This is a genomic window from Pseudomonas sp. NBRC 111130 (genome assembly GCF_001320485.1).
In the GTDB taxonomy this organism is placed as follows: domain Bacteria; phylum Pseudomonadota; class Gammaproteobacteria; order Pseudomonadales; family Pseudomonadaceae; genus Aquipseudomonas; species Aquipseudomonas vlassakiae.
The window spans coordinates 1-55,963 of the sequence record NZ_BCBG01000015.1; the positions used below are offsets into that span (position 1 = coordinate 1).

Consider the following 55,963-nt stretch of genomic DNA (forward strand, 5'->3'; position numbering starts at 1 on the left):
AATCTGCCCGCCATTATAGAGCCCGTCGCCCACAGAGGACATGCCTATTGTCGCGCCCCGGGCAGCCTGTCGACTTTTCCCACTCGCCAGCATGCGCTCTGTAACATGGGTGGATTGGGCGTCACGTGCGCACTGCGCTACAATCGCGCGCCTTCAATTCATTTACGCGAGGTACTTTCCATGGTGCACAGCATGACCGCTTTTGCTCGTGTCGAGCGTGCAGGCAGCCAAGGCACCCTGGTCTGGGAACTGCGCTCGGTCAACCACCGTTACCTTGAACCTCACCTGCGCCTGCCGGACGCCCTGCGCGACCTGGAAGGCGCGGTACGTGAAGGCCTGCGCCAGGGCCTGTCGCGCGGCAAGGTGGAATGTACCCTGCGCCTGCACGAAGACAGCGACGGCAAGCCGCTCAAGGTCGACCGCGAGCGCGCTGCGCAGCTGGTTGCCGCCGCTGAAGAAGTGGCCAGCCTGATCCAGCAACCGGCCGCGCTCAACCCGCTGGAAGTGCTGTCCTGGCCGGGCGTGCTGGTGGCCGACGCCACTGACCCGCAGGCCCTGAACGCCGAGGCCGTGGCGCTGTTCGACGAGGCCCTGGCCGAACTCAAGGCCGGGCGCTTGCGCGAAGGCCAGGAGCTGGCCCGGCTGATCAACGAGCGCCTGGACAACATGGCCACCGAGGTCACCACCCTGCGTGCCCTGGTGCCGCAGATGCTCGCCGCCCAGCGGCAAAAGATCATCGACCGTTTCAGTGACCTCAGGGCCGAGCTTGACCCGCAGCGCCTGGAGCAGGAGATGGTATTGCTGGCGCAGAAGAGCGACGTCGCCGAAGAACTCGACCGCCTCAGCACCCACGTCAACGAAGTGCGCCGGGTGCTCAAGTCCGGCGGTGCTGCTGGCCGGCGCCTGGACTTCCTGATGCAGGAACTCAACCGTGAAGCCAACACCCTGGGCTCCAAGGCCTTCGACCCACGCAGCACGCAAGCGGCGGTCAACCTGAAGGTGCTGATCGAACAGATGCGTGAACAAGTACAGAACATCGAGTAAGGCCTCCCCCGACCATGAATCAAAGCAGCGGCACCCTCTATATCGTTTCGGCACCGTCCGGCGCCGGCAAGACCAGTCTGGTCACCGCCCTGATCAAGGCCGACCCGCGCGTCAGCGTCTCGGTATCGCACACTACCCGCGCCATGCGCCCGGGCGAAGAGCACGGCGTGAACTACCACTTCGTCAGCCATGACGAGTTCAAGGCGCTGATCGCCAAGGGAGACTTCCTTGAGCACGCCGAAGTGTTCGGCAACTTCTACGGGACTTCCCGCAGCGCGCTTCAGGAGGTGCTGGACCGGGGCAATGACCTGATCCTGGAAATCGACTGGCAAGGTGCCCAGCAGGTGCGCAAGTTGATGCCCGAGGCACGTTCGGTGTTCATCCTGCCGCCGAGCCAGCAGGCCCTGCGCGAGCGCCTGGATGGCCGTGGCCAGGACAGCGAAGCGATCATCGCCGGGCGCATGAAGGAAGCGGTCAGCGAGATGGTGCACTACGACGAGTACGAGTACGTCATCATCAATGACGACTTCGATGTGGCACTGGAGGAGTTGAAGGCGGTGTTCGTGGCCAACCGGCTGCTGCTGAAGAAACAGCAGCAGGGCAACAGCGAACTGCTGAAAGAACTGCTCGCCTGATAGACCGAAGGGGGCTGCTTTGCAGCCCTTTCGCGACACAAGGCCGCTCCTACAAGGGATCGCGTCAATATGGACTGATGCGATCTCCTGTAGGAGCGGCCTTGTGTCGCGAAAGGGGCGCAAAGCGCCCCCAGCATTAGTCCTGCAGTGGCAAGGTGGCCTGCTGACGCAGGGTCGCCCCGAGGAAGTAGGCCGGCGCACGCATCCGCGAAATCATCATCAGCACGATCCCCAGTGCCGAAATGATCGCCGCAATCACGAACACCAACCCCAGCCCCGCCACATGCGAGCCGCTGCCGAAGTCCGGCGAGGCGCTGTCGATGGCCGTGCGCACGAAGATCACCGACAGGATCACCCCACCCACCAGCGGGCACAGGCCGCGCATGAAGAAGTGGCGCAGGCTGCCGAACAAGCTGTCGCGGAAGTACCAGACGCAGGCGAACGCGGTCAGCGAATAGTAGAAGCAGATCATCATCCCCAGCGCCGTGATGGTGTCAGCCAGCACGTTCTCGCTCAGGGTACGCATGGTCACGTAGAACAGCCCTGCCGCCACGCCTGCGCAGATGGTCGCGTAACGCGGGGTTTGCGAACGCGGGCAGACGCTGGCGAATTTCTGCGGCACCGCGCCGTAGTAGCCCATGGCCAACAGCGTGCGCGCCGGTGACACAAAGGTCGATTGCAGCGACGCTGCGGTGCTCGCCAGCACGGCGATCGACATCAGGATCGCCAGCGGCCCCATCACCGGGCCGGCGAGGTGGGCAAACACATTTTCCTGGATGCGCGGGTTGTTCAGGCCCAGGCCATGCTCGCTGATGCCGGCAAACTGCAAGGTGGCAATGGCGGTGACCAAGTACAGGCCAAGGATCAACAACACGGTCCAGGTGGCAGCCTTGCCCGGAACCTCGTCACTGCCGATCGACTCTTCGCTGACGGTCAGACAGACGTCCCAGCCCCAGAAAATGAAGATCGAAAGCGAAAGCCCCGCCGCAAAGGCCGAGAACGACTCGACACCGAACGGGTTGAACCAGGCGAAATCGAACTCCAGCGGCGGCGGTGCGGTGGTGCCGCCAAAGGCCGCGAAGGCAAAGCCGAGCAGTACCATCAGCTGCAGTGCCACCAACCCGTACTGCACGGTCATGGTGGTGGCCATGCCGCGACAACAGATCCATACCGCCATGGCGATGAACACGCAACAGGTGGTCACATTGATCAACAGGTTGTCGGCCAACGCCGCCAGCTCATGCTGGCCGGTGATCTGGCTGAGGAACAGATAGAAGAAGTCGACAGCAACGCCCGCCAGGTTGGACAGCACGATGGTTGTGGCAACCACCAACCCCCAGCCACCGATCCAGCCGATCATCGGGCCAAAGGCACGGGCCGACCAGGTGAACGAAGTGCCACTGTCCGGCTCGGCCGAGTTCAGCTCGCGGTAGCCCAGGGCAACCAGCAGCATCGGCAAGAAGCCAACGATGAACACGGCGGGAAGATGAGCGCCGACCTCACGTACGGTCGGGCCAAGGGCGCCGGTCAGCGTGTAGACCGGGGCAATGGTGGAAATGCCCAGCACCACGCTGGCCAGCAGGCCAAGACGGCCCTTGGCCAGGCCTTTGCTGCGCTGGGTGCTGCCCGAGTCGGCCACATCGGGTGGGCGGCCGGCTTCTGTGTAATTGCTCATGAGTTTTTGCCGTAACTATTGGAATTGTTTTCACAAGCCCTGTTCCCAGGGCCTGCTTCCACTCATTGAAAGCGCGCTGGCGGGGGTCAGTCATCCCGGACTTTTGGCTGACTGGCTGTCAGGCCTCCCGTGCAGCATGGGCAATGCAGGCCTCGCGGAACGCCTGGAACAGGCTCCGGGAGACCGGGTTGTCGGCGAAACGCCATTCCGGGTGCCACTGCACGCCAAGCACAAAGCCCGGCGCGTCAGGCATCGACACCGCTTCGATCAGGCCATCGGGGGCCCGTGCCTCGACCCGCAGGCCCGGGGCCAGGCGGTCGATACCTTGGCTGTGCAACGAGTTGACCTCGAACTGCGCAGCCAGGCCCAGGCGCTCGAACAACCCGCCAGGCGCAATGCTGACGGGATGACCAGGGCCATATTGGACTTCAAGAGGTGCATCCTCGGGTTCACGATGATCCATGTAGCCAGGCAACGCCTGCACTCGCTGATGCAGGCTGCCGCCCAGGGCCACGTTCAGTTCCTGGAAGCCACGGCAGATGCAGAACACCGGCACACCAGCGGCAATCGCCGCCTGCAGCAACGGCAGGGTCAGCCGGTCACGGGCAAGGTCGTGCCGGGTCCCTTCGACGCTGGCGGCGCCATTGTAATGATGCGGCTCGATATTTGAAGGCGAGCCCGTAAAAACAATGCCGTCGAGCCGGGCCAGCAGCGCCTGCGTGTCGCTGCCGCCGTCGCGCGCCGGCAGGATCAGTGGCAACCCGGCGAAGCCGGCGGCCTCCACATACTTGTCGCCCACCGTATGCGACGAGTTCTTCCCGACCTGCTGGCGGCAGGCACTGATACCGATCAAGGGGACCGCAATTGCGCTCATGGGCTTACACCGTGTGCAGGTACCAGTTGTACTCGAGGTCGGAAATCGAAACTTCGAATTCGGCCAGCTCACTTTCCTTGCAGGCCACGAAGATATCGATGTAGTCCGGGCTGATGTATTGGTTGAGGACTTCGCTGTCATCCAGCGCACGCAGGGCGTCACGCAGGTTGTTCGGCAGGCTCTGCTCCAGCTGTTCGTAGGAGTTGCCTTCGATTGGTGCACCCGGCTCGATCTTGCTGGTCAAGCCATGGTGGATACCGGCCAGGATGGCCGCCAGCATCAGGTATGGGTTGGCATCGGCGCCGGCCACGCGGTGCTCGATACGAACGTTCTCGCTGCTGTCGGTCGGTACGCGCACGGCCACGGTGCGGTTGTCCAGGCCCCAGCTCGGCGCGTTCGGTACATAGAACTGCGCACCGAAGCGGCGGTAGGAGTTGATGTTCGGGCACAGGAAGGCCATCGACGCCGGCATGGTCTCCAGCACACCACCGATGGCGTGGCGCAGGGCGTCGCTTTGCAGCGGGTCGTCATGGGCAAAGATATTCTTGCCGGTTTTCTTGTCCAGCAGCGAGATGTGCACGTGCAGGCCGTTGCCCGCCTGGCCCGGGTAGGGCTTGGCCATGAACGTGGTGTCCATTTCATGGTCGTAGGCGACGTTCTTGATCAGGCGCTTGAGCAGGATCGCGTAGTCGCAGGCCTTCATCGGGTCGGCAACGTGGTGCAGGTTGACTTCGAACTGCGCCGGCGCGCTTTCCTTGACGATGGCATCGGCTGGCAGGCCTTGCTCCTTGGCCGCTTCGAGCATGTCCTGCAGGCAATCGGCGTATTCGTCGAGGTCGTCGATCAGGTACACCTGGGTCGACTGTGGGCGTTTGCCGGAAATCGGCGAGCGTGGCGGTTGCGGGCGACCGTTGAGGTTGTCCTGATCGATCAGGTAGAACTCCAGCTCGAACGCGGCGCAGATATCCAGGCCCATGGCGTCGAACTTGCTCACCACCTGGCGCAGCACCTCGCGCGGGTCGGCAAAGAACGGCTCGCCTTCCAGTTCGTGCATGGTCATCAGCAGCTGCGCGGTCGGGCGCTTTTGCCATGGCTCATTACAGAGCGTGCCGGCAATCGGGTAACAGATGCGGTCGGCGTCGCCGATATCGAGGCCCAGGCCGGTGCTTTCCACGGTCGAGCCATTGATATCGAGGGCGAACAACGAGGCCGGCAGGTTGATACCTTTCTCGTACACTTTGTGCAGGCTGGCGCGCTCGATGCGCTTGCCGCGTACCACGCCGTTCATGTCGGAAATCAGCAGATCGACGTACTGCGTATCCGGATGGGCCTGGAGGAAGTCATTCATCTCGCTGGAAGTACTGGCGCACGGGGTGACCGACGTCATGGCTTACATCCTATGATTTGCTGCGGCGATGTGGGGATACGGCTGGCGCCTCAAGGGCGACGATGGTTGCAGCTGTTGTTCTTTTCACTTTCCCATCGTGGGGACTGGTTACCCGACCGGGCGCATTGATTCCCGGGGGCCGTTTCACTATAAAATGGCCCTCATGCAACAGACATTGGCAATTCGGCAAGCAGAGCGTGCACCAATGCAATATCAGATTACCCACGCCGACCTTTCTCTGGTCTTGGCACTGGAACGCGGGCGCTCACTGGCCAAGGCCGCCGAACTGCTCAAGGTCGACGTGTCGACCGTGTTCCGCTCGATTCGCCGGCTGGAGTCGGCGCTGGGCACCGCGCTGTTCGTGAAAAGCCGCAAAGGCTACCTGCCGACGGACACGGCCCAGGCCCTGGCAGAGCAGGCAGAGCGCGCCGAGCAGGCGCTGGATGCCGCACGCATCGCCATGACCAGCGGCGAGCAAGTGGTCAGCGGCACCGTGCGCCTGACCTGCACCGAGGCGGTGATGCACAGCCTGCTGCTGCCGGCGCTGGCAGCGTTCATGCCGAACTACCCGGCGTTGTCGCTGGAGATGGGCACCTCGAATACCTTCGCCAACCTCAGCCGCCGCGATGCCGACATCGCCCTGCGCCTGACCAACACGCCGCCGGAGCACCTGGTCGGTCGTTGCCTGGGCTCCACATCTTATGTGATCTGCGGTCAGCCGCAGTGGCGCGAGCGCCTGAACGAGTCGGCCGGCAGCGTGCCGTGGATCGCCCCGGACGACTCGATGCAGGATCACCCTACCGTGGTCTGGCGCAACCAGCAGTACCCGGGGCTGAGCCCACGCTACCAGTGCAGCGGCATGTCGACCATCGCCCAGCTGGTGAGCACCGGACTGGGCGTGGCGGCCCTGCCGGACTATATGGTCGATGCCTTGCCCGGGGTCGACGCGTTGAGCGGGCCTCTGCCAGGCTGCGATACCCAGCTGTGGCTGCTGACCCGGCCGGATTGCCGGGCGTTGCGCTCGGTGCAGACCTTGTTCGAGGAGCTGACGCCGCGGTTGCGGGATGCGATGCTCTGAGGTTATCGTCAGGATCATATGTTCAGGCTGTCTGTTCCGGCCCTTTCGCGGGCAAGCCCGCTCCCACGGGGTGCGCGACGCTGGTGAGCAACGCATCATTCCTGTGGGAGCGGGCTTGCCCGCGAAGAAGCAGACGCCGGGCTCGAAGGTGCCCACCCGACAAAACAGCGCTTCCCTAATGGCTGGTGATTTTTTAAACTATCGAGTCCGCCTGCCCATATTGGGCTGCACGCCTACCGCATTTGCTACTGAGGAAGACCATGGCCCGCGTAACTGTTGAAGACTGCCTGGAACACGTGGATAACCGTTTTGAGCTGGTCATGCTCTCGACCAAGCGCGCCCGTCAGCTGGCTACCGGCGGCAAAGAGCCCCGCGTAGCGTGGGAAAACGACAAGCCGACCGTGGTCGCCCTGCGCGAAATCGCCGAAGGTATCGTGACCCCTGAGTTCATCGCCGCCGAAGAGATCGTTACCGAGGATCCGGTCTTCGCCGCGTTCGAGGACGAGTCCAACGAGGCTGTCTGATCGATGCCCTGTCGACGTCGCGCGGCACAAGGCCCTCTTCCTCGGCAAGAGGTGAAACCATGCCGGGCATAGAAGCCTTAGCCGAACGGCTGTCGACTTACCTGGGGCCCGAACAGGTCAACCTGGTTCGGCGCGCCTATTTCTACGCCGAACAGGCACACGACGGGCAGCGCCGCCGCAGCGGCGAGCCCTACGTGACCCATCCGCTGGCCGTGGCCAGCATCCTCGCCGACATGCACATGGACCATCAGAGCCTGATGGCGGCCATGCTGCACGACGTGATCGAAGACACCGGCATCGCCAAGGAAGCTCTCTGCCAGCAGTTTGGCGAGACCGTGGCCGAGCTGGTCGACGGGGTCAGCAAGCTGACCCAGATGAACTTCGAAACCAAGGCCGAGGCGCAGGCCGAGAACTTCCAGAAGATGGCCATGGCCATGGCCCGCGATATCCGCGTGATCCTGGTCAAGCTGGCTGACCGCCTGCACAACATGCGCACCCTGGAAGTGCTGTCTGGCGAAAAACGCCGGCGCATCGCCAAGGAAACCCTCGAGATCTACGCCCCCATCGCCAACCGCCTGGGCATGCACACCGTGCGCGTGGAGTTCGAGGACCTCGGCTTCAAAGCCATGCACCCGATGCGTTCGTCGCTGATCCACCGGGCGGTGAAGAGCGCACGCGGCAACCGTAAAGAGATCGTCGCCAAGATCGAGCATTCGTTGGCCAATTGCCTGGCCGCCGACGGGATCGAGGGCGAGGTCAGCGGACGGCAGAAACACCTCTATGGCATCTACAAGAAGATGCGTGGCAAGCGCCGCGCCTTCAACGAGATTATGGACGTGTACGCCTTCCGCATCATCGTCGACAAGGTCGACACCTGCTACCGCGTGCTCGGCGCCGTGCACAACCTGTACAAGCCGCTGCCCGGTCGCTTCAAGGATTACATCGCAATTCCCAAGGCCAACGGCTACCAGTCGTTGCACACCACGCTGTTCGGCATGCACGGCGTGCCCATCGAAATCCAGATCCGCACCCGCGAGATGGAAGAGATGGCCAACAACGGTATCGCCGCGCACTGGCTGTACAAGTCCAACGAAGACGAGCAGCCCAAGGGCAGCCATGCCCGGGCCCGCCAGTGGGTCAAGGGCATCCTCGAGCTGCAGCAGCGTGCTGGCAACTCGCTGGAATTCATCGAGAGCGTGAAGATCGACCTGTTCCCGGACGAGGTCTACGTGTTCACGCCCAAAGGGCGGATCATGGAGCTGCCCAAAGGCTCCACCGCCGTCGATTTCGCCTATGCGGTGCACACCGACGTCGGCAACAGCTGCATCGCCTGCCGCATCAACCGACGCCTGGCACCGCTGTCCGAACCGCTGCAGAGCGGCTCGACGGTCGAGATCGTCAGCGCCCCAGGCGCACGGCCAAACCCGGCCTGGCTCAATTTCGTGGTCACCGGCAAGGCGCGCACGCACATTCGCCATGCCCTCAAGCAGCAGCGCCGCTCCGAGTCGATCAGCCTCGGTGAGCGCCTGCTGAACAAGGTGCTGACCGGCTTCGACAGCAGCCTCGAGCAGATCCCCCAGGAGCGTATCCAGGCAATCCTTGCCGAATATCGCCTGGAGCTGATCGAAGACCTGCTCGAAGACATCGGCCTGGGCAACCGCATGGCCTACGTGGTCGCCCGCCGCCTGCTGTCGGCCGAAGGCGAACAGCTGCCGGCGCCGGAAGGCCCGCTGGCGATCCGCGGCACCGAAGGCCTGGTACTGAGCTACGCCAAGTGCTGCACGCCGATCCCGGGTGACCCGATCGTCGGCCACCTGTCAGCGGGCAAGGGCATGGTCGTGCACCTGGAAAACTGCCGCAACATCAGCGAAATTCGCCACAACCCCGAGAAGTGCGTACAGCTTTCGTGGGCCAAGGACATCGCAGGCGAGTTCAACGTCGAGCTGCGTGTCGAGCTTGAACACCAGCGCGGCCTGATCGCCCTGCTGGCCAGCAGCGTCAACGCTGCCGACGGCAACATCGAGAAGATCAGCATGGACGAACGCGACGGCCGTATCAGCGTGGTCCAACTGGTGGTCAGCGTGCACGACCGTGTGCACCTGGCACGTGTGATCAAGAAGCTGCGTACCTTGACCGGCGTGGTCCGCATCACCCGCATGCGTACGTAGTCCGCCAACCGCAAGGAGTCATCATGAGCAAGACCGTAATCAACAGCGACAAGGCCCCTGCCGCTATCGGCACCTACTCCCAGGCGATCAAGGCCGGCAACACCGTCTACATGTCGGGCCAGATCCCGCTGGACCCTAAGACCATGGAACTGGTCGAAGGCTTCGAAGCCCAGACAGTACAGGTGTTCGAGAACCTCAAGGCCGTGGCTGAAGCGGCAGGCGGTTCGTTCAAGGACATCGTCAAGCTGAACATCTTCCTGACCGACCTGAGCCACTTTGCCAAGGTCAACGAGGTGATGGGCCGCTACTTCGAACAGCCCTACCCAGCCCGCGCTGCCATCGGCGTTGCGGCACTGCCAAAAGGCGCCCAGGTCGAAATGGACGCCATCCTGGTCATCGAATGATGCCCCTGGTGACGGGCGCCCTGCCCGTCACCCCTCCTCTGCAAGGTTATTCCGTCATGCGTCAAGCACTGCCTCTCGCGCTGGCAGCCCTGCTTCTGGGCGGCTGCGCCAGCCACAAACCCGAAGATTTCAACGGCACCTGGATCAACCAGGCCGCCATCAAGGCCGCCAGCAAAGGCGGTAGCCTGCGCCAGGCGCTGAACGAGCACGGCCCGGTGTTCGAATGGAAACTCGATGTCGCCCACCAGCAGGCCAGCTACAGCAATGGTTTCGAGGCGGCCGATGGCCAGCTGATCGCCAACCAGAAGCAATGGCAGGCCAGCTTCCAGGGCGGCCAGACCGAACAGCTCGAACTGGATGGCGATGAGCTGAAAGCCACCACCCAGAGCGGTGCAGAGCAGACCTTCGTGCGCGCCGAGCAGCCCGGCAATGCGCCTCTGGGCGGCAGCTTCGAGAAGGCGCTGTACCAGGCTTACCTCGGTGGCGACTGGAAGATCATCGAAGGCCAGGGCAAGGGCGCCACTGTCCGCTTCAGCGATACTGGCAACGTCACCGGCCTGCCAGGCCCGGACCGTTTCGCCCTGTGCCTGGCCGGCGACTGCGCCAGCATGGGTGGCAACAACGACAGCCTGTGGCTGGAGCGCAACCAGCGCGGCGCACCTTTCATCTTCAAGCGTGACGGCAACAAGCTGGCAATTTACCAGGCGGTGAACACTGCCCAGGCCGACGAGATTCCGCAGTTGGCGGCCGGTGCTCAGCAGTGGGTGCTGGAACGCGACTGAAACGCCACTCCTGTAGGAGCGGCCTTGTGTCGCGAAAGGGCTGCGAAGCGGCCCCAGGATCTCAGCTTCGCCGCATACAATGCCGGGGCCGCTGCGCGGCCCTTTCGCGACACAAGGCCGCTCCTACACGAACCGCGCCAGGCCTCTAGATTTCAGCGTTTGCCTGCCAGTATGGCGGCATAGCCCTCCTTGTAGCTCGGATACTCCGGCGCCCAGCCCAGCGCCCGCACCCGGGCATTGCTGCAACGCTTGCTGCCGGTACGGCGCACCCGCTGCTCATCAGACCACTCGGTAATCCCCATGTACCCCCGCAGCCAGGCCACCACATCAGCCAGCGGAGCCGGGTCGTCGTCGACACCGATGTAGCACTCCTCCAGCACCACGCCATCGGCATCGGCCTGCAGCAGGAACGCCATCAGGCTCGCCGCATCCTCGGCATGAATCCGGTTGCCATACAGCGGCGGCTCCTCCGCCACCCGATAGCCCTGGCGCACCTGGCTCAGCAGCCACTCGCGACCCGGGCCATAGATGCCGGTCAGGCGAATAACACTGGCAGGAATGCCGCTTGCCAGCGCCAGCCCTTCGGCCTCCAGCATTACCTTTCCGGAATAACCTTCAGGTTCGGTGGGCGCGGTTTCGTCGATCCATCCACCGTCCTTTTGCGCAAACACGCTGCTGCTGGAGACGAACAGCAAACGCCGCGGGCGCTGGCCGCGCTCGGCCAACCACGCCAGCACATGGCGCAAACCATCGACGTAGGCGCTTTGGTAACCCGCCTCGTCATGCTGGCTGGCGGCGACGCAGTACACCAGGTAATCCGGTGAGCGCTGTGGCCATGCCTGTGGGATCGCAGGGTCGGACAGGTCAGCAGCAATGGCCGCAACGCCCTCGGGCAGCTGCGCGACCGAGCGGCGCAAACCACTGACTTGCCAGCCTTTGGCCAGCAGCTGGCGGGCCAAACGGCCACCTACATCACCACATCCCACGATAATTGCGGAAAGGCCTGACATCATAAAACTCCCTAGACCAAAGGATCAGGCTAGCCGTATTACACGATAGGCGGCTAGACCGCGGGTGAAAAAAGCAACAAGATTACTTTTGTTAACAAGAATTACTTGCAATAATGGCAGCCCTATCTGTTCTCGGCCTATATCGAGGCCCTGGAGAACGCTCACTTTCTTCTTCATCAGGTCCGGCCAGCATGACACGTATTCAACTTTCCGCTTCGCCAACCCCGTCGCGCGCCTGGCGCGCCATCGCCGCGCTGCTGTTCAGCCTGGTGCTGGCCCCGGTAGCCATGGCCGATGAGCCTGCCGCCAACGCCGCCGCCCCGGCCGCTGCCACCGCGCCAGCAACCCCGGCACCCGCTGCTGCAGAAGGCCAGGCCACCACCCCGGTCGCAGCACCTGCTTCCGCCGACCCGGCCGTGCAGGAACTGGTTGAAGACACCTCGCTGGGCATGGCCCATGACTTGTCCCCATGGGGCATGTACAAGAACGCAGATATCGTCGTCAAAGCCGTCATGATCGGCTTGGCCATCGCTTCGATCATCACCTGGACCATCTGGATCGCCAAGGGCTTCGAGTTGATGGGCGCCAAGCGCCGCCTGCGTGGCGAGATCGCCGCCCTGAAGAAGTCGGTGAGCCTGAAAGAAGCCAGCACCGTCGCCAACACTGAAGGTACCCTGGCCCATACCCTGGTCCACGATGCCCTCGAAGAGATGCGCCTGTCGGCCAATGCCCGCGAGAAAGAAGGCATCAAGGAGCGCGTCAGCTTCCGACTGGAGCGCCTGGTAGCTGCCAGCGGCCGCACCATGAGCAGCGGCACCGGCGTACTCGCCACCATCGGCTCCACCGCGCCGTTCGTTGGGCTGTTCGGTACCGTGTGGGGCATCATGAACAGCTTCATCGGCATCGCCAAGACCCAGACCACCAACCTGGCCGTCGTCGCCCCAGGCATCGCCGAGGCTCTGCTGGCCACCGCACTGGGCCTGGTTGCAGCGATCCCGGCCGTGGTCATCTACAACGTCTTCGCCCGCTCCATCGCCGGCTACAAGGCGCAGGTGTCTGACGCCTCCGCCCAGGTACTGTTGCTGGTCAGCCGTGACCTGGACCATCAGGGCAGCGACCGCGCCGCCCCGCACATGGTGAAAGTGGGGTAAACCATGGGCCTGCATCTCAACGAAGGTGGCGACGACCTCGCCGAAAACCACGAAATCAACGTTACGCCGTTCATCGACGTGATGCTGGTGCTGCTGATCATCTTCATGGTCGCAGCCCCATTGGCCACGGTCGACATCAAGGTCGACCTGCCGGCCTCGACCGCCAAGCCGGCACCGAGGCCTGAAAAGCCCGTGTTCGTCAGCGTCAAGGCCGACCAGAAGCTGTATGTCGGCGACGATCAGGTCCCTGCCCCGGAACAGCTTGGCCCGATGCTCGACGCCAAGACCAAGGGCGACAAGGAAACCACCATCTTCTTCCAGGCCGACAAGGGCGTGGATTACGGTGACCTGATGGAAGTGATGAACAACATGCGCGCGGCCGGCTACCTCAAGGTCGGTCTGGTAGGTCTCGAGACGGCAGCCAAGAAATGACGAAAACGCGCTCAAACGTGGCGCGCTACGGTGGCAGCCTGGCAATCGTGCTGGGTGTGCATGCGGTCGCCGTGCTGCTGACGCTCAACTGGTCAGTACCCCAGGCCATCGAGCTGCCGCCGGCAGCCATGATGGTCGAGCTGGCACCACTGCCCGAACCCGCGCCGCCGCCACCACCGAAAGCCGCCCCACAGCCGCCGGCGCCGGTCGAAGAACCGCCGCTGCCAAAGTTGGTAGAGGCACCGAAACCGAAGATCGCCATCGCCAAGCCGCCCAAGCCGAAGCCCAAGCCTCAGCCACCGAAGCCTGAGAAGAAGCCTGAGCCGCCAAAAGATGAGCCACCGGCCAAAGAACAGGTAGCTGACACACCGCCAAGCAACACGCCGCCGCAGAAGTCGGCGGCACCGGCGCCAAGCATCGCCGCCAACAGTCAGGCGCTGCCAACCTGGCAGAGCGACCTGCTGCGCCACCTGGCGAAGTACAAGCGCTACCCGGAAGACGCTCGCCGCCGAGGCCTGCAAGGCATCAACCGCCTGCGCTTCGTGGTCGACGCCGAAGGTAAGGTGGTGTCCTACTCCATGGCAGGCGGCTCCGGCAGCGCGGCCCTGGACCGGGCAACCCTGGAAATGATCCGCCGCGCCGGTACGGTACCGAAGCCGCCAGCCGAGCTGCTGACCAATGGCACGATCGAAGTCGTGGCACCGTTCGTCTACTCGCTGGACCGTCGCTGATAGTTTTGTTTCTGTCACAAATCGGCAAGTCTGATAACGTGCGTCTATCGATTGCAGCCGCTATGCTGGGGCCGCAACTTCATGGACGCACGTTATGACCCTCACAGAATTACGCTACATCGTCACGCTCGCCCAGGAGCAGCACTTCGGCCATGCTGCCGAGCGCTGCCACGTCAGCCAGCCGACCCTGTCGGTCGGCGTGAAAAAACTTGAGGACGAGCTTGGCGTGCTGATCTTCGAGCGCAGCAAAAGTGCAGTGCGCCTGACCCCGGTCGGCGAAAGCATCGTGGCCCAGGCGCAGAAGGTACTGGAGCAGGCCCAGGGCATTCGCGAGCTGGCCCAGGCCGGCAAGAACCAGCTGACCGCCCCGCTCAAGGTCGGCGCCATCTATACCGTTGGCCCGTACCTGTTCCCGCACCTGATTCCACAGCTGCACCGGGTTGCACCGCAGATGCCGCTGTACATCGAAGAAAACTTCACCCACGTGCTGCGCGAGAAGCTGCGCAACGGCGAACTGGACGCGGTGATCATTGCCCTGCCGTTCAACGAAGCGGACGTGTTGACCCTGCCACTGTACGACGAGCCGTTCTGTGCCTTGATGCCAGCCGACCACCCCTGGACGGCGAAAAAGACCATCGACACTGCAATGCTCAACGACAAGAGCCTGCTGCTGCTCGGCGAGGGCCACTGCTTCCGCGACCAGGTGCTGGAAGCCTGCCCGACACTGAACAAAGGTGGCGAAGGCTCCAAGCACACCACGGTCGAGTCCAGCTCGCTGGAAACCATCCGCCACATGGTCGCTTCCGGCCTGGGGGTGTCCATCCTGCCGCTGTCGGCCGTACATAGCCATCATTATGCGCCCGGCGTCATCGAAGTGCGTCCGCTCACCCCGCCTGCGCCATTCCGTACCGTCGCCATCGCCTGGCGCGCCAGCTTCCCGCGGCCGAAGGCGATCGAGATCCTTGCCGACTCGATCCGCCTCTGCTCGGTGGCCAAGCCGCCTGTGGAACAACCGGCCTGATCCATGACTGAGCTGTCGAAGGTTTCGGTCACCGCGCTCAAGGGCGTAGGCGATGCCATGGCGGAGAAGCTCGCCAAGGTCGGCCTGGAGAACCTGCAGGATGTGCTGTTTCACCTGCCCCTGCGCTATCAGGACCGTACCCGTGTGGTGCCGATCGGCCAGTTGCGCCCGGGCCAGGATGCGGTGATCGAGGGTGTGGTCAGCGGTGCCGACGTGACCATGGGCAAGCGTCGCAGCCTGGTGGTGCGCCTGGGTGACGGCACAGGCGTGTTGAGCCTGCGCTTCTACCACTTCAGCAATGCGCAGAAGGAAGGCCTCAAGCGCGGCACCCACCTGCGCTGCTACGGCGAAGCCCGCCCCGGCGCCTCGGGCCTGGAGATCTACCACCCCGAGTACCGTGCACTGAATGGCGACGAGCCGCCACCACCGGTCGAACAGACCCTGACGCCGATCTACCCGTCCACCGAAGGCCTTACCCAACAGCGCCTGCGCGCGCTCTGCCAACAGAGCCTGGGCATGCTCGGGCCGCGCAGCCTGCCCGACTGGCTGCCCGACGAGCTGGCCCGCGACTACCACCTGGCACCGCTGGACGATGCCATCCGCTACCTGCACAACCCGCCAGCCGACGCCGACCTCGACGAGCTCGCCGAAGGCCAGCACTGGGCCCAGCACCGCCTGGCCTTCGAAGAGCTGCTGACCCACCAGCTGTCACAACAGCGCCTGCGCGAGAGCCTGCGCAGCTTGCGTGCGCCGGTACTGCCCAAGGCCAGGCGCCTGCAAGCGCAGTACCTGGCCAATCTCGGTTTCCAGCCGACCGGGGCACAGCAACGGGTGGCCAACGAAATCGCCTATGACCTCAGCCAGCACGAACCCATGATGCGCCTGGTGCAGGGCGACGTCGGCGCCGGCAAGACGGTGGTCGCCGCCCTTGCCGCACTGCAGGCCCTGGAAGCTGGTTACCAGGTGGCGCTGATGGCGCCTACCGAGATCCTTGCCGAGCAGCACTACATCACCTTCAAGCGCTGGCTCGAGCCTCTGGGTATCGAAGTCGCCTGGCTGGCCGGCAAGCTCAAGGGCAAGGCCCGCGCCAGCGCCCTTGAACAGATCGCCGGCGGCGCGCCAATGGTGGTCGGCACCCACGCGCTGTTCCAGGAAGAGGTTCGTTTCAAGCACCTGGCCTTGGCAATCATCGACGAACAGCACCGCTTCGGCGTGCAGCAACGTCTGGCCCTGCGCAAGAAAGGTGTGGCCGGCGAGCTGTGCCCGCACCAGCTGATCATGACTGCCACGCCGATCCCGCGCACCCTGGCCATGAGCGCCTATGCCGACCTCGATACCTCGGTACTCGACGAACTGCCACCAGGGCGCACGCCGGTAAATACCGTACTGGTCGCCGACAGCCGTCGCTTCGAAGTGGTCGAGCGGGTCCGCGCCGCCTGCGCCGAGGGGCGCCAGGCCTACTGGGTGTGCACGCTGATCGAGGAATCCGAAGAGCTGACCTGCCAGGCGGCCGAAAGCACTTTTGAAGAGCTTGGCAGTGCACTCGGCGAATTGCGCGTAGGCCTGATCCATGGCCGCATGAAACCGGCAGAAAAGGCCGAGGTCATGGCCGAGTTCAAGCAAGGCAACCTGCAACTGCTGGTCGCCACCACGGTGATCGAGGTCGGCGTAGACGTGCCCAACGCCAGCCTGATGATCATCGAAAACCCCGAGCGCCTGGGCCTGGCCCAGTTGCACCAGCTGCGTGGCCGGGTTGGCCGTGGCAGCGCGGTGAGCCACTGCGTGCTGCTGTATCACCCGCCGCTGTCGCAGATTGGCCGCGAACGCCTGGGGATCATGCGGGAAACCAATGATGGCTTCATCATCGCCGAGAAAGACCTGGAATTGCGCGGGCCGGGCGAAATGCTCGGCACACGGCAAACCGGCCTGCTGCAGTTCAAGGTCGCCGACCTTATGCGCGACGCCGACTTGCTGCCGGCGGTGCGTGATGCGGCCCAGGCGTTGCTGGCGCGCTGGCCCGACCATGTCAGCCCGCTGCTAGACCGCTGGCTGCGCCACGGTCAACAATATGGGCAGGTGTGACGCCCGTCCCAGAATGGATCCAGCTTTGCCAACAGGCTGGTTATACTTCGCGTTTAAGAGAACGAATGGATACAGACCATGACTGAAGTTGCCCTGGACACTGCAACCCCGCACGCACCGTCTGTAATCCGGCTGTTGCTCGAAAAGCTGCACGTTGCCTTTGAAGAGGTGGCGGAACATCCAGCGCTGCCCGCCGCGTCTCGGGTGCAGGCGATCCTGCTCGATGACGAGATTGGCGCCCTGCTGGTGCTGTTCCCGCAGAGCAAGCTCCTGGACCTCAACCGCCTTGAAGAGCTGACCGGTCGCAAGCTCAAGGCCGTGCCGTTGCCACGCCTGAGGCAGATGCTCGACAAGCACAAGCTCAAGGCCCTGCCGGCCATTCCGGCCCTGACCAGCTCGCCTTGCCTGTACGAAGGCAAACTGCTTGACCCCGAACACCTGTTCATCCAGTCCGGCGAAGCCGGCCTGCTGCTCAAGATTCACCGTAATGACTTCAAGCGCATGCTCGCCAAGGCCAGCGCCGGCAGTTTCGGCCAGCCCGTGCGCGACATCCGCCCCAACCTCGATCGCCCGGATGACGATTCCAGGGAAATCACCCTGGCGGTCCAGGCCTTCACGGCCCGGCGTATCCAGAAGCGCCTGGAAGAAACCATCGAGATCCCGCCACTGGCCGATACGGCGCAAAAGATCATCAAGCTGCGGGTCGACCCCAATGCCAGCATCGATGACATCACCGGCGTGGTCGAAACCGACCCGGCGCTGGCCGCCCAGGTGGTCAGCTGGGCCGCTTCGCCCTACTACGCCTCACCCGGCAAGATCCGTTCGGTGGAAGACGCCATCGTCCGCGTCCTGGGCTTCGACCTGGTCATCAACCTGGCACTCGGCCTGGCGCTGGGCAAAACCCTGAGCCTGCCCAAGGACCATCCGCAGCAGGCCACGCCGTACTGGCAGCAGTCGATCTACACCGCGGCCATCATCGAAGGCCTGACCCGCGCCATGCCACGTGCCGAGCGTCCGGAGGCTGGCCTGACCTACCTGGCGGGGCTGCTGCACAATTTCGGCTACCTGCTGCTGGCGCACGTGTTCCCGCCGCATTTCTCGCTGATCTGCCGCCACCTCGAGGTCAACCCGCACCTGTGCCACACCTACGTGGAACAACACCTGCTGGGCATCAGCCGCGAGCAGATCGGCGCTTGGCTGATGAAGCTCTGGGACATGCCCGAAGAGCTGTCGACCGCGCTGCGTTTCCAGCATGATCCGACGTATGACGGCGAGTTTTCGGCCTACCCGAACCTGGTGTGCCTGGCGACCCGACTGCTGCGCTCGCGGGGCATCGGCTCGGGGCCTCAGGAGCAGATTCCCGAGGAACTGCTGGAGCGCCTGGGGATCACCCGGGACAAGGCGGAAGAAGTGGTGAACAAGGTGCTCGAGGCCGAGGCCTTGTTGCGGGATCTGGCGTCGCAGCTCAACGCCCCGCATTGAGAACATTGGGGCCGCTCTGCGGCCCTTTCGCGACACAAGGCCGCTCCTACAGGAATCGCGTATGCCTGTAGGAGCGGCCTTGTGTCGCGAAAGGGCTGCAGAGCAGCCCCCGACGATTTCAACCTTTCTTCTTCGGTTTCAGGTACTTCATCAGCCCTTGGAACCACATCACCAGCGCCGGATTGCCCTTGATCTGGATGTTCTTGTCCTGGATGCCCTGCATGAACGCAAGCTGCTTGTTGCCCGCCTGCATCGTGGCAAAGCCGTAGGCGGCATCCTTGAAGGCGATGGCGAAGGCCGGCTGCGGATGGCTGCCGCCCTTGCTGCTGATGCGCTCACCGCTGACGATGAAGTGCCGCGCTACCTTGCCGTCCAGCGTCTGCATCTGGAAAACCAGGTCTTTGTCCTTGAGTTGCTGCTGAAACGCCGGGTTGTTGCGGCTGGCCCTGGCCATCAGCAGCCCCATGGCCCAGAGAAGAAAGCGAAACTTCATCAACGCGCCTCGAATAAAAAATGACTGAGGAGCGCAGTTTATCCTTTTCCTCGACTGAGTACGCAAGTTCGCGACACTTAGCCTCCAGAATGCATAACGGGCGCCCTGAGGCGCCCGCTTGATGACTCTGGATGTCAGCAGTCGATCACTTTTTCTTGGCTGGCTTGGCCGGGGTGTTGACGCTGTCGCGCAGGTTCTTGCCAGGCTTGAAGGCAACGGTGTTGCTGGCCTTGATCTTCACCGGTTGGCCGGTTTGCGGGTTCTTGCCAGTGCGGGCACCACGATGACGTTTTTCGAAGGTACCGAAACCGACCAGGGTAACCGTGTCCTTGTCCAGGGCACCGGTGATGCTGTCGAGAATGGCGTTCAGCACCTGGTTGGCTTTTTCCTTGGTCAGGTCAGCCTTTTCGGCAATGACAGCGGCGAGTTCTGGTTTACGCATAGTGAAGCCTCTTTGACGGGATTTCTTGTTGTTATGCCGTGCTGCCATGAAGCAGCGTTCAAGGCACCGCAGGCTCTAATCTGCGGCAGACGGAACTGAGAATGGCACGCCCACCGAGGCCGCGCCAGTATCTGGGCGGCCATTGTGCTGGCAACAACAGGATAAATCCGACAGAACGTCAGCTATTTACGCCATGACAGCGGGCAGCTGCCGATTCAGCGCAAGTTTTTCCGTGACGGCGCTCCCGGTCAGGGCATAGCCGAGCAACTGGCCGTCGGCGGCATGGCAGAGCAATTTCAGATCGCTACCCTGCCCTTCGACCTGCCAATTGCCTTCACGGCCGGCCGGCGGCGGTGATACCACCAGCGGGCAAGCCGGGGTCTTCACGGTAATCGGCATTGGCCCGTAGCTGACCTGGGTAGGGTTACCGGCCAGGGTCTGCGCCAAGGCACGAGCGCAGGCCATCAACGGCATCACATACAGCAGGTTGATACCGTCGACTTCGGCACAGTCGCCAAGGGCGAAGATGTTGCTGTGCGAAGTGCGCAGCTGACGGTCCACTACCACGCCGCGGTTGGTCTGCAAGCCGGCAGCAGCGGCAAGGTCGGTACGCGGGCGCAGGCCGATGGCCGAGACCACCAGGTCGCAGACGATCACTTGTCCATCGGACAGGTGCGCCTCAAGCCCCTCTCCTGCCTGCTGCAGACGGGTCAGCACCGGGCCGAGGTGGAACCGTACGCCCAGCCCTTGCAGGCCGGCTTGCACGGCAGCGGCGGCAGCCGGGTGCAACAAGGTCGGCATCACCTGCTCGCAAGGTGCCACCACATCGACCTCGAAACCGCCCAAGCGCATGTCGTTGGCAAACTCGCACCCGATCAGGCCGGCGCCGAGAATGAGCACTCGCTGCTTGCCCGCCGCCGCGGCACGGAAGCGCGCATAATCTTCAAGGTCGTTGATCTGGAAAATCCGCCCGGCACCATTACCTTCGACTGGCACCTGAACGGTCTGCGCCCCCCATGCCAGCACCAGGTCGCGATAATCGATCGCTTCTTCCCCGACCCACAGCCGCTTGTGACCCGGGTCGATACCGCTGATGCGAGTATGGGTGCGGATCTCGGCCTTGAGCTGCTCGGCCATCGTGCCAGGTTCAGCCATGCACAGGCCATCGGCGTCCTTCTGCTTGGCAAAGCCCGTGGAGAGCATGGGCTTGGAGTAGGACCGGCCATCATCGGCGGTAATCAGCAGCAGCGGCGTGTCACCATCGAGCTTGCGAAATTCACGTGCCAGGTTATAGCCGGCCAGGCCGGTACCGATAATCACCACGGGGGACGTCATGCGCTGCCTTCCTTTTTAGCCGATGGCGATCATTTCGAAGTCGCTCTTGCCCACGCCGCAGTCAGGGCACAGCCAGTCTGCCGGTACGTCTTCCCAACGGGTACCAGGCGGGATGCCATCATCCGGCCAGCCTTCGGCTTCGTCATAGATCAGGCCACAGACAATACACTGCCACTTTTTCATCAGGTCATTTTCCTCGGTGTCGATCAGGCTTTGTTCTAGCCAGGCATTATGCAAGCACTCAGGGCAATCATGCTAAGCTCGCCGCCTCTCTGGCTGTAATCAAGCATACCGACGTGTCGTACGAATCCCCGCAAGCAGCCGCTGTCGCGTGGCTGCCGTATTCACAGCTGGCCCCTGAAATCGACCAGCCAACCCTGGACTGGCTGTTCGACGAAGGCTCCCTGACTCGCCGCCTCACCCAGCTGTCCCAGGGACACTTCAGCGTCACCCCCCTGTTCGAAGGTTGGCAACCGCTGCGCGATGACGAATGCGTGGCCCTGAACCTTGCGCCAGGTGCCGAAGGCTGGGTGCGCGAGGTGTTCCTGCGCGGGCATGGCCAACCTTGGGTGTTTGCCCGCAGCGTGGCCAGCCGCAGCGCCCTGGAACGCGGCGGGCTGGACCTGGAAACCCTGGGTAGCCGTTCGCTGGGCGAATTGCTGTTCTGTGACCAGGCATTCATCCGCCACCCGATCGAGGTGTGCCGTTATCCACAAGGCTGGCTGCCAGCCGATGCCGCGCAAGCTGGGCTCTGGGGGCGCCGCTCACGCTTCGCCCGTAACGGCCTCGACCTGCTGGTGGCCGAGGTTTTCCTGCCTACACTGTGGCAAGCGGCCAAGGAGGAGAACCGCTGATGTACCTGCACCTGCTCAAGTCGCTCAACCGCCTGCACCCCCGGGCCTGGGACTTTGTCCAGCTCAGCCGCATGGATCGGCCGATCGGCATCTATCTGCTGCTGTGGCCGACCCTGTCAGCGGTATGGATCGCCGGGCACGGCTCGCCGACCCTGGCCAACGTGCTGATCTTCGGCCTGGGCGTGGTGCTGATGCGCGCCGCAGGTTGCTGCATCAACGACTTCGCCGACCGCAAGGTCGATGGCCATGTCAAACGCACCGCCGACCGGCCGCTGGCCAGCGGCCGGGTCACGTCGCGCGAGGCGCTGGCATTGTTCGCCATCCTCGTCGGTGTGAGCTTCCTGCTGGTGCTGTGCACCAACAGCCGGACCGTTTGGCTATCGTTCGGCGCGGTGGCGCTGGCGTTCTGCTACCCATTCATGAAGCGCTACACCTATTACCCGCAGGTGGTGCTGGGTGCGGCGTATTCCTGGGGCATTCCCATGGCCTTTACCGCGGCCGGTGGCGAGTTGCCCGCCAGTGCCTGGCTGCTGTACATCGCCAACCTGTTGTGGACAGTGGGTTACGACACCTACTACGCCATGGTGGATCGCGACGACGACCTGAAGATCGGGGTGAAATCGACCGCGATCCTGTTCGGCGAGGCGGACCGGGCGATTATCCTGACCCTGCAGCTGCTGTCGCTGGGCTGCCTGCTGCTGGCGGGCAGCCGCTTCGAGCTGGGTGGCTGGTTCCACTTGGGGTTGCTGGGGGCGGCGGCGTGCTTTGCCTGGGAATACTGGTCGACACGCAGGCTGGACCGCGAATCGTGCTTCAAGGCGTTTCTGCACAATCACTGGGCGGGGTTGCTGGTGTTCATCGGGGTGGTGCTGGATTACGCATTGCGCTGAGGTTCAGCGTCACTGTGGGAGCGGTTTTACCCGCGAATGCAAGGGTGGCTGCACAGCATTCGCGGGTAAACCCGCTCCCATAGCGTCAAGAGGCGGGCTTCAGGGCTTGGCGACGTGCCAGACTTCTTTCATGCCATCACCTTTCGTCTCACCGGCCTTCATGTCATTTTTGAAGGTGTACAGCGGCTTGCCGTCATAGGCCCACTGCATCTTGCCGTCGTCACGCTTGATCTGCGTCCACTTGCCTTCGGCCTTCTCGCCATCTTTGACCATCAAGGGTGGCCAGTTCTTCGCACAATCACCGTTGCACATCGACTTGCCACCGGCGTCCTTGTCGAAGGTGTACAGCGTCATTTTGTTGTGGTCGACCAACATGCCATTTTCTGTCATGCCATGGTCGGCTGAAGCCACTCCAGGTAGCGCAAATGCAGCGAACAAGGCCATCCAGCTCAGCGTATGTCGTGTCATTGGATTCACCATAGATTCGGGGGTGAAATGCGTGTTGTTTGCCGCCACGGCGGCCCAGTGAAGCCTAGCCCAGTCATGGAATGTCGCCAGAACGGCCAACACCCTGTCACACAGCTGCAATAATTCCGTTATCTAATGCGGGCCAAGACACGATTCCCGGGAGAGGTTTTGAGCATGGTTGGCAGAAACATTCTGATCGTCGACGACGAAGCACCGATTCGCGAGATGATCGCCGTCGCCTTGGAAATGGCCGGCTATGACTGCCTGGAAGCCGAGAACTCCCAGCAAGCCCACGCGATCATCGTCGACCGCAAGCCGGACCTGATCCTGCTTGACTGGATGCTGCCCGGCACCTCCGGCATCGAGCTGGCACGCCGCCTCAAGCGCGACGAGCTGACCGGCGACATCCCGATCATCATGCTCACTGCCAAGGGCGAAGAGGACAACAAGATCCAGGGCCTGGAAGTCGGCGCCGACGACTACATCACCAAGCCGTTCTCGCCGCGTGAACTGGTAGCCCGGCTGAAGGCCGTGCTGCGTCGCACGGGCCCAAGCGACAGTGAAGCGCCGATCGAAGTCGGCGGCCTGCTGCTCGATCCGATCAGCCACCGCGTGACCATCGACGGCAAGCCGGCCGAGATGGGCCCTACCGAATACCGCCTGCTGCAGTTCTTCATGACTCACCAGGAACGCGCCTATACCCGTGGCCAGCTGCTCGACCAAGTGTGGGGCGGCAATGTGTATGTCGAGGAGCGCACCGTCGACGTACACATCCGTCGCCTGCGCAAGGCACTGGGTGAGGCCTACGAAAATCTGGTACAAACCGTCCGGGGCACTGGCTACCGCTTCTCGACCAAGAGCTGATCGAGCCGACAAGCGCCAAGCTGCACGTCGTTGTACAAGGACCGTCAATTGAACCAGAACTGGCACGCGACCCTGATTCGCCACCTGTTGCTGCTGATCACTGTCTGCCTGATCGGCGGCCTGGTCAGCGGCTATTACGGCTGGAGCCTGGCCATCGGCCTGGCGCTCTATCTGGGCTGGACACTCAAGCAGCTGTTGCGCCTGCATGACTGGCTGCGCAACCATCAGCCCGACGAAGCACCGCCCGATGGCTACGGCCTGTGGGGTGAGGTGTTCGACAGCATCTACCACCTGCAACGCCGCGACCAGCGCGTGCGCGGGCGCCTGCAGGCGGTGATCGACCGGGTGCAGGAGTCCACTGCGGCACTGCGCGATGCGGTGATCATGCTCGACAGCGATGGCAACCTGGAGTGGTGGAACCGTGCCGCCGAGACGTTGCTGGGCTTCAAGACCCCACAGGACGGCGGCCAGCCGGTCACCAACCTGGTACGCCACCCGCGCTTCAAGGAATACTTCGAGGCGCAGAACTACGTCGAACCGCTGGAGATCCCCTCGCCGATCAACGACCGCCTGCGCGTACAGCTGCACATCACCCGCTACGGCAACAATGAGCACCTGATGTTGGTGCGCGATGTCACCCGCATTCATCAGCTGGAGCAGATGCGCAAGGATTTCGTTGCCAACGTCTCCCACGAGCTGCGCACACCGCTGACGGTGATCACCGGCTACCTGGAAACCCTGCTGGACAACGTCGAGGACGTCAACCCGCGCTGGGCCCGGGCGCTGCAGCAGATGACCCAGCAGGGATCACGCATGCAGACCCTGCTCAACGACCTGCTGCTGTTGGCCAAGCTGGAAGCCACCGATTACCCGTCGGATAACCAGCCGGTGGCGGTCGATGCCCTGCTCACTGCGATCAAGCAGGATGCCCAGGCACTGTCCGGGCCACGTAACCAGAAAATCACCCTGGAAGCGGCGCCAGGGCTGCGCCTGAAGGGCAGCGAGTCGGAACTGCGCAGCGCCTTCTCCAACCTGGTGTTCAACGCCGTGAAGTACACCCAGGATGAAGGCACCATCCGCATCCGCTGGTGGGCTGACGAGCACGGCGCGCACCTGTCGGTGCAGGATTCCGGGGTGGGTATCGAAGCCAAGCACCTGCCCCGACTGACCGAACGCTTCTACCGGGTCGACTCCAGCCGTGCGTCGAATACTGGCGGCACTGGCCTGGGGCTGGCGATCGTCAAGCACGTGCTGATGCGCCATCGCGGCAAGCTGGAAATCAGCAGCGTGCCGGGGCATGGCAGTACCTTCACCTGTCATTTCGGGCCAGCACAATTGGCCAACGGCAAAGCCTGAGGTACCAGGGGCAGCTTTGCAGCCCTTTGCTTTTGCTGCCCCAGCCGCTACATTGGATCCCCTGTGCCAGCAAGAGCTGGCACTTTTTTTCTCTCCCTCGAAGACGGACCCCGTAAAAACCCCATCATGGACCCTTCCCCTGGTATCAGCCTCGCCTCGTTATTCGCCGATTTCGGCATGATCATCTTTGCCTTCCTGCTGGTGCTGCTCAACGGTTTCTTCGTTGCCGCCGAGTTCGCCATGGTCAAGCTGCGCGCCACCCGCGTCGAGTCCATTGCCGAACTGCATGGCTGGCGCGGCAGCATCCTGCGCAAGGTACACAACCAGCTCGACGCCTACCTTTCTGCCTGCCAGCTGGGCATCACCCTCGCCTCGCTGGGCCTGGGCTGGGTCGGTGAACCAGCGTTCGCCCACCTGCTCGAACCGCTGCTGGCTTACCTGGGCGTGGACAGCGCTGAAGTGGTCAAGGCGGTGTCGTTCTTTGTCGCCTTCTTCGTCATTTCGTACCTGCACATCGTGGTCGGCGAACTGGCGCCCAAGTCGTGGGCGATCCGCAAGCCCGAGCTGCTGTCGCTGTGGACCGCCGTGCCGCTGTACCTGTTCTACTGGACCATGTACCCGGCCATCTACCTGCTCAACGCCAGCGCCAACACTATCCTGCGCATCGCCGGCCAGGGTGAGCCAGGCCCGCACCACGAACACCACTACAGCCGCGAAGAACTCAAGCTGATCCTGCACTCCAGCCGCGGTCAGGACCCGAGCGACCAAGGCATGCGCGTACTTGCCTCGGCCGTGGAAATGGGCGAGCTGGAAGTCGTGGACTGGGCCAACTCGCGTGAGGACATGGTCAGCATCGACGCCCATGCCCCGCTCAAGGAAATCCTCGCCCTGGTCCGCCGGCACAAGTTCAGCCGCTACCCGGTGTATGACGCCGAGCGCGAAGAATTCACCGGGCTGCTGCACATCAAGGACTTGCTGCTGGAACTGGCCGAACTCGAGCACCTGCCCGAAACCATCGACCTGGACGATCTGGCTCGCCCGCTGGAGCGGGTATCGCGGCACATGCCACTGGCCCAGTTGCTCGAGCAGTTCCGCAAAGGCGGCGCGCACTTCGTGCTGGTAGAGGAAGCCGACGGCAAGGTGATCGGCTACCTGACCATGGAAGACGTGCTGGAAGTGCTGGTAGGTGACATCCAGGACGAACACCGCAAGACCGAACGCGGCATCCTCGCCTACCAGCCCGGCAAGCTGCTGGTACGTGGCGATACGCCGCTGTTCAAGGTCGAGCGCCTGCTCGGTGTCGACCTCGACCACATCGAGGCAGAAACCCTCGCCGGCCTGGTCTACGAGACCCTCAAGCGCGTGCCTGAAGAAGAGGAAGTGCTGGAAGTCGAAGGCCTGCGCATCATCATCAAGAAGATGAAAGGGCCGAAGATCGTCCTGGCCAAGGTGCTCAAGCTCGACTGACCCTAGGGGTTGCCGGCAGTGAAGTCCGGCAACCCGCCCAGCGGCCGGTCGAACTGGAACGGTATCGACTCCAGCGCCAGCCCCACATTGCGCTGTACCACGAAATGCAGGTGTGGCCCGGTGCTGTTACCGGTATTGCCCGACTTCGCCAGGGCCTGCCCTACGACCACCTGCTGCCCTTCGCGAACCACCACCGAACTCTGCATCAGGTGCAGGTAAACGCCCATGGTGCCGTCGGGGTGCAGAATCCGCACGAAATTGCCTGCCGGGTTGCTGCCTCGGCCGCTCTGGCCATTCTCGACCTTCACCACCATACCGCCGCGGGCCGCAATGATCGGCGTGCCCTCCGGCATGGCGATGTCCATCGCATAGCGGCTCCTGGGGCCGAAGTGACTGAAACGGCCATTGGGCCCCTGGGTCAGGCGAAATGGCCCGCCCTTCCAGGGGAACGGGTAGCGGTAGGCGAGAGAGCGCTGGCCAGGGTCGCCCATGGCGTACTGAAAGCTTGTGGCGTACTGCAATTTGCCGCCGGGTGCCGCCAGCACTGAACTCAGCACTTTGCTCGAACGTGGCCCCACCACGGCGCGTATGTTGCGCGGCTGGTTGCCACCGAAAGCGTTGCTCAGCTTGTCGATCCGCAGTTCTACCTGCATCGGCACGTACAGGTCGTTGCGCACCATGAAGCGCACACCGCCGGGGAAGGTTTCGGCCTGCAGGCGCACCTTGCCATCGATGTGATCGAGGATCGGCTCGCTCAGCTCGAAGGTCTTCGCCCCCGGGCTGTAGCGATCGGAGTACGAGACCACGCCGGTGTTGTCGACGGTCTTGTAGATCGTCATGCCCACGCTCGACGCCGAGGCCGAAAGCAAGGCACAGAAAAGCAGCAAGCGGGCGGCGGCTAGCATGATGGTGGCTTTTTGACAGATATGGTCTGTCGAAGACTAGCAGCGGGATTTGAGAGCGGTATTGCAGCCGGTCGGAAGAACCCGGCAGGTTGATGCAGACCTTGTGGGAACGGGCAAGCCCGCTCCCACAGGGTTTTGTGTATGGCCTTGATCAGGCGCCGGGCGTGAAATGCTTCTGCTGTGTACCACGGGCAATCAGGCGCGACAGGTAGTCGAGTTTCTGCGCATCCTGGTCGACGAACTTGAAGGTCAGCTGCAGCCAGTCACTTTCTGGCTTGGGCTCCAGCGCCGCGATGGCGTGCAGGTAGCCGTTCAGGCGCGCCACTTCCGCGTTCTCACCCTGCTCCAGGTCGAGCACTGCGCCCTCCAGCACCTGTGGCAGCGTTGTACTGCGGCGCACCACCAGTAACGCTTCCTTGAGGCTCAGCGCCTTGATCACGCAGGGCTGGGTGCCGCTGGCCAGGCGCAGCTGACCCTGCCCCCGCCCGACCTGGGCCGCCGCAGCCGCGGCCGTCTGTGGCTTCGGCGCATTGAGCAAAGGCTTGGCCGCCGCGGCAGCAGCAGGTGCCGCCACCTTGGCCGCTTCAGGCTTGCCACCGGTCAGTGCGCTCAACGAGTCGTTGGCGAAGGCCGAATTCACCCGTGCCGGTGCACCAGCCATCAGGCTCTCCAGCTTGCCGATCTTGCTCAGGGCTTTCTTCACCTTGGTCAGCAGCTGCTCGTTGGTGAACGGCTTGCCGACGAAGTCGGAGACGCCGGCCTGGATGGCCTGGATCACGTTCTCCTTGTCACCACGGCTGGTCACCATGATGAACTGCAGGTCCTTCATCTCGGGCTGCTGACGGCACCAGGTCAGCAACTCAAGGCCAGACATCTCCGGCATCTCCCAGTCGCACAGCACCAGGTCGAACGGCTCCTTGGCCAGCATGGCCATGGCTTTGCGACCATTGACCGCGTCTTCGATGACCATGCCCGGGAAAGCATTGCGCAGGCACTTCCTGACCAGGTCACGAATGAACGGCGCGTCATCCACGACCAGCACATTGACTTTACTCATCGATACTCCTCTTGAACCCGACTAGCCTACCGCGCAATGGTGGCCACTTGCCAACTCTAGGGTCACGCCGGGACTTCTTCGCATCGTTCGCGGGTGCCTGCTGATTGCTCTGCCACACACGCAAACGCCCGGCACGGGCCGGGCGTCGATGCTCGGGAGCAATCTTATTTATCGTCAGGTTTGCCCGGAACATTAGCGCTTTCGGCCGCATCCCCCACAGAGCCTTCGACTTCAGCCTTCATGCGCTTGAGGCCCATGTGACGGACATCGGTGCCGCGCACCAGGTAGATCACCAGCTCCGAAATGTTTCGCGCGTGGTCGCCGATCCGCTCCAGCGAACGCAACACCCAGATCACGCTGAGCACCCGCGAGATCGAGCGCGGGTCTTCCATCATGTAGGTGACCAGTTCACGCAGGGCCGTCTTGTACTCGCGGTCGATGGTCTTGTCGTACTGGGCCACCGACAGTGCCAGGTCGGCATCGAAGCGGGCGAAGGCATCGAGGGCATCGCGCACCATGTTGCGCACCTGGTCGCCGATGTGGCGCACCTCGACGTAGCCGCGCGGCGACTCGCCTTCTTCGCAGAGCTGGATGGCGCGGCGAGCGATCTTGGTCGATTCGTCACCAATGCGCTCCAGATCGATCACCGACTTGGAGATGCTGATGATCAGGCGCAGGTCGGAGGCCGCCGGCTGGCGACGGGCGAGGATGCGCAGGCATTCCTCGTCGATGTTGCGCTCCATCTGGTTGATCTGTTCATCGACTTCACGCACCTGCTGGGCCAGACCCGAATCGGCCTCGATCAGCGCGGTGACGGCATCGTTCACCTGCTTCTCGACCAGGCCGCCCATGGCCAGCAAGTGGCTGCGCACCTCTTCGAGTTCGGCGTTGAACTGCTGGGAAATATGGTGGGTAAGGCTTTCTTTGTTGATCATCGTTTCGCTCCGCGAAGCAGCAAGCTGCAAGCATCAAGTGGTTCGTCTCATTCCCTGTGGGAGCGGGCTTGCCCGCGAACACCGGCGAAGCCGGTGCCACACACCGCGGCGCCTGCTTCGCGGGCACGCCCGCTCCACAGGAGCCGCAGGGCTGCTAGCCGTAACGACCGGTGATGTAGTCTTCGGTCTGCTTCTTCGCCGGGTTGGTGAACAGGGTGTCGGTATCACCGAATTCGACCAGTTTGCCCATGTACATGAACGCGGTGTAATCCGAAACACGGGCCGCCTGTTGCATGTTGTGGGTCACGATGACGATGGTGTATTTGGACTTCAGTTCGTAGATCAGCTCTTCGACCTTCAGCGTCGAGATCGGGTCCAGCGCCGAGCACGGTTCGTCGAGCAGCAGCACCTCAGGCTCCACGGCGATGGTACGGGCAATCACCAGACGCTGCTGCTGGCCGCCGGACAGGCCCAGGGCGGACTCGTGCAGGCGGTCCTTGACCTCGTCCCACAAGGCGGCGCCCTTCAGTGCCCATTCCACGGCTTCATCGAGCACGCGCTTCTTGTTGATGCCCTGGATACGCAGGCCGTAGACCACGTTCTCGTAAATGGTCTTGGGGAACGGGTTGGGCTTCTGGAACACCATGCCGACCCGGCGACGCAGCTCGGCCACGTCTTCGCCCTTGCGGTAGATGTTGTTGCCGTAAAGGTTGATGGCACCTTCAACGCGGCAGCCGTCGACCAGGTCGTTCATGCGATTGAAGGTGCGCAGCAGGGTCGACTTGCCGCAGCCGGACGGGCCAATGAAGGCGGTCACGCGTTGCTTGGGAATGTTCATCTGCACGTCGAACAGGGCTTGTTTGTCGCCGTAGAACAGGCTCAGGCCCGGCACTTCGATGGCCACGGTTTCTTCAGCCAGGCGCAGGCCCTGCTTGTCACGACCCAGGGCAGACATGTCGATGCCGTGGGTATGGGAATCATGCTGCATGGTCAACTCCATACGCTATCAATTCGTTTCAAAGGGCCGCCGATTGGCAGGCGGCACGCTTGCAATCCAGGCTCAGCTGTCTAGCGCCTTGTACTTCTCGCGCAGGTGGTTACGGATCCACACCGCCGACAAGTTGAGGGTGGCGATCACCAGCACCAGCAGCAGCGCGGTGGCATATACCAGCGGCCGCGCAGCTTCGACGTTAGGGCTCTGGAAACCGACGTCGTAGATGTGGAAGCCCAGGTGCATGATCTTCTGGTCCAGGTGCAGGTACGGGTAGTTGCCGTCCAGCGGCAGCGATGGCGCCAGCTTCACTACACCCACCAGCATCAGCGGCGCCACTTCACCGGCGGCACGGGCCACGGCGAGGATCATGCCGGTCATCATCGCCGGGCTGGCCATCGGCAGGACGATCTTCCACAGGGTTTCGGCCTTGGTCGCACCCAGGGCAAGGGAGCCTTCGCGCACGGTCCGTGGAATCCGCGCCAGGCCTTCCTCGGTGGCCACGATCACCACCGGCACGGCCAGCAGCGCCAGGGTCAGCGAAGCCCACAGCAAGCCCGGGGTACCCAGGGTCGGCGCGGGCAGCGCCTCAGGGAAGAACAGGCGGTCGATCGAGCCGCCCAGTACATAGACGAAGAAGCCCAGGCCAAACACGCCGTAGACGATCGCCGGCACGCCAGCCAGGTTGTTCACTGCGATGCGGATCAGGCGGGTCACCGGGCCTTGCCTGGCGTATTCGCGCAGGTAGACCGCGGCCAGCACGCCGAACGGCGTGACGATTACCGCCATGATCAGGGTCATCATCACGGTGCCGAAGATGGCTGGGAAGATGCCGCCCTCGGTATTGGCTTCACGCGGGTCGTCGCTGAGGAATTCCCAGACCTTGGCGAAATAGGTACCCATCTTGCTGAAGCCGGACATGGCATTCGGCTGGATGGCGTGCACCACCTTGCTCAGGTTGATTTCCACTTCGCGGCCGTTGCCGTCGCGGGCCACCAGGCTGTCACGGGCGAAGGCCTGGTGCAGGCCCAGCAGGCGCTCCTCGACGGCCTTGTAGCGGCTGTTCAGCTCGGCGCGTTCGGCGTCGATGTCGGCCTGGGCGGTGGCGTCGAGCTTGCCGTCCAGCTCCAGTTTGCGGCCGTGCAGGCGCAGGCGCTCGAGGCCATGGTTGATGGCCCCGATGTCTTTCTTCTCGAGGGTTTGCAGTTCGCTGTTGAGCTGGTTGGCACGCTTCAGGCGGGCTTGCAGCTCGTTCCAGGCCGCCGGGCCTTGGGCAACCACGCGGCCCTCTTCCTTGACGCTGACCAGGTAGCCGTAGAAGTTGCCCCACTCGCGGCGCTCCAGGGCGATCAGGTCAGCCGGGCGCTGCTCGTCGACCAGCCACTCGCCGACCACCCAGGTGAAGTCGCTGCCGTTGAGGTCGCGGTTACCCACCTTGACCAGCTCACGGGTCATGAACTCCGGGCCGTCGTCCGGCACCGGCAAGCCGGCGCCCTTGAGGCGGGCACGCGGTACTTCTTCCTTCTGCACCACCTCGCCGATGACGATGTGGTCGGCCTGGCCCGGCACCTTGTAGGTGGCCTGGATCAGGTCGGCCGGCCAGAAGTGGCCCAGGCCGCGCACGGCGATTACCGCCAGCAGGCCGACGGTCATGATCACCGCCATGGCCACCGCGCCACCGCTGATCCAGACGCCCGGGGCGCCGCTCTTGAACCAGCCTTTGAGGGAATCCTTTTTCACGGATCGCTACCTTTCTATCAAAGCGACGAGTATTTCTTGCGCAGACGCTGGCGAATCAGCTCGGCCAAGGTGTTCATGATGAAGGTGAACATCAGCAGCACGAGGGCGGCGAGGAACAGCACGCGGTAGTGGCTGCCGCCGACTTCCGATTCAGGCATTTCCACTGCCACGTTGGCGGCCAGAGTGCGCATGCCTTCGAACAGGTTCAGTTCCATCACCGGCGTGTTGCCGGTGGCCATCAGCACGATCATGGTCTCACCTACCGCACGCCCCATGCCGATCATCAACGCCGAGAAGATGCCCGGGCTGGCGGTCAGGATGACCACGCGGGTCAGGGTCTGCCACGGCGTCGCACCCAGGGCCAGAGACCCCAGGGTCAGGCTGCGCGGCACGCTGAACACGGCGTCTTCGGCGATCGAATAGATGTTCGGGATGACCGCGAAGCCCATGGCGATACCGACTACCAAGGCGTTGCGCTGGTCGTAGCGCAGGCCAAGCGAGTGCTCGATCCACAGGCGCATGTCACCGCCGAAGAACCAGCTTTCGAGATACGGACTGACCGCCAGGGCAAACCAGCCGATCGCCAGGATCACCGGAATCAGGATTGCCGCCTCCCAACCATCCGGGACGCGCAGGCGGATAGACTCCGGCAGGCGGCTCCAGGTGAAGCCGGTCAGCAGAATGCCGAGCGGCATGATCAGGAACAGGCTGAATACGCCGGGCAGGTGGCCCTCCAGGTAAGGTGCGAGGAACAGCCCGGCGAAGAAGCCGAGGATCACTGTCGGCATCGCTTCCATCAGCTCGATCACCGGCTTGACCTTGCGGCGCATGCCCGGGGCCATGAAGTAGGCGGTGTAGATGGCGGCAGCGATGGCCAGCGGGGCCGCCAGGATCATCGCGTAGAACGCGGCCTTGAGGGTACCGAAGGTCAGCGGCGAGAGGCTCAGCTTGGGTTCGAAGTCGGTGTTCGAGGCGGTCGACTGCCAGACGTACTTGGGCTCGTCGTAGTTCTCGTACCAGACCTTGCCCCACAAGGCGCTGAAGGAGATTTCCGGGTGCGGGTTGCGCAGGCTCAGCGGCAGCAGCTTGCCACCTTCTTCAATGATGATGCGGTTGGCACGCGGCGACAGGGCCAGGATGCCAGGCCCTTCGGCGGCCTGCTCGACCAGCAAAGTGCGGTGCGCGGTGCTGTGGAACACGCCGAGCTTGCCGTCGCTGTCCAGGGCGATGAAGCCCTTGCGACGCTCTTCGGCATCGATCTGTACGATCGGCGCCTTACCCATCCTGAAGGTACGGATCTGCTTGAAGCGCTGCTCGCCATCCGGGTCGCGGGCCATGAACCACTGGGCCAGGCCGCCCTTGGAATCGCCGATGATCAGCGAGATACCCCCCACCAGCTGAGCGGTGGCGGTGATTTCGCTGTCCGCGCTTTCGGCCAGTTTGTAGCGGCCATTGAGACTCTTGTCGCGCAGGCTGAAGACATCGGCGGTGGCGCGACCGTTGATCACATACAACCACTGCTGACGAGGGTCGATGAAGATGTTCTTCACCACTTCGGTCATCTGCGGCAATTCGATACGGCTCTGCTCGGTGCTGGTCTCGCCGGTCAGCATGTTTTCGCTGCGCGACAGCTCGACCACCTGCAGGTGCGCACCCGTAGAGCCAGCCAGCAGCAGGGTGTCGCCATTGACATTGACACTCATATGCTCCAGCGCGCGGCCCTGCTCGTCGAGGACGAACGGCGCCTGGCCATATGGGTAATCGATGCCTGGGGTGATGGTCTTCTTGTTATCCGGATAGGTGACTTTGTAGGTGTGGTGGAACACCAGCGCCTGACCATTGGACAAACCGACTGCCACCAGCGGGCTGCCCGGCTGGTCCGCACTGATAGAAGCGACCTGCGTACCTGGCGGCAATGGCAGGTCGACGCGGCTTAACTGGTTACCGCTCTTGGTGTCGAAGAAAATGGCCTGGCCCTTGTCCGAAACGCGCATGCCGACCAGGTTCTGCTCTTCAAGGGCAATCATCAGTGGCTTGCCGGCATCCTGCTGCAGCCAGGTCGGCTCCAGCGCCTTCCTGCTAGTCAGCTCGGCGCCCTGGAACAGCGGCAATACCACATAAGCCAGATAGAAGAAGATCAGCGTGATGGCTGCCAGCACGGCAAGCCCGCCCACCAGTACATACCAGCGGGTCAGGCGATCCTTGAGGGCGCGCATGCGGCGCTTGCGTTGCAACTCGGGCGTATTGAAGTCAATCCGCACGGGCGGGGAGTTTGGGGTCATTGTGGAATTGGCCAGATCATTCATGCGCACACCCTAGCGGTCCCGTATGACAAAAACATGACAGTGAGTTGACGCAAAAAAGCCCGCCGCTCAGGAACCCTGGCAACGGACTGGGGAAGTCGTGGAAGAGGCCGGGCTTCAGCACCGGCCTCATCCTCAGTTACTTACTTTTTTGCAACGTTACCGGCTTGGGACAGCCCCAGGTCAGCGAGGGTCTTGTCGACCACTTTGGCCGGCAGCGGGATGTAACCATCCTTCACTACGACCTGCTGGCCAGCTTGCGACAGGACCAGCTTGACGAACTCGGCTTCCAGCGGGGCGAGAGGCTTGTTCGGCGCTTTGTTGACGTAGACGTAGAGGAAACGCGACAGCGGGTATTTGCCGTTCAGGGCGTTGGTTTCGTTGTCTTCAATGAACTCGGTGCTGCCTTTCTTGGCCAGTGGCACGGTCTTGACGCTGGCAGTCTTGTAGCCGATGCCCGAGTAACCGATGCCGTTCAGCGAGGAGCTGATCGCCTGTACGACCGAAGCCGAGCCAGGCTGTTCGTTGACGTTAGGCTTGAAGTCGCCTTTGCACAGGGCCTCTTCCTTGAAGTAGCCATAGGTACCCGATACCGAGTTGCGGCCGAACAGCTGCACCGGCTTGTTGGCCAGGTCGCCGGTCACGCCCAGGTCGCCCCAGGTCTTCACCTCGGCTTTGGCCCCACACAGGCGGGTGGACGAGAAGATCGCATCGACCTGCTCCATGGTCAGGCCCTTGATCGGGTTGTCCTTGTGCACGAACACGGCCAGAGCGTCGACGGCGACCGGGATGGCGGTCGGCTTGTAGCCGTACTTCTGCTCGAAGGCTTGCAGCTCGACGTCCTTCATCTTGCGGCTCATCGGGCCGAGGTTGGAGGTGCCTTCGGTCAGCGCGGGTGGCGCAGTCGAGGAACCGGCAGCCTGAATCTGGATGTTTACGTTCGGATATTCCTTCTTGTAGGCCTCGGCCCACAAAGTCATCAGGTTCGCGAGGGTATCGGAACCGACGCTGGAGAGGTTGCCCGAAACACCGGTGGTCTTGGTGTAGGTCGGGATCGCAGGGTCGACAGCGGCTACCGCGTTGGCGGTCGCAACGCCAGCGGCGGCAAAGGTGAGGGCCGCCATCAAACGCTTCAGTTTCATGCCTTGCTCCTAGCAGGAATATTGGGGTGTTGGATGGAACGGGGCCAAGTATCTGCAGGCCGCATGAATACGATATGACTCAATTGTGACAAATGGATGAAAGGCCATCATGAGATGGGTCGCATCCGTTCAGCAGCCTGCACCTATCCCTGTGGGAGCGGGCCAGCCCGCGAAGCAGGCACCGCGGTGTATGGCACGGGCTGCGCCCGTGTTCGCGGGCTCGCCCGCTCCCACAGGGATCGTGCCAGCCGTCAGATCAGCGCTTGTTGGCGAGCAGGTACAGGCCCACCGCCAGACCGACGGCGCACAGCCCTGCTACGTAGTAGGCAGGTGCCATCGGGCTGACCTTGAGCAGCGCGGTAACCACCATCGGCGTCAGGCCACCGAAGATGGCATAGGCGACGTTGTAGGAGAACGACAGCCCACTGAAGCGCACCACCGCCGGGAACGCCTTGACCATCACGTACGGCACCGCGCCGATCACCCCCACGCACAGGCCGGTCAGCGCATACAGCGGGAACAGCAGCTCAGGATGGGTCGGCAGGCTGTGGTAGAAGGTCCAGGAGCTGGCCAGCAGTAGCAGGCTGCCGATCACGAACACCCGTCCCGCACCGAAGCGGTCGGCCAGGCTGCCGGCACCGATGCAGCCGAAGCTGAGAAGCACGATCGCCAGGCTGTTGGCCTTGAGCGAATCGGTGGGGCTGACGTGATAGATGGTCTGCAGCAACGCCGGGGTCATCAGGATCACTACCACGATGCCGGCAGACAGCATCCAGGTCAGCAGCATCGACAGGATGATCGGCCCACGGTGATCACGCAGCACCGCGCGCAGTGGCAACTCTTCGGCCAATGCCTTGCGCTGCTGCATCTCGGCGAACACCGGGGTTTCGTGCAGCCAGCGGCGCAGGTACACCGAGAACAGGCCGAACACACCGCCGAGCAGGAACGGGATACGCCAGGCATAGTCGGCCACTTCTTCGCCGCTGTAGAGGGTGTTGATCAAGGTCGCCACCAGCGAACCGAGCAGGATCCCTGCCGTCAGGCCGGCGGTCAGGGTGCCACAGGCGTAGCCGGTGTTGCGTGCCGGCACGTGCTCAGAGACGAACACCCAGGCGCCCGGTACTTCACCACCGATGGCTGCGCCCTGGATCACGCGCATCAGCAACAGCAGGACCGGCGCCCACAGGCCAATCTGTGCATAAGTCGGCAGCAGGCCCATGATCAGCGTCGGCAAGGCCATCATGAAAATGCTCAGGGTGAACATCTTCTTGCGCCCGAGCAGGTCGCCGAAGTGGGCCATGACGATGCCACCCAGTGGCCGTGCCAGGTAACCGGCGGCAAAAATGCCGAAAGTCTGCATCAGGCGCAGCCATTCGGGCATGTCAGGCGGGAAGAACAGCTTGCCGACCACCGTGGCGAAGAACACGAAGATGATGAAGTCGTAGAACTCCAGGGCTCCGCCCAGGGCGGACAGTGAGAGGGTCTTGTAGTCACTGCGGGTCAGCGGCCGCGAGGGCTGCTCGATACTGCTCGGCACGGAGGTCATCGCTCGTTGTTCTCTTGTAGGTGACGCAGGCCGCTTGGCACGCGGCTTCTGGGTTGGGGCGAGCAGCGAAGATAGCAAATTGCCGAGCTGCGCTGAAAGCGATACAAAAACCATACAGATATTCGTGAATGCGCGGTCGTCGCCTGGCGATTGGCTATATATACTGGCCGCTCGTAGGAAAAGGTTGCTTTAACCGTGGGAAGTTGTGCGAAAACGCCGGGCTTGAGGTCAGACTGTTTCGCAGAGTTTCCCTATGGGCGCCCCGCGAAGCGGAATCAGCGTAGTATGTTGTCAGCTGAATCGTTTTCCCGGCCTTGCGCCACACCAACGAAGCGTCACGGGTCAGAGGCCCCATCGCATGATTGAGCTCGAACAAGAAGATCCTATCCCGCAAGGTGACCTGGCCTTGCAGATCACTGCACTGCCGCGCGAAACCAATGGCTTCGGCGACATCTTCGGCGGCTGGCTGGTCGCGCAGATGGACCTCGCCGGTACCGCCATGGCCAGCCGCGTCGCGGGCGGCCGGGTAGCCACTGTGTCCATCGACCGCATGGCATTCCTGGTGCCGGTGGCCGTCGGTGCACAACTGTCGTTCTACACCCAGACCCTGGAAATCGGCCGCAGCTCGATCCGCATGATGGTCGAAGTGTGGAGTGACGACCCGCTGTCCAGCGAATGGCGCAAGGTCACTGAAGCGACGTTCGTATTCGTCGCCATCGATGGCAGTGGCCGCACCCGCTCGGTGCCTCGTCGCTGAGCCTCGCGAGCGGTAAACTCATTGCACGTCACCGGGTCCAAGGCCCACAGGCAATCAATGAGACGAGCGCAATGGCTACCTTCAAGGTCGAATCCGAGCAACACGGCGAACTCAACTGCTGGCGCATCAGCAGCGACCACGCCGAACTACTGATCGCCCAGCAGGGCGCGCAGATCCTCAGCTACCAGCGTGTTGGCGAGCCACCGCTGCTATGGCTGAGCGACCAGGCCATCTTCCGCCAGGGCAAATCGGTGCGCGCCGGTGTACCGGTATGCTGGCCGTGGTTTGGCAACTTGCAGCGCAACCCCGCATCCGTGCAGGCCATGCACCGTGGCGAGCAGGCTCCCGCCCATGGCTTGGCGCGCACGCGTGACTGGCAATTGCTGGGCGTCGAAGAAAAAGGCGATGACCTGCACATCGATTTCGAGCTGCCAGAGGCCCAGGGCGATCTGCCGGACTGGCCGCATGATGTCGAGCTGAAACTGCACATCGTGCTCGGTGACGATCTCACCGTGTCCCTGAACAGCCGCAACATGGGCAACAGCCCCGTGACCATCAGCCAGGCCTTGCACAGCTACTTCGCCGTCAGCGACGTGCGCCAGGCGCAGGTCGAAGGGGTCGAGGGGCTGCAGTACATCGAGACCCTGGCCGGCTGGGAACAGCGCCAGCAGCAGGGTGCGTTGGCGTTTGCCGGGGAAACCGACCGGATCTACCTGGATACGCCGCAGAAGCTGAGCATCGTCGACCCGCACTGGGAGCGGCGGATTACCTTGACCTGCAGCGGGTCTCGCTCGGCGGTGATCTGGAATCCGTGGACCGAGCGGGCCAAGGAGCTGGCAGACATGGCCGATGACGGCTGGCAGCGGATGCTGTGCATCGAGACAGCGAATGTCTGGGATGATGTAGTGGAGCTCAAGCCCGGGGCCAGCCGGTCGTTGCAGGTCAGGATCGGCAGCGGAGCGATCTGAATTCTACTTCGGCAGGTCTGGCCTCTTCGCGGCGGTTCGGCGCCCCGAAGAGGCCAGTACAGGCAATCAGAGGTCGGCGTCTTCCACCACCCTCACCTTCCCAGCATCCAGCGCATAGGCCGCATCGGCCAGGTCATTGCTGACCTTCTCCACCTTCAGCTTGCCGCTAACCCAGAGCGGCGTGTAGATATCATCGATCTTCAAGCCTTTCGGATACCGCACCAGCACCAGCTGGTTCGGCGGCGGTGGCGGTACGTGGATGCACGCGCCCGGGTAAGGTACGAGGAAGAACAAGGTGCTGTTGCCCTTGGCGTCGCTTTCCAGCGGCACCGGGTAGCCACCCAGGCGGATGTCCTTGCCATCCATGGCCGCCACGGTCTTGGTCGAATACATCACCGCCGGCAGGCCCTTGCTCTGCTTGAGGCCGCCCTTGGCGGTGAAGGTGCCATTGGCTTCCGGCGAGTTGTGATCGATCTCGGGCATCGCTTCGAGGGCCTTCTGGTCTGACTTGGGCATCAGCTCCAGCCAGTCGGTCTCGGGCAGTTCGGCATGGGCCAGGGTGCTGGCCAGAAGCAACGGGATGAGGAAAAAGGCACGCATGAAAATGCTCGGCAACTCGGGATGAATTGCCGGGCATTCTAACCAGTATTCAACGTTTCTTGATGAATCCGTAGATCACCAGAAGGATGATCGCACCGACCAGCGCGCCGACGAATCCTGCGGCCTGGCCCGCCTGGTAGATCCCCAGTGCCTGGCCGCCATAGGTGGCGAGCAGTGAGCCGGCGATACCCAGCAGAATGGTCATGATCCAGCCCATGCTGTCGTCGCCCGGCTTGAGGAAGCGGGCCAGCAGACCAACGATAAGGCCGATGAAGATGGTTCCAATGATGCCCATGGCAATCCCTCTGAAGTGAAGATGGAACAAGCCAAAGCCTAGACAGCGCTTTGGCTTGTTGCCATTTTCAGAGGGCAGACCTTGCGCAGAAGTTCGATCAGTTGCTGATCAGCGCTTCTACTTCGGCAATCCTGGCCTTCAGACTGACCATGTCCTGGCAGCGCAGGGTAGCGTGGCCGACCTTGCGCCCGACCTTGAAAGCCTTGCCGTAGTGGTGCAGGTGGCAGCCATCGATGGCCACGACCTTGTCCACCGCCGGCACTTCACCGATGAAGTTGAGCATGGCGCTCTCACCGACCTTGGCAGTCGAACCCAGCGGCAGGCCGGCCACGGCGCGCAGATGGTTCTCGAACTGGCTGCACTCGGCACCTTCGATGGTCCAGTGCCCGGAGTTGTGCACACGCGGGGCAATTTCGTTGGCCTTCAGGCCACCGTCGACCTCGAAGAACTCGAAGGCCATCACCCCGACATAATCCAGTTGCTTGAGCACTCGACCGACATAGTCTTCGGCCAGGCCCTGCAGCGGGTGCGCGTCGCTGGCCACCGACAGTTTGAGGATGCCGCTCTCGTGGGTGTTGTGCACCAACGGGTAGAAGCGGGTTTCACCATCGCGGGCCCGCACGGCTACCAGCGATACTTCGCCGGTGAACGGCACGAAGCCTTCCAGCAGGCAAGGCACGCTGCCCAGTTCGGCGAAGGTGCCAACCACGTCTTCAGGCGTGCGCAGCACCTTCTGGCCCTTGCCGTCGTAGCCCAGGGTGCGGGTCTTCAGTACTGCCGGCAGGCCGATGCTGGCGACCGCCGCGTCGAGGTCTGCCTGCGAGAGGATGTCGGCGAAGGCCGGGGTCGGGATACCCAGGTCGCGGAACATGCTTTTCTCGAACAGGCGATCACGGGCGATGCGCAGGGCTTCGGCACTTGGGTAAACCGGCACGAACTGCGACAGGAAAGCCACGGTCTCGGCCGGGACGCTTTCAAATTCGAAGGTGACCAGGTCGACCTCGTCGGCCAGTTGGCGCAGGTGAGCCTGGTCGCCATAGTCGCCACGCAGGTGCTCGCCCAGCGCGGCGGCGCAGGCGTCTGGCGCCGGGTCGAGGAAGGCGAAGTTCATACCCAGCGGAGTGCCCGCCAGGGCCAGCATGCGGCCCAGTTGGCCGCCACCGATTACACCGATCTTCATGGGTTCAGCCTCAAGCCTGGCGCGGGTCTGGATTGTCCAGCACGGTGTCGGTCTGCTCGGTGCGGAACTGCTTGAGCGCCGCGTGGTACTGCGGGTACTTGGCGCCGAGGATGCTCGCCGACAGCAGCGCAGCGTTGACGGCGCCAGCTCGGCCAATGGCCAGGGTGGCCACCGGCACGCCGGCAGGCATCTGCACGATCGACAGCAGCGAGTCGACGCCCGACAGCATCGACGACTGGACGGGCACGCCCAGCACCGGCAGATGGGTCTTGGCAGCACACATGCCTGGCAGGTGGGCGGCGCCACCGGCACCGGCAATGATCACCTCGATACCACGCCCTTCGGCCTCTTCGGCGTACTGGAACAGCAAGTCCGGGGTGCGGTGGGCGGAAACCACCTTCACTTCGTAGGGAATGCCGAGTTTTTCCAGCATATCGGCGGTGTGGCTAAGGGTGGACCAATCGGACTTGGAGCCCATGATCACGCCAACCAGTGCACTCATCGTCGAGCCTCTCCTGCAAGCGCCTTCAGGCGCGCTAAAAGCAACAAGCCACGCAGGTGGGCCGGCGTGGCTTGTCATACGGATTCTGTATCGACCGGGTCGGTCGAAGGCGCGGGATTGTAGCGTATTTCTGGGCGGCCCGCCCACCCCTGTAAGCACATGTCGGATCAAAGGGCAAGCTGTCTCGCGGGACAAGTTTTTCCCCCAACCCGACAAGCTCTGGTGCCAGTCAGGCTGATGCCTCACCAGGGCCACCTGCCGACTCCAGCTTGCGCCACAACAGCCGCACATTGGCCTTGCGCACCAGGGCGCAGCGGTACAGGCGAATTTCCAGCGGCACATGCCATTGGCTCCCGCCACAAATCGCCAGCTCGCCGCGCTCCAGCTCGCCACGCATCGACAGACGGGGCACCCAGGCGACGCCCATGCCTTCCAGCGCCATGCTCTTGAGACTGTCAGCCATGGCAGTTTCGTAGACAGTGGTGTACCGCAGATTGCGTTGACGTAGCAGCAGGTTCACCGAACGCCCCAGGAAAGCACCGGCGCTGTAAGCCAACAGCGGCACGCTGCTGTCGGCTTCAAGATCGAACAGCGGCTTGCCGTCGGCATCCACTGCGCACACCGGAAGCATTTCGGTGGTGCCCATGTGCAGCGACGGGAAGATCTCGGCATCCATCTGCAGGGCGGCATCAGGGTCATAGAACGCCAGCATCAGGTCACAGCCCCCCTCCCTTAATGCATGCACCGCATCTCCGACGTTAGTCGCAACCAGGCGGGTGGCGATGTTCAAACCATCATTGCGCAACTGGGCTACCCAGCGGGGGAAAAAGCCTGACGCCAGGGAATGCGCGGCTGACACTTGGATGACCTCGCCCTGCCCTCCTTCGAGGTGATGCAAATGGCGAAGAACTTCGCTCAACTGGTCGACAACGGTGCGCGCAGTGACGAGAAAAAGCTGGCCAGCCTCGGTCAGTTCAATCGGTGTGCGGGAACGATTCACCAAGGTCAGGCCCAACGCCGCTTCCAGGCTGCGTATACGCCGGCTGAAGGCAGGCTGGGTGACGAAACGTCGCTCGGCCGCCTGGGAAAAACTGCGAGTGGAGGCCAGGGCACTGAAGTCCTCCAGCCACTTGCTTTCGAGGTTCATGAAGCAGTTCTCCCGGCGTGCACCAAAATGGAACACGCTCGAATGTCAATTGGCGTCACATGAAACACTATGCCGTTTGTGCATAGGTTAGCGTGCAATAGCATTGGCCGCAAAATCCCCTTCAGGCCTAGGATTGGCGCCATTCCGGCATGTGCCGGGTCAAAATCGAGATGATATCCATCATGTCCTCCGCTGCATCGTTCCGCGTCGAAAAAGATCTGCTTGGTACCCTTGAAGTCCCTGCCGATGCCTACTACGGCATCCAGACCCTGCGCGCTGCCAACAACTTCCATCTCTCCGGTGTTCCGCTGTCGCACTACCCGAAGCTGGTCGTGGCCCTGGCCATGGTCAAGCAGGCTGCTGCCGACGCCAACCGTGAGCTGGGTCACCTGAGCGATGCCAAGCACGCGGCCATCAGTGCAGCCTGCGCCCGCCTGATCAAAGGCGATTACCACGACCAGTTCGTGGTGGACATGATCCAGGGTGGTGCCGGTACTTCCACCAACATGAACGCGAACGAAGTCATCGCCAACGTCGCGCTGGAGGCCATGGGCCACCAGAAGGGTGAATACCAGTACCTGCACCCGAACAACGACGTGAACATGGCGCAGTCGACCAACGATGCCTACCCGACTGCCATCCGCCTGGGCCTGCTGCTGGGTCACGACGCCCTGCTGGCCAGCCTCGACAGCCTGATCCAGGCCTTCGCTGCCAAAGGCAAGGAATTCGACCACGTACTGAAGATGGGCCGCACCCAGCTGCAGGACGCCGTGCCGATGACCCTGGGCCAGGAATTCCGCGCCTTCGCCACCACCATGACCGAAGACCTGCAGCGCCTGCGCTCGCTGGCGCCGGAACTGCTGACCGAAATCAACCTGGGCGGTACTGCCATCGGTACCGGCATCAACGCCGACCCGGGCTACCAAGCCCTGGCCGTACAACGCCTGGCCACTATCAGCGGCCAGCCGCTGGTACCGGCTGCCGACCTGATCGAAGCCACATCCGACATGGGTGCTTTCGTGCTGTTCTCCGGCATGCTCAAGCGTACCGCGGTCAAACTGTCGAAGATCTGCAACGACCTGCGCCTGCTGTCCAGCGGCCCACGCACCGGCATCAACGAGATCAACCTGCCAGCGCGTCAGCCAGGCAGCTCGATCATGCCAGGCAAGGTCAACCCGGTCATCCCGGAAGCCGTCAACCAGGTGGCCTTCGCCATCATGGGCAACGACCTGGCCCTGACCGTCGCCGCCGAAGGTGGCCAGCTGCAGCTGAACGTGATGGAGCCGCTGATCGCCTACAAGATCTTCGACTCGATCCGCCTGCTCCAGCGCGCCATGGACATGCTGCGCGAGCACTGCATCGTCGGCATCACCGCCAACGAACAGCGCTGCCGTGAACTGGTCGAGCACTCGATCGGCCTGGTCACCGCCCTGAACCCGTACATCGGCTACGAAAACGCCACCCGTATCGCTCGCGTTGCCCTGGAAACCGGCCGCGGCGTACTTGAACTGGTGCGTGAAGAGAAGCTGCTGGACGACGCGATGCTCGACGACATCCTGCGTCCGGAAAACATGATCGCTCCACGTCTGGTTCCGCTGAAGGCGTAACCCGGCCGCTGCAAACAGTCTCACCAGGTCGAGGGACTAGACACCTCTCAACCTTTCAAAGGCCCGAGCGCACGCTCCGGGCCTTTTTTTTGCCTGATGAATTTTGGCGCTGCTGCGCAGCCCTTTCGCGACACAAGGCCGCTCCTACAGACGACCGCGATCCCTGTAGGAGCGGCCTTGTGCCGCGAAAGGGCCGCACAGCGGCCCCAGATATCGGCACACAATTTGCTCCATAATGCCTCCCAGGCCCACGGGATGACCGAGCATGCTGCACAGCCACCTGACCACCCTCAACGCGGTTTCGCTGATCCTCAACCTGTTCCAGGAAGAAGGCTGCGAGGCGACAACGTTGCTCGCCGGCAGCGGCATAGGCCCGGCCGACCTGGGCCATAGCGACGCACGCATCACTACCCAGCAAGAGTTGCAGGTGTGCGCCAATGCCGTGGCCCGACGCGAGGAGATTGGCCTGGAACTGGGCCGGCGCATGCATGTGTCGTGCTACGGCATGCTCGGTTACGCCCTGCTCTCCAGTGCCACTTTGGGTGACGCCCTGCGCCTGGCGCTGCACTATCCGGCACTGCTGGGAACAGTCTTCAAGCTGCGCCTGGTCGACGATGGCCAGCGCGTCTGGTTCAGCGCCAGCGAATACCACGACAGCCCAGCCCTCGCCGCCTTCAATGCCGAGTTCTGCCTGGTGTCGTTGAAAGTGATCTGCGATGACCTGCTCGGCCGAACCCTGCCGCTGCTCGGCGCCCGCTTCGAGCACCCACGGCCCAGCTACCATGGTCTCTACACCAGTGCCTTCCAGTGCCCACTGGCTTTCGACGCCGAGGACAACGCCTTTGCCTTCGAGCGGCGCTGGCTGGACATGCCATTGCCGCTGGCCGACCCGATTACCCACAAGGCCATGAGTGAGCGCTGCCGGCGCCTGAACCTGGAATTCACCGGGCGCCAAGCCTGGCTTGGGCGGATCCGTCAGTTGTTGCTGCAGCAACTGGATGCGGCGCCGGGCCTGGAGGGGCTGGCGCGGCAGATGAACTGTTCCTCGCGGACCTTGCGCCGGCACTTGCAGGCGCTGGGTTGCAGTTATCAACAACTGCTCGATGAGCTGCGCTTCGATCGAGCCAAGCAATTGCTGGCCGACGAGCAGATGCCGATCTACCGGATCGCCGAGACCCTGGGGTTCAGCGAGACCGCGAGTTTCCGCCATGCATTCCAGCGTTGGAGCGGGGTCGCCCCCAGCCACTTCCGCGGTTGACCTGCTGTGGCCAACGAGCTTGGCCACATCGATCCCCTTTTGGCCGTTTGCGTCGTTCTCTGCCAACTGGCCGCCCGTGAAAATGGGCCCACGCCAGTACCCCCGGAGAACAACAAATGCTGACGATCTATTCCGATGATCACCGCCTGCACCATGGCCGCTGCGAGCTGATCGACGGCAAGCTGATGCCTTGCTTCGAAATGCCCTCACGCGCCGACCACGTCCTCGAACAAGTGAAAAAGCGCAACCTCGGCGATGTCCAGGGGCCAACTGATTTCGGCCGTGCGCCGTTGCAGCGCATTCACAGCGCCGACTATCTCGACTTCTTCCAGGGCGCCTGGGCGCGCTGGGCCGCGCTCGGTCACGACGGTGATCTGCTGCCCTTCACCTGGCCGGCACGCACCCTGCGCCAGGTCAAGCCAACCGGCCTGCATGGCGAACTGGGCTACTACAGCTTCGACGCCGGCGCGCCGATCACCGCTGGTACGTGGCAAGCCGCCTACAGCGCCGCGCAGGTCGCCCTGACCGCCCAGGCTGCCATTGAGCAAGGTGCTCACTCGGCCTTCGCTTTGTGCCGCCCACCAGGGCACCACGCCGCTGCTGAAGTCATGGGCGGCTACTGCTACCTGAACAATGCCGCGATTGCCGCCCAGGCCTTCCTTGACCAGGGCCGCGCCAGGGTGGCCATCCTCGATGTCGACTACCACCACGGCAACGGGACCCAGGACATCTTCTATCAGCGCAACGACGTATTCTTCGCCTCGATCCACGGCGACCCCCAGGATGAATTCCCGTTCTTCCTCGGCTATGCCGACGAAACCGGTGAAGGCGCAGGCGAAGGCTGCAACATCAATTACCCGCTGCCCGCTGGGAGTGACTGGGCAGCCTGGAGCGCCGCACTGGAAGACGCCTGCCAACGCATCGCCGCCTATGACGCCGACGTGCTGGTGGTCTCCCTGGGCGTGGACACCTTCAAAGACGACCCGATCTCCCAGTTCAAGCTGGACAGCCCGGATTACCTGGAAATGGGCAAGCGCATCGCCCAGCTCGGCAAGCCCACCCTGTTCGTGATGGAAGGTGGCTACGCTGTGGAAGAAATCGGTATCAACGCAGTCAATGTGCTGGAAGGCTTCCAGCGCGCCCAGCCAGGAGCCTGATCATGGTCCGACTCAAGCGTCTGCTCGCCCCATTCATCGCTGCCACCCTGTTCACCGGTGCCCTGCACGCTCACGCCGAGCAGCGCACCCTGCGTGTGTTTAACTGGTTCGATTACATAACCCCGCAGACCTTGAGCGACTTCCAGAAGGACAGTGGCGTCAAGCTGATCTACGACATCTTCGACACCAACGAAGCGCTCGAGGCCAAGCTGCTCACCGGCAACTCCGGCTACGACGTGGTCGTGCCGTCCAACGTGTTCCTCGCCAAGCAGATCGAGGCCGGGGTGTTCCAGCAGCTGGACCGCAGCAAGCTGCCGAACTGGCAACACCTGGACCCGGCGCTGATGAAGCTGATCGAAGCCAACGACCCGGGCAACAAGTTCGCCGTGCCGTACATGTACGGCACCATCCTGATCGGTTTCAACCCGGACAAGGTCAAGGCCGCGCTCGGTGACCAGGCCCCGGTCGACAGCTGGGACCTGATCTTCAAGGAAGAAAACATCGCCAAGCTGAAAGAGTGCGGCGTCGCACTGCTCGACTCGCCGTCGGAGATCCTGCCGCTGGCCTTGCAGCATCTGGGCCTGCCACCCAACAGCGACAAGCCGGAGGACTACAAGAAGGCCGAAGCCTTGCTGCTGAAGATCCGCCCTTACATCACCTATTTCCACTCCTCGAAGTACATGGCCGACATCGCCAACGGCGATATCTGCGTGGCGGTAGGCTACAGCGGCAGCTTCTCGCAGGCCGCCAACCGGGCGAAGGATGCGAAGAATGGCGTGGTGGTGGACATGCGCCTGCCCAAGGAAGGTGCACCGATCTGGTTCGACATGCTGGCGATTCCGAAGAACGCGGCCAACCCGGAGGATGCCCATGCATTCATCAACTACCTGCTGCGGCCTGAGGTGATCGCGCCGATCAGCGATTTCGTCGGCTACCCGAACCCGAACAAGGATGCCACCGACAAGGTCAGCCCGGCGATTCGCAACAACCCGAACCTGTACCCGACGGCGGAGGCGATGGCCAAGCTGTATACCCTCAAACCGTTGACGCGTGAGGCCGAACGGGCGCGGACGCGCGCCTGGACCCGTATTAAGTCCGGCACTTGATGCAGAGCTGGGGCTGCTTCCCAGCCCCATTTACCTTTTCCAGACCCTGCGCAATTTCAACAAGGCTTCGGCAATCTCCCCTTCCGGCACCGCCGCAAACCCCAGCACCAGCCCTGCCCGCTTATCCACAGGCAGCCCGCTTTCCTCCAGCCAGTAACTGCTCAGCGGATTCACCTCCACCCCCACCGCCTCAGCCCTGGCCACCAGCTCCTGCTCCCGCGCAAAGTTATCCACATCCACCTTCACATGCAGCCCCGCCGCCACCTCAGGCATCGCACCCAGTCCAGGCACATCCACAGGCCATCCGGCCTTGAGCACATTGCGCCGGCTCAGCGCCGCCTTGCGCATGCGCCGGATGTGCCGCTGGAAATGACCTTGGGCCATGAATTCGGCCATCACGCACTGGGTGCCCACTTCCGAATGCCGTACCGCCAGCGCCCGCCCCTGGCTGAATGCCTGGACCAGCCGTGGAGGCAGCACCAGATAGCCCAGTCGCAATGCCGGAAAGGCGATCTTGCCGAAGGTCCCGACGTACAATACCCGCCCCTGGCGGTCGAGCGCTGCCAGCGGGGTCAAGGGCGCGCCGCTGTAGCGGTACTCGCCGTCGTAGTCATCCTCGATGATCCAGCCATCGCTGCGCTCGGCCCAGGCCAGCAAGGCCAGGCGCCGCGGCAGGCTCATGGTCACGCCGGTCGGGTACTGGTGCGCCGGGGTGACATAGGCCAGCCGGCAGTCCGTCAACTGCTCCAGGTGCTGGCAATCCATGCCCTCCTCGTCCACCGGCACGCCAGTCACCTTGCCACCGGCCACGGCGAAGGTATGCCCGGCGGCCCGATAACCCGGGTTTTCCACAGCCACGCCGTCGCACGGTTGCAACAGCAACTGTGCACAAAGGCTGATGGCCTGTTGCGCACCACTGGTGATCACAATTTGTTCAGCCGTGCAGGAAAGGCCACGCGAACGGCGCAGATAGGCGGCTATCAGCTCGCGTAGCACTGGCTCACCGGCTGGATCGCCATAGCCCAGCTGCGCCGGCGACGGATTGCGCCAGAAAGCCGCCTGCAGCTTGGCCCACACGTCGAAAGGGAACAGATCGAACGCCGGAATTCCGACTCGAAATGCCTTCGGCGCACCGCTTTTCGGCGGCGGAAGATGGTTACTTTTCAGCCGTTCCAATGGCTCACTGGAAAGCTTGTTGCTGGATAAATCCTCAGTATTTTCCGAAGGAAATGTGGATAAGTCTGTTGATAAGCCTTGGGATAAGCCTGTGGACAGTTGTGTGGATAGTTTTGGCAGGCGGCTCACATACGTGCCATCCCCTATCCGGCTTTCAATGTAGCCCTCGGCATACAGCTGGTCATAGGCACGCACCACACTGTTGCGCGACAGCGCCAGGACGCTCGCCAACTCACGCGTAGCCGGCAACCGGGTACCGCTGCTCAGGCGACCATCCAGCACCCGTGCCCGCAAGGCCTCGTAGAGCTGTTGACTGAGCCCGCGACGGCGATCGAGCACGATACCGGCAGGATCGAAGGGCAACAGGAAGGGACGCTCGCTCATGGAATTGGACCTACCAAAACAGTCATTAATGGCTCTTACCCAGAGCCAATAGCCTGCCTAGGATGGAGCCATTCAACAAGGACCCTGCGCATGTACAACAGCAAACCCCATCAGGAACATGACCTTGAGCGCTTGCACCAGCACATGCGCAACACCCGCCTAGCCGTGCTGGTCAGCCACGGTGAACAGGGCCTGCTGGCCACACACCTGCCGGTTTTGCTCGACACCGACGAGGGCGAGTTCGGCTGCGTCTATGCCCACCTGGCGCGGGCTAACCGCCAATGGCAGGACCTGGCGCAAGGTGGCGAAGCACTCCTGGTGTTCCCAGGTGCCGATGCCTACGTAAGCCCCAGCTATTACCCGAGCAAGGCCGAAAACCCCAAGGTGGTGCCGACCTGGAATTACCTTGCAGTGCATGCTTACGGCACTGCGCAAGTGATCCACGAAGCCGCACCGTTGCTGCAGATTGTCAGCCGCCTGACCGATCTTCACGAACAAGGCCGCAGCGCACCCTGGAAAGTCGCCGACGCCCCCACCGACTATCTCGATGGCATGCTCCGCGCCATTGTCGGCATTCGCCTGCCCATCGCCCGCCTGCAAGGCGCGCGCAAGCTCAGCCAGAACCGCTCGGCCGAAGATATCGCTGGCGTGCGTGATGGCCTGGGCGCCAGCCCGGATTACCTGGACAACCAACTTGCTGCGCATATGCGCCAACTCTGAAGGAAAAGCCCCATGCCCAGCGTTACCCTGCGCCCTGTCAGCGCCCAAGACCACGCCGCCTGGCTCGCCCTGTGGCAAGCCTACCTGGGCTTCTACCAGACCGAGCTGGCAGAGGAAGTAAGCCTCAGCACCTGGCAACGCCTGCTCGACCCCAACGAGCCAACCCATTCGACCCTGGCCTGGGTCGATGGCAAGGCAGTGGGCATGGTCAACTTCATCTACCATCGTTCCAACTGGAGCATCGAGAACTCCTGCTACCTGCAGGACCTCTACGTCGACAGCGGCCAGCGCGGCCTGGGCATCGGCCGACAGCTGATCGAGCACGTGTACGCCACGGCCAAGGCCGCCGGCTGCATCAAGGTGCACTGGCTGACCCACGAAACCAACGCCACCGCCATCAGCCTGTACGAGCAGGTTGCCGAGCGCCCGGGCTTCATCCAATTCCGCAAAGGGTTGTAGGCCACATGACTGACGCACTGAACTGGAAACCTGCTGCATCGCCCAAGGCCGAGCCCATCGACGGCCGCTTCATCCGCCTGGAGAAACTTGACCCGGCGCGCCACGGCGATGACCTCTGGCTCGCCCTGCAAGGGCCCGATTCCGACCCGGTGCTGTGGGACTACCTGCCCTACGGCCCATTCACCGAGCGCGCTGCCTTCGACCGCTGGCTGCAAGGCAATGCCGCCGGCCACGACCCGCTGTATTACACCGTGATCGACCGCGGCACCGGCCAGGCCCAAGGTGTTCTCAGCCTGATGTCGATCGTGCCCGACCACGGCCGTATCGAGATAGGCCACGTCGCCTTCGGCGCCCCCATGCAGCGCACGCCCAAGAGCACCGAGGCTGTCTACCTGTTGGGCAAATTGAGCTTCGAGCTGGGCAACCGGAGGCTGGAGTGGAAGTGCAACAACGCCAACGCCCGCTCCAAGCGTGCGGCAGAGCGGTTCGGCTTCACGTTTGAGGGCGTGTTCCGCAAGCACCTGGTGGTCAAGGACCACAATCGCGATACGGCGTGGTATTCGATTACCGATGATGAGTGGCCACAGGTGGCGGCCGGGTTCGAGCGGTGGCTGAGTGAGGTGAACCAACAGCCGGAAGGTCAGGTAGAAACGCTCGAGGCATGCCGCAAAGGCTGAAAGATTTGCTTGCCCCGCGAAGAGGCCGGAAAGTCCAGCACAAAAAAAGGGGAGCATCCGCTCCCCAGAGGTTAACCGCTTGTAGATGAGGGCTTTCGAATCAGCCCTCGATCTCGATCAGGATCTCGCCCGGTGTCACGCGATCGCCCTTGGCCACGTGGATGGCCACAACCTTGCCGGCGATGGCCGCCTGCACTTCGGTCTCCATCTTCATCGCTTCGGTGATCAGCACGGCCTGGCCGGCCTTGACCACGTCGCCTTCCTTGACCAGCACATCGACGATGTTGCCCGGCATGGTGGTGCTGACGTGGCCAGGTGCACTGGCCTGCTTGCGCTTGCTGCTGCCACCGCCGACAAACTCGTTGAGGGGTTCGAACACCACTTCTTCCGGCATGCCGTCGATCGACAGGTAGAAGTGACGCTTGCCTTCTGCCTTGACGCCCACGCCAGTGATGTCGACGCGGTAGGTTTCACCGTGGACGTCGATGACGAACTCGGTCGGCACCCCTTCACCGCCATGGGACGCCACGGCACCGGCCTCAGGAATCGGCAGCAGGGCTTCCGGGGTCAGGGTGCCGGCTTCACGTTCCTCGAGGAACTTGCGACCGATGTCCGGGAACATGGCGTAGGTCAGCACGTCTTCTTCGCACCGGGCCAAGGCACCGATATCGCTGCGCAGCTTGGCCATCTCTGGCTTGAGCAGGTCGGCCGGGCGCACGTCGATGATTTCTTCGTTACCGATGGCCTGACGGCGCAGTTGCTCGTTGATCACGCCCGGCGCCTTGCCATAACCGCCTTGCAGGTACAACTTCACCTCGTTGGTGATGGTCTTGTAGCGCTCACCGGCCAGCACGTTGAAGAATGCCTGGGTACCGACGATCTGCGAGGTCGGTGTCACCAGCGGTGGGAAGCCGAGGTCTTCACGCACCCGCGGGATCTCTGCCAGCACTTCGTTCATGCGGCTGAGCGCGCCCTGCTCCTTGAGCTGGTTGGCCAGGTTGGAAATCATCCCGCCCGGCACCTGGTTGACCTGCACGCGGGTGTCCACGGCGGTGAACTCGCTCTCGAACTGGTGGTATTTCTTGCGCACCGCGTAGAAGTACAGGCCGATTTCCTGCAGCAGCTCCAGGTCCAGGCCGGTGTCGAACTCGCTGCCCTTGAGCGCGGCGACCATCGACTCGGTGCCGGGGTGGCTGGTGCCCCAGGCAAAGCTGGAGATCGCGGTATCGATGTGATCGGCACCGTTTTCCACGGCCTTGAGTTGGCACATGGCCGCCAGGCCGGCGGTGTCGTGGGAATGGATGAACACCGGCAGCGACTGCTCGGCCTTCAGCGCCCTGACCAGCTCACCGGTGGCGAACGGTGTCAGCAGGCCGGCCATGTCCTTGATCGCAACCGAGTCGCAACCCATGGCTTCCATCTGCTTGGCCTGGGCGACGAAGGCGTCGATGGTGTGCACGGGGCTGACGGTGTAGGCGATGGTGCCCTGCGCGTGCTTGCCGGCAGCCTTCACCGCTTCGATGGCCACGCGCAGGTTACGCACGTCGTTCATGGCGTCGAAGATGCGGAAAACATCGATGCCGTTGACCGCAGCCTTGGCGACGAAGGCCTTGACCACATCGTCGCTGTAGTGACGGTAGCCCAGCAGGTTCTGGCCGCGCAGGAGCATTTGCAGGCGAGTGTTGGGCAGGGCCGCACGCAGTTTGCGCAGGCGCTCCCACGGGTCTTCTTTGAGGAAGCGCACGCAGGCGTCGAAGGTGGCGCCACCCCAGACTTCCAGCGACCAGTAGCCGACCTTGTCGAGCTTGTCACAGATCGGCAGCATGTCTTCGGTACGCATACGGGTAGCCAGCAGAGACTGGTGGGCGTCGCGCAGGATCGTGTCGGTTACGTGAATTTTCTTGGACATTATGGGGATTCCTCACAGGCCTGCGTGGGCGGCGATGGCGGCGGCGATGGCCAGGGCCAGCTCTTCGGGTTTGCGCTTGATCGAGTAGTTGGTCAGTTCCGGGTGGCTTTCAACGAAGCTGGTATTGAACTGGCCGCTACGGAACTCCGGATTGCGCAGGATTTCCTGGTAGTACGCGGCGGTGGTCTTCACCCCTTGCACGCGCATGTCGTCCAGGGCCCGCAGGCCGCGGTCCATGGCTTCTTCCCAGGTCAACGCCCAGACCACCAGCTTCAGGCACATGGAGTCGTAGAACGGCGGAATGGTGTAGCCGGTGTAGATCGCCGTGTCGGTGCGCACGCCCGGGCCGCCGGGGGCGTAGTAGCGGGTGATCTTGCCGAAGCTGGGCAGGAAGTTGTTCTTCGGGTCTTCGGCGTTGATGCGGAACTGCAACGCGTAGCCACGGTGCTGGATGTCTTCCTGTTTCACCGACAGCGGCAGGCCCGAAGCGATGCGGATCTGTTCGCGGACGATGTCGATACCGGTGATTTCCTCGGTGATGGTGTGTTCCACCTGCACCCGGGTGTTCATCTCCATGAAGTACACCTCGCCATCGGCGAGCAGGAACTCCACGGTACCGGCGTTCTCGTAGTTCACCGCCTTGGCCGCACGCACCGCCAGGTCGCCGATGTAGGCGCGCTGCTCAGGGGTGAGCTGTGGGCTCGGGGCGATTTCGATGAGCTTCTGGTTGCGGCGCTGGATCGAGCAGTCGCGTTCGAACAGGTGCACGACGTTGCCGAAGCTGTCACCGAGGATCTGCGCCTCGATGTGCTTGGGGTTGACGATGCACTTTTCCAGGAACACTTCGGCCGAGCCGAAGGCCTTGGTGGCCTCGGAAATGACCCGTGGGAAGTTCTGTTCCAGTTCTTCACGGCTGTTGCAGCGACGGATACCACGGCCGCCACCACCGGAAGTGGCCTTGAGCATCACCGGGTAACCGATGCGGTCACCTTCGCTCAGGGCTTCATGAATATCGGCGACGTTGCCTTCGGTACCGGGGGTCACCGGTACACCGGCCTGGATCATGGTGCGGCGCGCTTCGGTCTTGTCGCCCATGCGGCGGATGACATCGGCGGCCGGGCCGATGAACTTGATCCCGCGCTCGGCGCAGATCTCTGCCAGTTCGGCGTTTTCCGACAGGAAACCGTAACCCGGGTGCAGGGCATCACAGCCGGTTTCCACAGCAAGGTTGACCAGCTTGCGCGGGTTCAGGTAACCGGCCAGTGGCTCGGCACCAATGCTGTAGGCCTCGTCGGCGCGCTTGACGTGCAAGGCGTGACGGTCGGCGTCGGAATAGATCGCGACAGAGCGAATGCCCATCTCGGCGCAGGCACGCACGATCCGAACTGCGATTTCACCCCGGTTGGCGATCAGGATTTTTTTTATCACTGGAGTCTTCCCAAAGCCGTAGGAACAGACGATCCGGTTGTACCGGTCGGCGCGTGACCAGAGGTTGCTGGCCAGTCGCACATTCACCCTAGCGCTGAAGGTCGATAAACAAAAATCAATATTTGTTAGGGGCTGTATTAGCAAAAGCTTATAGTTCGGTAACAAGGTATTGCCGATGAGCCCATAAAATGCGTAAGTCCTTGATGCGTATGACTTTGCGTCAATTGCAGATCTTCAACGAGGTGTGCGATTTGCGCTCGTACAGCCGCGCGGCGGAGGAGATGGCACTGACGCAACCCGCCGTTAGTCTACAGATCCGTCAGCTCGAAGAGCTGATCGGCCAGCCGCTGTTCGAGTACGTCGGCAAGAAGCTTTACCTGACCGAAGCCGCCGAGGCCCTGCAACGGGCCAGCCGCGACATTTTCGGGAGGCTGGAAAGCCTCGACATGCAGCTGTCTGACATGCAGGGCTCACTGCAGGGGCAGTTGAAACTGGCGATCGAGTCCAGTGCCAAGTACTTCGTGCCACACCTGTTCGCCGCCTTCAAGCAGCGTCACCCGGAGGTCAATCTCACCCTTACGGTGGTCAACCGTGCCCAGGCGATCCGACGCCTTTCCGACAACCGCGACGACCTGATCATCATGTCGATGGTGCCGCAGGACATGGGGTTGGAGTTTCTGCCGTTTCTGAATAACCCGATCATTGCCGTGGCCCCGCCTGAACACCCGCTGTGCAAGCTCGCACAACTGCGCTTGCAAGACCTGGAGCCTCATACTCTGCTGGTCCGCGAACAGGGTTCGGGGACTCGCAAGGCTTGCGAAGAGTACTTCAAGGACAAGCGCGTGCACTTCACCCAGACCCTGGAAGTCGCGTCAGCCGATGCCCAGCGCGAATGCGTGATCGCCGGCCTGGGAATTGCCCTGTTGACCCGCCATGCCGTAAACCTGGAGCTGGCCACGGGGGTACTCAGGGAGCTGCCGGTTGAGGAGTTGCCGCTGTACCGCAGCTGGTGTGTGGTGCAGGCCAAGGCCAAGCGACAGTCGCCGGTGGCCTTGGCGTTTCTGGCGTTCATCCGTAGCGAACGTGCACTGATCAGCGCACTGGTTGAGCGCTTTTCGGGAAAGTTGCCGCCGATGTCTGCCACACCGTGAGCGCTTGCAGCTCGGGGTAGTCGGCGAGATCGCGAAGCAGTTGACGTTGGTCGCAATAGCTTTCGATTGCGCGGCGGTATTCCATGCGGCGCTGATCTTTTTCCTGCTGCTTGCGAGCCTTGGCGCTGGGTTGGTAGGTACCGTCGAAGTCACGAGCCATTGCCTGTCTCCCAGATAGGATGCGGGAGTTTCAGACTGACCTTGAGGGTTTACG

General features: G+C 62.9%; 54 protein-coding genes. 28 read left to right on the plus strand and 26 right to left on the minus strand.

Annotated features, from left to right (window positions below):
- Positions 1-180: 180 nt before the first annotated feature.
- Positions 181-1,044, plus strand: coding sequence for a YicC/YloC family endoribonuclease (locus APH33_RS08615; RefSeq protein WP_054884734.1), 864 nt, complete (start codon positions 181-183; stop codon positions 1,042-1,044).
- A gap of 14 nt (positions 1,045-1,058) precedes the next feature.
- Positions 1,059-1,679, plus strand: coding sequence for a guanylate kinase (gene gmk, locus APH33_RS08620; RefSeq protein WP_054884735.1), 621 nt, complete (start codon positions 1,059-1,061; stop codon positions 1,677-1,679).
- Positions 1,680-1,815: 136 nt separating this feature from the next.
- Here the strand turns inward: gmk and APH33_RS08625 are convergent, their stop codons facing one another.
- The 3 genes from APH33_RS08625 to APH33_RS08635 all read right to left on the minus strand — a co-directional run bounded on the left by APH33_RS08625 (position 1,816) and on the right by APH33_RS08635 (position 5,615).
- Positions 1,816-3,354, minus strand: a complete 1,539-nt coding sequence (locus APH33_RS08625; protein WP_054884736.1) for an APC family permease — start codon at positions 3,352-3,354, stop codon at positions 1,816-1,818.
- A gap of 118 nt (positions 3,355-3,472) precedes the next feature.
- Positions 3,473-4,228, minus strand: coding sequence for a gamma-glutamyl-gamma-aminobutyrate hydrolase family protein (locus APH33_RS08630; RefSeq protein WP_054884737.1), 756 nt, complete (start codon positions 4,226-4,228; stop codon positions 3,473-3,475).
- 4 nt (positions 4,229-4,232) lie between these two features.
- Entirely contained in the window at positions 4,233-5,615 is a 1,383-nt protein-coding gene (locus APH33_RS08635) for a glutamine synthetase family protein (RefSeq protein ID WP_054884738.1), read from the minus strand.
- 205 nt (positions 5,616-5,820) lie between these two features.
- On the opposite strand from APH33_RS08635, the gene APH33_RS08640 reads away from it, so the two are divergent.
- The 5 genes from APH33_RS08640 to APH33_RS08660 all read left to right on the plus strand — a co-directional run bounded on the left by APH33_RS08640 (position 5,821) and on the right by APH33_RS08660 (position 10,571).
- Positions 5,821-6,693: a LysR family transcriptional regulator gene (locus APH33_RS08640; protein ID WP_054884739.1), complete on the plus strand. Its 873-nt coding sequence runs from the start codon at positions 5,821-5,823 to the stop codon at positions 6,691-6,693.
- A gap of 260 nt (positions 6,694-6,953) precedes the next feature.
- Positions 6,954-7,217 (plus strand): DNA-directed RNA polymerase subunit omega, encoded by a 264-nt coding sequence (rpoZ, locus tag APH33_RS08645; RefSeq protein ID WP_016394025.1) that lies wholly within the window; start codon positions 6,954-6,956, stop codon positions 7,215-7,217.
- A 59-nt stretch (positions 7,218-7,276) separates the two neighbouring features.
- Positions 7,277-9,385: a bifunctional GTP diphosphokinase/guanosine-3',5'-bis pyrophosphate 3'-pyrophosphohydrolase gene (spoT, locus tag APH33_RS08650; RefSeq protein WP_054884740.1), complete on the plus strand. Its 2,109-nt coding sequence runs from the start codon at positions 7,277-7,279 to the stop codon at positions 9,383-9,385.
- A 23-nt stretch (positions 9,386-9,408) separates the two neighbouring features.
- Positions 9,409-9,789, plus strand: a complete 381-nt coding sequence (locus APH33_RS08655) for a RidA family protein (RefSeq protein ID WP_009684531.1) — start codon at positions 9,409-9,411, stop codon at positions 9,787-9,789.
- Between the two features lie 56 nt (positions 9,790-9,845).
- Positions 9,846-10,571: a hypothetical protein gene (locus APH33_RS08660; RefSeq protein ID WP_054884847.1), complete on the plus strand. Its 726-nt coding sequence runs from the start codon at positions 9,846-9,848 to the stop codon at positions 10,569-10,571.
- A 152-nt stretch (positions 10,572-10,723) separates the two neighbouring features.
- Here APH33_RS08660 and APH33_RS08665 read toward each other — a convergent pair whose 3' ends face one another.
- Entirely contained in the window at positions 10,724-11,581 is an 858-nt protein-coding gene (locus APH33_RS08665; protein WP_054884741.1) for an SDR family oxidoreductase, read from the minus strand.
- Between the two features lie 191 nt (positions 11,582-11,772).
- Between APH33_RS08665 and exbB the strand changes: the two genes are divergently transcribed.
- From exbB to APH33_RS08695, 6 genes are all read left to right on the plus strand, one after another.
- The gene (exbB, locus tag APH33_RS08670) at positions 11,773-12,732 is read left to right on the plus strand and encodes a tonB-system energizer ExbB (RefSeq protein WP_054884742.1); all 960 of its coding nucleotides are present in this window, start codon (positions 11,773-11,775) and stop codon (positions 12,730-12,732) included.
- 3 nt (positions 12,733-12,735) lie between these two features.
- Positions 12,736-13,164 (plus strand): TonB system transport protein ExbD, encoded by a 429-nt coding sequence (gene exbD, locus APH33_RS08675; protein ID WP_054884743.1) that lies wholly within the window; start codon positions 12,736-12,738, stop codon positions 13,162-13,164.
- The gene (locus APH33_RS08680) at positions 13,161-13,895 is read left to right on the plus strand and encodes an energy transducer TonB (protein ID WP_054884744.1); all 735 of its coding nucleotides are present in this window, start codon (positions 13,161-13,163) and stop codon (positions 13,893-13,895) included. The genes exbD and APH33_RS08680 overlap by 4 nt, the downstream gene beginning before the upstream one ends.
- A 94-nt stretch (positions 13,896-13,989) precedes the next feature.
- Positions 13,990-14,916 (plus strand): hydrogen peroxide-inducible genes activator, encoded by a 927-nt coding sequence (locus tag APH33_RS08685; RefSeq protein WP_054884745.1) that lies wholly within the window; start codon positions 13,990-13,992, stop codon positions 14,914-14,916.
- A 3-nt stretch (positions 14,917-14,919) separates the two neighbouring features.
- A complete protein-coding gene (recG, locus tag APH33_RS08690) occupies positions 14,920-16,998 on the plus strand; it encodes an ATP-dependent DNA helicase RecG (RefSeq protein ID WP_054884746.1) in 2,079 nt (692 codons plus the stop codon).
- Between the two features lie 78 nt (positions 16,999-17,076).
- Positions 17,077-18,480 carry an aminoacyl-tRNA deacylase and HDOD domain-containing protein gene (locus APH33_RS08695; RefSeq protein WP_054884747.1) on the plus strand — a complete coding sequence of 468 codons (1,404 nt, stop codon included), beginning with the start codon at positions 17,077-17,079 and terminating at the stop codon, positions 18,478-18,480.
- Positions 18,481-18,598: 118 nt separating this feature from the next.
- On the opposite strand, the gene APH33_RS08700 is transcribed toward APH33_RS08695, so the two are convergent.
- The 4 genes from APH33_RS08700 to APH33_RS08715 all read right to left on the minus strand — a co-directional run bounded on the left by APH33_RS08700 (position 18,599) and on the right by APH33_RS08715 (position 20,933).
- Complete coding sequence (locus APH33_RS08700) at positions 18,599-18,973, minus strand: helicase (protein ID WP_027917039.1); 375 nt, start codon at positions 18,971-18,973, stop codon at positions 18,599-18,601.
- Positions 18,974-19,118: 145 nt separating this feature from the next.
- A complete protein-coding gene (locus APH33_RS08705; protein WP_054884748.1) occupies positions 19,119-19,415 on the minus strand; it encodes an HU family DNA-binding protein in 297 nt (98 codons plus the stop codon).
- A gap of 186 nt (positions 19,416-19,601) precedes the next feature.
- Positions 19,602-20,750 (minus strand): NAD(P)/FAD-dependent oxidoreductase, encoded by a 1,149-nt coding sequence (locus tag APH33_RS08710; protein ID WP_054884749.1) that lies wholly within the window; start codon positions 20,748-20,750, stop codon positions 19,602-19,604.
- 15 nt (positions 20,751-20,765) lie between these two features.
- The gene (locus APH33_RS08715) at positions 20,766-20,933 is read right to left on the minus strand and encodes a rubredoxin (protein WP_054884848.1); all 168 of its coding nucleotides are present in this window, start codon (positions 20,931-20,933) and stop codon (positions 20,766-20,768) included.
- Between the two features lie 113 nt (positions 20,934-21,046).
- On the opposite strand from APH33_RS08715, the gene APH33_RS08720 reads away from it, so the two are divergent.
- Both APH33_RS08720 and ubiA read left to right on the plus strand, forming a co-directional pair.
- Positions 21,047-21,604 (plus strand): chorismate lyase, encoded by a 558-nt coding sequence (locus APH33_RS08720; RefSeq protein WP_054884750.1) that lies wholly within the window; start codon positions 21,047-21,049, stop codon positions 21,602-21,604.
- Positions 21,604-22,494, plus strand: a complete 891-nt coding sequence (gene ubiA / locus APH33_RS08725; protein ID WP_054884751.1) for a 4-hydroxybenzoate octaprenyltransferase — start codon at positions 21,604-21,606, stop codon at positions 22,492-22,494. Before APH33_RS08720 ends, ubiA begins: the two co-directional genes overlap by 1 nt.
- A gap of 99 nt (positions 22,495-22,593) precedes the next feature.
- Here ubiA and APH33_RS08730 read toward each other — a convergent pair whose 3' ends face one another.
- Positions 22,594-22,962, minus strand: a complete 369-nt coding sequence (locus tag APH33_RS08730; RefSeq protein ID WP_054884752.1) for a hypothetical protein — start codon at positions 22,960-22,962, stop codon at positions 22,594-22,596.
- 174 nt (positions 22,963-23,136) lie between these two features.
- On the opposite strand from APH33_RS08730, the gene phoB reads away from it, so the two are divergent.
- From phoB to APH33_RS08745, 3 genes are all read left to right on the plus strand, one after another.
- Positions 23,137-23,826 carry a phosphate regulon transcriptional regulator PhoB gene (gene phoB, locus APH33_RS08735; RefSeq protein ID WP_003253341.1) on the plus strand — a complete coding sequence of 230 codons (690 nt, stop codon included), beginning with the start codon at positions 23,137-23,139 and terminating at the stop codon, positions 23,824-23,826.
- A 48-nt stretch (positions 23,827-23,874) separates the two neighbouring features.
- Positions 23,875-25,182 carry a phosphate regulon sensor histidine kinase PhoR gene (gene phoR / locus APH33_RS08740; RefSeq protein WP_054884753.1) on the plus strand — a complete coding sequence of 436 codons (1,308 nt, stop codon included), beginning with the start codon at positions 23,875-23,877 and terminating at the stop codon, positions 25,180-25,182.
- 126 nt (positions 25,183-25,308) lie between these two features.
- Positions 25,309-26,649 carry a hemolysin family protein gene (locus tag APH33_RS08745; protein ID WP_054884754.1) on the plus strand — a complete coding sequence of 447 codons (1,341 nt, stop codon included), beginning with the start codon at positions 25,309-25,311 and terminating at the stop codon, positions 26,647-26,649.
- Positions 26,650-26,651: 2 nt separating this feature from the next.
- On the opposite strand, the gene APH33_RS08750 is transcribed toward APH33_RS08745, so the two are convergent.
- The 8 genes from APH33_RS08750 to APH33_RS08785 all read right to left on the minus strand — a co-directional run bounded on the left by APH33_RS08750 (position 26,652) and on the right by APH33_RS08785 (position 37,268).
- A complete protein-coding gene (locus APH33_RS08750) occupies positions 26,652-27,554 on the minus strand; it encodes a peptidoglycan DD-metalloendopeptidase family protein (RefSeq protein ID WP_054884755.1) in 903 nt (300 codons plus the stop codon).
- Between the two features lie 151 nt (positions 27,555-27,705).
- On the minus strand, positions 27,706-28,611 hold the full coding sequence (locus APH33_RS08755) for a response regulator (RefSeq protein WP_054884756.1): 906 nt from the start codon (positions 28,609-28,611) through the stop codon (positions 27,706-27,708).
- A gap of 164 nt (positions 28,612-28,775) precedes the next feature.
- On the minus strand, positions 28,776-29,546 hold the full coding sequence (phoU, locus tag APH33_RS08760) for a phosphate signaling complex protein PhoU (protein WP_054884757.1): 771 nt from the start codon (positions 29,544-29,546) through the stop codon (positions 28,776-28,778).
- 154 nt (positions 29,547-29,700) lie between these two features.
- Positions 29,701-30,534, minus strand: coding sequence for a phosphate ABC transporter ATP-binding protein PstB (gene pstB, locus APH33_RS08765; RefSeq protein WP_054884758.1), 834 nt, complete (start codon positions 30,532-30,534; stop codon positions 29,701-29,703).
- A 72-nt stretch (positions 30,535-30,606) separates the two neighbouring features.
- Positions 30,607-32,277: a phosphate ABC transporter permease PstA gene (gene pstA / locus APH33_RS08770; protein ID WP_054884759.1), complete on the minus strand. Its 1,671-nt coding sequence runs from the start codon at positions 32,275-32,277 to the stop codon at positions 30,607-30,609.
- 17 nt (positions 32,278-32,294) lie between these two features.
- The gene (locus APH33_RS08775; protein WP_054884760.1) at positions 32,295-34,583 is read right to left on the minus strand and encodes an ABC transporter permease subunit; all 2,289 of its coding nucleotides are present in this window, start codon (positions 34,581-34,583) and stop codon (positions 32,295-32,297) included.
- A gap of 140 nt (positions 34,584-34,723) precedes the next feature.
- Positions 34,724-35,722, minus strand: coding sequence for a phosphate ABC transporter substrate-binding protein PstS (locus APH33_RS08780; RefSeq protein WP_054884761.1), 999 nt, complete (start codon positions 35,720-35,722; stop codon positions 34,724-34,726).
- 256 nt (positions 35,723-35,978) lie between these two features.
- Complete coding sequence (locus APH33_RS08785) at positions 35,979-37,268, minus strand: MFS transporter (protein ID WP_054884762.1); 1,290 nt, start codon at positions 37,266-37,268, stop codon at positions 35,979-35,981.
- Positions 37,269-37,626: 358 nt separating this feature from the next.
- Between APH33_RS08785 and APH33_RS08790 the strand changes: the two genes are divergently transcribed.
- A complete protein-coding gene (locus tag APH33_RS08790) occupies positions 37,627-38,025 on the plus strand; it encodes an acyl-CoA thioesterase (RefSeq protein WP_027917060.1) in 399 nt (132 codons plus the stop codon).
- A gap of 71 nt (positions 38,026-38,096) precedes the next feature.
- Positions 38,097-38,993, plus strand: coding sequence for a D-hexose-6-phosphate mutarotase (locus APH33_RS08795; protein ID WP_054884763.1), 897 nt, complete (start codon positions 38,097-38,099; stop codon positions 38,991-38,993).
- A 66-nt stretch (positions 38,994-39,059) separates the two neighbouring features.
- On the opposite strand, the gene APH33_RS08800 is transcribed toward APH33_RS08795, so the two are convergent.
- The 5 genes from APH33_RS08800 to APH33_RS08820 all read right to left on the minus strand — a co-directional run bounded on the left by APH33_RS08800 (position 39,060) and on the right by APH33_RS08820 (position 42,717).
- Positions 39,060-39,593, minus strand: a complete 534-nt coding sequence (locus APH33_RS08800) for a DUF3299 domain-containing protein (RefSeq protein ID WP_054884764.1) — start codon at positions 39,591-39,593, stop codon at positions 39,060-39,062.
- A 49-nt stretch (positions 39,594-39,642) separates the two neighbouring features.
- On the minus strand, positions 39,643-39,888 hold the full coding sequence (locus tag APH33_RS08805) for a GlsB/YeaQ/YmgE family stress response membrane protein (protein WP_054884765.1): 246 nt from the start codon (positions 39,886-39,888) through the stop codon (positions 39,643-39,645).
- A 97-nt stretch (positions 39,889-39,985) separates the two neighbouring features.
- Complete coding sequence (locus APH33_RS08810) at positions 39,986-41,068, minus strand: 5-(carboxyamino)imidazole ribonucleotide synthase (RefSeq protein WP_054884766.1); 1,083 nt, start codon at positions 41,066-41,068, stop codon at positions 39,986-39,988.
- Between the two features lie 10 nt (positions 41,069-41,078).
- A complete protein-coding gene (gene purE, locus APH33_RS08815) occupies positions 41,079-41,570 on the minus strand; it encodes a 5-(carboxyamino)imidazole ribonucleotide mutase (RefSeq protein WP_003253304.1) in 492 nt (163 codons plus the stop codon).
- Positions 41,571-41,799: 229 nt separating this feature from the next.
- Entirely contained in the window at positions 41,800-42,717 is a 918-nt protein-coding gene (locus tag APH33_RS08820) for a LysR substrate-binding domain-containing protein (RefSeq protein ID WP_054884767.1), read from the minus strand.
- 182 nt (positions 42,718-42,899) lie between these two features.
- Between APH33_RS08820 and aspA the strand changes: the two genes are divergently transcribed.
- The 4 genes from aspA to APH33_RS08840 all read left to right on the plus strand — a co-directional run bounded on the left by aspA (position 42,900) and on the right by APH33_RS08840 (position 47,845).
- Entirely contained in the window at positions 42,900-44,324 is a 1,425-nt protein-coding gene (aspA, locus tag APH33_RS08825; protein WP_027917067.1) for an aspartate ammonia-lyase, read from the plus strand.
- Between the two features lie 265 nt (positions 44,325-44,589).
- The gene (locus APH33_RS08830; protein ID WP_054884768.1) at positions 44,590-45,582 is read left to right on the plus strand and encodes an AraC family transcriptional regulator; all 993 of its coding nucleotides are present in this window, start codon (positions 44,590-44,592) and stop codon (positions 45,580-45,582) included.
- Positions 45,583-45,698: 116 nt separating this feature from the next.
- A complete protein-coding gene (locus APH33_RS08835) occupies positions 45,699-46,739 on the plus strand; it encodes a histone deacetylase family protein (protein WP_054884769.1) in 1,041 nt (346 codons plus the stop codon).
- A gap of 2 nt (positions 46,740-46,741) precedes the next feature.
- On the plus strand, positions 46,742-47,845 hold the full coding sequence (locus APH33_RS08840; protein WP_054884770.1) for a polyamine ABC transporter substrate-binding protein: 1,104 nt from the start codon (positions 46,742-46,744) through the stop codon (positions 47,843-47,845).
- Positions 47,846-47,875: 30 nt separating this feature from the next.
- Here the strand turns inward: APH33_RS08840 and APH33_RS08845 are convergent, their stop codons facing one another.
- A complete protein-coding gene (locus tag APH33_RS08845; RefSeq protein ID WP_054884771.1) occupies positions 47,876-49,405 on the minus strand; it encodes a PLP-dependent aminotransferase family protein in 1,530 nt (509 codons plus the stop codon).
- Between the two features lie 90 nt (positions 49,406-49,495).
- Here APH33_RS08845 and APH33_RS08850 point away from each other — a divergent pair, with 90 nt between their 5' ends.
- From APH33_RS08850 to APH33_RS08860, 3 genes are read left to right on the plus strand one after another with little or no spacing between them, the layout of a single operon-like run.
- Complete coding sequence (locus tag APH33_RS08850) at positions 49,496-50,125, plus strand: FMN-binding negative transcriptional regulator (RefSeq protein ID WP_054884772.1); 630 nt, start codon at positions 49,496-49,498, stop codon at positions 50,123-50,125.
- Positions 50,126-50,137: 12 nt separating this feature from the next.
- Positions 50,138-50,584, plus strand: a complete 447-nt coding sequence (locus APH33_RS08855) for a GNAT family N-acetyltransferase (protein WP_054884773.1) — start codon at positions 50,138-50,140, stop codon at positions 50,582-50,584.
- Positions 50,585-50,589: 5 nt separating this feature from the next.
- Positions 50,590-51,261: a GNAT family N-acetyltransferase gene (locus APH33_RS08860; RefSeq protein ID WP_054884774.1), complete on the plus strand. Its 672-nt coding sequence runs from the start codon at positions 50,590-50,592 to the stop codon at positions 51,259-51,261.
- Positions 51,262-51,361: 100 nt separating this feature from the next.
- Here the strand turns inward: APH33_RS08860 and oadA are convergent, their stop codons facing one another.
- Together oadA and APH33_RS08870 are read right to left on the minus strand one after the other, a co-directional pair.
- Positions 51,362-53,170, minus strand: a complete 1,809-nt coding sequence (oadA, locus tag APH33_RS08865; protein ID WP_054884775.1) for a sodium-extruding oxaloacetate decarboxylase subunit alpha — start codon at positions 53,168-53,170, stop codon at positions 51,362-51,364.
- 12 nt (positions 53,171-53,182) lie between these two features.
- Positions 53,183-54,598: an acetyl-CoA carboxylase biotin carboxylase subunit gene (locus tag APH33_RS08870; RefSeq protein ID WP_054884776.1), complete on the minus strand. Its 1,416-nt coding sequence runs from the start codon at positions 54,596-54,598 to the stop codon at positions 53,183-53,185.
- A 203-nt stretch (positions 54,599-54,801) separates the two neighbouring features.
- On the opposite strand from APH33_RS08870, the gene APH33_RS08875 reads away from it, so the two are divergent.
- The gene (locus APH33_RS08875) at positions 54,802-55,749 is read left to right on the plus strand and encodes a LysR family transcriptional regulator (protein WP_177332373.1); all 948 of its coding nucleotides are present in this window, start codon (positions 54,802-54,804) and stop codon (positions 55,747-55,749) included.
- On the opposite strand, the gene APH33_RS26485 is transcribed toward APH33_RS08875, so the two are convergent.
- Entirely contained in the window at positions 55,691-55,909 is a 219-nt protein-coding gene (locus tag APH33_RS26485; protein WP_082433505.1) for a PA3496 family putative envelope integrity protein, read from the minus strand. The genes APH33_RS08875 and APH33_RS26485 overlap by 59 nt on opposite strands.
- Positions 55,910-55,963 lie beyond the last annotated feature (54 nt).

Excerpts from the sequence above, each read along its gene's own strand:
- APH33_RS08615 (WP_054884734.1), top strand. The coding sequence starts at position 181 with ATGGTGCACAGCATGACCGCTTTTGCTCGTGTCGAGCGTGCAGGCAGC.
- gmk (WP_054884735.1), top strand. The coding sequence starts at position 1,059 with ATGAATCAAAGCAGCGGCACCCTCTATATCGTTTCGGCACCGTCCGGC.
- APH33_RS08625 (WP_054884736.1), bottom strand. The coding sequence starts at position 3,354 with ATGAGCAATTACACAGAAGCCGGCCGCCCACCCGATGTGGCCGACTCG.
- APH33_RS08630 (WP_054884737.1), bottom strand. The coding sequence starts at position 4,228 with ATGAGCGCAATTGCGGTCCCCTTGATCGGTATCAGTGCCTGCCGCCAG.
- APH33_RS08635 (WP_054884738.1), bottom strand. The coding sequence starts at position 5,615 with ATGACGTCGGTCACCCCGTGCGCCAGTACTTCCAGCGAGATGAATGAC.
- APH33_RS08640 (WP_054884739.1), top strand. The coding sequence starts at position 5,821 with ATGCAATATCAGATTACCCACGCCGACCTTTCTCTGGTCTTGGCACTG.
- rpoZ (WP_016394025.1), top strand. The coding sequence starts at position 6,954 with ATGGCCCGCGTAACTGTTGAAGACTGCCTGGAACACGTGGATAACCGT.
- spoT (WP_054884740.1), top strand. The coding sequence starts at position 7,277 with ATGCCGGGCATAGAAGCCTTAGCCGAACGGCTGTCGACTTACCTGGGG.
- APH33_RS08655 (WP_009684531.1), top strand. The coding sequence starts at position 9,409 with ATGAGCAAGACCGTAATCAACAGCGACAAGGCCCCTGCCGCTATCGGC.
- APH33_RS08660 (WP_054884847.1), top strand. The coding sequence starts at position 9,846 with ATGCGTCAAGCACTGCCTCTCGCGCTGGCAGCCCTGCTTCTGGGCGGC.
- APH33_RS08665 (WP_054884741.1), bottom strand. The coding sequence starts at position 11,581 with ATGTCAGGCCTTTCCGCAATTATCGTGGGATGTGGTGATGTAGGTGGC.
- exbB (WP_054884742.1), top strand. The coding sequence starts at position 11,773 with ATGACACGTATTCAACTTTCCGCTTCGCCAACCCCGTCGCGCGCCTGG.
- exbD (WP_054884743.1), top strand. The coding sequence starts at position 12,736 with ATGGGCCTGCATCTCAACGAAGGTGGCGACGACCTCGCCGAAAACCAC.
- APH33_RS08680 (WP_054884744.1), top strand. The coding sequence starts at position 13,161 with ATGACGAAAACGCGCTCAAACGTGGCGCGCTACGGTGGCAGCCTGGCA.
- APH33_RS08685 (WP_054884745.1), top strand. The coding sequence starts at position 13,990 with ATGACCCTCACAGAATTACGCTACATCGTCACGCTCGCCCAGGAGCAG.
- recG (WP_054884746.1), top strand. The coding sequence starts at position 14,920 with ATGACTGAGCTGTCGAAGGTTTCGGTCACCGCGCTCAAGGGCGTAGGC.
- APH33_RS08695 (WP_054884747.1), top strand. The coding sequence starts at position 17,077 with ATGACTGAAGTTGCCCTGGACACTGCAACCCCGCACGCACCGTCTGTA.
- APH33_RS08700 (WP_027917039.1), bottom strand. The coding sequence starts at position 18,973 with ATGAAGTTTCGCTTTCTTCTCTGGGCCATGGGGCTGCTGATGGCCAGG.
- APH33_RS08705 (WP_054884748.1), bottom strand. The coding sequence starts at position 19,415 with ATGCGTAAACCAGAACTCGCCGCTGTCATTGCCGAAAAGGCTGACCTG.
- APH33_RS08710 (WP_054884749.1), bottom strand. The coding sequence starts at position 20,750 with ATGACGTCCCCCGTGGTGATTATCGGTACCGGCCTGGCCGGCTATAAC.
- APH33_RS08715 (WP_054884848.1), bottom strand. The coding sequence starts at position 20,933 with ATGAAAAAGTGGCAGTGTATTGTCTGTGGCCTGATCTATGACGAAGCC.
- ubiA (WP_054884751.1), top strand. The coding sequence starts at position 21,604 with ATGTACCTGCACCTGCTCAAGTCGCTCAACCGCCTGCACCCCCGGGCC.
- APH33_RS08730 (WP_054884752.1), bottom strand. The coding sequence starts at position 22,962 with ATGACACGACATACGCTGAGCTGGATGGCCTTGTTCGCTGCATTTGCG.
- phoB (WP_003253341.1), top strand. The coding sequence starts at position 23,137 with ATGGTTGGCAGAAACATTCTGATCGTCGACGACGAAGCACCGATTCGC.
- APH33_RS08745 (WP_054884754.1), top strand. The coding sequence starts at position 25,309 with ATGGACCCTTCCCCTGGTATCAGCCTCGCCTCGTTATTCGCCGATTTC.
- APH33_RS08750 (WP_054884755.1), bottom strand. The coding sequence starts at position 27,554 with ATGCTAGCCGCCGCCCGCTTGCTGCTTTTCTGTGCCTTGCTTTCGGCC.
- APH33_RS08755 (WP_054884756.1), bottom strand. The coding sequence starts at position 28,611 with ATGAGTAAAGTCAATGTGCTGGTCGTGGATGACGCGCCGTTCATTCGT.
- phoU (WP_054884757.1), bottom strand. The coding sequence starts at position 29,546 with ATGATCAACAAAGAAAGCCTTACCCACCATATTTCCCAGCAGTTCAAC.
- pstB (WP_054884758.1), bottom strand. The coding sequence starts at position 30,534 with ATGCAGCATGATTCCCATACCCACGGCATCGACATGTCTGCCCTGGGT.
- APH33_RS08775 (WP_054884760.1), bottom strand. The coding sequence starts at position 34,583 with ATGAATGATCTGGCCAATTCCACAATGACCCCAAACTCCCCGCCCGTG.
- APH33_RS08780 (WP_054884761.1), bottom strand. The coding sequence starts at position 35,722 with ATGAAACTGAAGCGTTTGATGGCGGCCCTCACCTTTGCCGCCGCTGGC.
- APH33_RS08785 (WP_054884762.1), bottom strand. The coding sequence starts at position 37,268 with ATGACCTCCGTGCCGAGCAGTATCGAGCAGCCCTCGCGGCCGCTGACC.
- APH33_RS08790 (WP_027917060.1), top strand. The coding sequence starts at position 37,627 with ATGATTGAGCTCGAACAAGAAGATCCTATCCCGCAAGGTGACCTGGCC.
- APH33_RS08795 (WP_054884763.1), top strand. The coding sequence starts at position 38,097 with ATGGCTACCTTCAAGGTCGAATCCGAGCAACACGGCGAACTCAACTGC.
- APH33_RS08800 (WP_054884764.1), bottom strand. The coding sequence starts at position 39,593 with ATGCGTGCCTTTTTCCTCATCCCGTTGCTTCTGGCCAGCACCCTGGCC.
- APH33_RS08805 (WP_054884765.1), bottom strand. The coding sequence starts at position 39,888 with ATGGGCATCATTGGAACCATCTTCATCGGCCTTATCGTTGGTCTGCTG.
- APH33_RS08810 (WP_054884766.1), bottom strand. The coding sequence starts at position 41,068 with ATGAAGATCGGTGTAATCGGTGGCGGCCAACTGGGCCGCATGCTGGCC.
- purE (WP_003253304.1), bottom strand. The coding sequence starts at position 41,570 with ATGAGTGCACTGGTTGGCGTGATCATGGGCTCCAAGTCCGATTGGTCC.
- APH33_RS08820 (WP_054884767.1), bottom strand. The coding sequence starts at position 42,717 with ATGAACCTCGAAAGCAAGTGGCTGGAGGACTTCAGTGCCCTGGCCTCC.
- aspA (WP_027917067.1), top strand. The coding sequence starts at position 42,900 with ATGTCCTCCGCTGCATCGTTCCGCGTCGAAAAAGATCTGCTTGGTACC.
- APH33_RS08830 (WP_054884768.1), top strand. The coding sequence starts at position 44,590 with ATGCTGCACAGCCACCTGACCACCCTCAACGCGGTTTCGCTGATCCTC.
- APH33_RS08835 (WP_054884769.1), top strand. The coding sequence starts at position 45,699 with ATGCTGACGATCTATTCCGATGATCACCGCCTGCACCATGGCCGCTGC.
- APH33_RS08840 (WP_054884770.1), top strand. The coding sequence starts at position 46,742 with ATGGTCCGACTCAAGCGTCTGCTCGCCCCATTCATCGCTGCCACCCTG.
- APH33_RS08845 (WP_054884771.1), bottom strand. The coding sequence starts at position 49,405 with ATGAGCGAGCGTCCCTTCCTGTTGCCCTTCGATCCTGCCGGTATCGTG.
- APH33_RS08850 (WP_054884772.1), top strand. The coding sequence starts at position 49,496 with ATGTACAACAGCAAACCCCATCAGGAACATGACCTTGAGCGCTTGCAC.
- APH33_RS08855 (WP_054884773.1), top strand. The coding sequence starts at position 50,138 with ATGCCCAGCGTTACCCTGCGCCCTGTCAGCGCCCAAGACCACGCCGCC.
- APH33_RS08860 (WP_054884774.1), top strand. The coding sequence starts at position 50,590 with ATGACTGACGCACTGAACTGGAAACCTGCTGCATCGCCCAAGGCCGAG.
- oadA (WP_054884775.1), bottom strand. The coding sequence starts at position 53,170 with ATGTCCAAGAAAATTCACGTAACCGACACGATCCTGCGCGACGCCCAC.
- APH33_RS08875 (WP_177332373.1), top strand. The coding sequence starts at position 54,802 with ATGCGTATGACTTTGCGTCAATTGCAGATCTTCAACGAGGTGTGCGAT.
- APH33_RS26485 (WP_082433505.1), bottom strand. The coding sequence starts at position 55,909 with ATGGCTCGTGACTTCGACGGTACCTACCAACCCAGCGCCAAGGCTCGC.